The 57671-nt window shown below is 63.5% G+C and carries 48 protein-coding genes, 2 tRNA genes and 5 pseudogenes (2 of these 55 only partly in view); 13 read left to right on the top strand and 42 right to left on the bottom strand.

All coding sequences use genetic code 11. The features are described 5' to 3' along the window. The 5 genes from BIGA_RS08965 to BIGA_RS10055 form a co-directional block, all read right to left on the bottom strand. A protein-coding gene (locus BIGA_RS08965; protein ID WP_033507880.1) for a glycosyltransferase family protein crosses the window boundary here: on the bottom strand, positions 1–109 show its 5' end (the start). Its footprint begins 878 nt before the window's first position; the window shows 109 of its 987 coding nt (coding positions 1–109); it begins with the start codon at positions 107–109; its stop codon lies beyond the left edge, outside the window. A 72-nt stretch (positions 110–181) separates the two neighbouring features. Further along, a complete protein-coding gene (locus tag BIGA_RS04370) occupies positions 182–628 on the bottom strand; it encodes a glycosyltransferase (RefSeq protein WP_202805502.1) in 447 nt (148 codons plus the stop codon). A gap of 17 nt (positions 629–645) precedes the next feature. Further along, the gene (gene pssD, locus BIGA_RS04365) at positions 646–1116 is read right to left on the bottom strand and encodes a PssD/Cps14F family polysaccharide biosynthesis glycosyltransferase (protein ID WP_202805501.1); all 471 of its coding nucleotides are present in this window, start codon (positions 1114–1116) and stop codon (positions 646–648) included. Between the two features lie 13 nt (positions 1117–1129). Continuing rightward, positions 1130–1333 (bottom strand): sugar transferase, encoded by a 204-nt coding sequence (locus BIGA_RS10060; RefSeq protein ID WP_337588870.1) that lies wholly within the window; start codon positions 1331–1333, stop codon positions 1130–1132. Next, a complete protein-coding gene (locus BIGA_RS10055; RefSeq protein ID WP_337588869.1) occupies positions 1272–2693 on the bottom strand; it encodes a sugar transferase in 1422 nt (473 codons plus the stop codon). Before BIGA_RS10055 ends, BIGA_RS10060 begins: the two co-directional genes overlap by 62 nt. 95 nt (positions 2694–2788) lie before the next feature. On the opposite strand from BIGA_RS10055, the pseudogene BIGA_RS09235 reads away from it, so the two are divergent. Beyond that, a pseudogene (locus BIGA_RS09235) lies at positions 2789–3087 on the top strand (IS3 family transposase); the annotation flags it as partial. A 170-nt stretch (positions 3088–3257) separates the two neighbouring features. Here the strand turns inward: BIGA_RS09235 and BIGA_RS09875 are convergent. Together BIGA_RS09875 and BIGA_RS09870 are read right to left on the bottom strand one after the other, a co-directional pair. Then, positions 3258–3683, bottom strand: a complete 426-nt coding sequence (locus BIGA_RS09875; RefSeq protein WP_196818754.1) for an IS3 family transposase — start codon at positions 3681–3683, stop codon at positions 3258–3260. Beyond that, positions 3667–4176 (bottom strand): IS3 family transposase, encoded by a 510-nt coding sequence (locus BIGA_RS09870; RefSeq protein WP_237744048.1) that lies wholly within the window; start codon positions 4174–4176, stop codon positions 3667–3669. Before BIGA_RS09870 ends, BIGA_RS09875 begins: the two co-directional genes overlap by 17 nt. A gap of 194 nt (positions 4177–4370) precedes the next feature. Between BIGA_RS09870 and istA the strand changes: the two are divergent. Together istA and istB are read left to right on the top strand one after the other, a co-directional pair. Then, positions 4371–5848: pseudogene (gene istA, locus BIGA_RS04350) on the top strand (IS21 family transposase). Continuing rightward, positions 5845–6631, top strand: a pseudogene (gene istB, locus BIGA_RS04345) (IS21-like element helper ATPase IstB). Before istA ends, istB begins: the two co-directional pseudogenes overlap by 4 nt. A gap of 66 nt (positions 6632–6697) precedes the next feature. Here istB and BIGA_RS04340 read toward each other — a convergent pair. Further along, on the bottom strand, positions 6698–7222 hold the full coding sequence (locus BIGA_RS04340; protein WP_051917075.1) for a helix-turn-helix domain-containing protein: 525 nt from the start codon (positions 7220–7222) through the stop codon (positions 6698–6700). Between the two features lie 463 nt (positions 7223–7685). On the opposite strand from BIGA_RS04340, the gene BIGA_RS04335 reads away from it, so the two are divergent. The 3 genes from BIGA_RS04335 to BIGA_RS04330 all read left to right on the top strand — a co-directional run bounded on the left by BIGA_RS04335 (position 7686) and on the right by BIGA_RS04330 (position 9113). Further along, a complete protein-coding gene (locus tag BIGA_RS04335; RefSeq protein WP_152596018.1) occupies positions 7686–8228 on the top strand; it encodes a hypothetical protein in 543 nt (180 codons plus the stop codon). A gap of 64 nt (positions 8229–8292) precedes the next feature. After that, positions 8293–8712: a helix-turn-helix domain-containing protein gene (locus BIGA_RS09480; protein ID WP_161786264.1), complete on the top strand. Its 420-nt coding sequence runs from the start codon at positions 8293–8295 to the stop codon at positions 8710–8712. Then, positions 8709–9113, top strand: coding sequence for a hypothetical protein (locus tag BIGA_RS04330; RefSeq protein WP_033507261.1), 405 nt, complete (start codon positions 8709–8711; stop codon positions 9111–9113). The genes BIGA_RS09480 and BIGA_RS04330 overlap by 4 nt, the downstream gene beginning before the upstream one ends. Positions 9114–9128: 15 nt before the next feature. Here the strand turns inward: BIGA_RS04330 and BIGA_RS04325 are convergent, their stop codons facing one another. Both BIGA_RS04325 and BIGA_RS04320 read right to left on the bottom strand, forming a co-directional pair. Beyond that, the gene (locus BIGA_RS04325; protein ID WP_081929434.1) at positions 9129–10283 is read right to left on the bottom strand and encodes an endonuclease/exonuclease/phosphatase family protein; all 1155 of its coding nucleotides are present in this window, start codon (positions 10281–10283) and stop codon (positions 9129–9131) included. 82 nt (positions 10284–10365) lie between these two features. Next, positions 10366–10983: an arsenate reductase/protein-tyrosine-phosphatase family protein gene (locus BIGA_RS04320; RefSeq protein ID WP_033507251.1), complete on the bottom strand. Its 618-nt coding sequence runs from the start codon at positions 10981–10983 to the stop codon at positions 10366–10368. A 223-nt stretch (positions 10984–11206) separates the two neighbouring features. On the opposite strand from BIGA_RS04320, the gene BIGA_RS04315 reads away from it, so the two are divergent. Continuing rightward, a complete protein-coding gene (locus BIGA_RS04315) occupies positions 11207–12316 on the top strand; it encodes an LCP family protein (protein ID WP_081929432.1) in 1110 nt (369 codons plus the stop codon). Positions 12317–12339: 23 nt separating this feature from the next. Here BIGA_RS04315 and BIGA_RS04310 read toward each other — a convergent pair whose 3' ends face one another. Further along, a complete protein-coding gene (locus tag BIGA_RS04310; protein ID WP_081929430.1) occupies positions 12340–13128 on the bottom strand; it encodes an HNH endonuclease family protein in 789 nt (262 codons plus the stop codon). Between the two features lie 220 nt (positions 13129–13348). Between BIGA_RS04310 and BIGA_RS09230 the strand changes: the two genes are divergently transcribed. Next, on the top strand, positions 13349–13804 hold the full coding sequence (locus BIGA_RS09230; RefSeq protein WP_081929428.1) for a helix-turn-helix domain-containing protein: 456 nt from the start codon (positions 13349–13351) through the stop codon (positions 13802–13804). 158 nt (positions 13805–13962) lie between these two features. Here the strand turns inward: BIGA_RS09230 and BIGA_RS04305 are convergent, their stop codons facing one another. Together BIGA_RS04305 and BIGA_RS04300 are read right to left on the bottom strand one after the other, a co-directional pair. Next, positions 13963–14826, bottom strand: coding sequence for an aldo/keto reductase (locus tag BIGA_RS04305; protein ID WP_033507247.1), 864 nt, complete (start codon positions 14824–14826; stop codon positions 13963–13965). Positions 14827–15032: 206 nt separating this feature from the next. Continuing rightward, complete coding sequence (locus tag BIGA_RS04300; RefSeq protein ID WP_033507245.1) at positions 15033–18884, bottom strand: ABC transporter ATP-binding protein/permease; 3852 nt, start codon at positions 18882–18884, stop codon at positions 15033–15035. Positions 18885–19288: 404 nt separating this feature from the next. Between BIGA_RS04300 and BIGA_RS04295 the strand changes: the two genes are divergently transcribed. Continuing rightward, a complete protein-coding gene (locus BIGA_RS04295) occupies positions 19289–21106 on the top strand; it encodes an AMP-dependent synthetase/ligase (RefSeq protein WP_033507243.1) in 1818 nt (605 codons plus the stop codon). A gap of 195 nt (positions 21107–21301) precedes the next feature. Here the strand turns inward: BIGA_RS04295 and araA are convergent, their stop codons facing one another. The 12 genes and pseudogenes from araA to BIGA_RS04240 all read right to left on the bottom strand — a co-directional run bounded on the left by araA (position 21302) and on the right by BIGA_RS04240 (position 35430). After that, entirely contained in the window at positions 21302–22819 is a 1518-nt protein-coding gene (gene araA / locus BIGA_RS04290) for an L-arabinose isomerase (protein ID WP_033507241.1), read from the bottom strand. A 46-nt stretch (positions 22820–22865) separates the two neighbouring features. Beyond that, positions 22866–23558: an L-ribulose-5-phosphate 4-epimerase gene (locus BIGA_RS04285; RefSeq protein WP_033507239.1), complete on the bottom strand. Its 693-nt coding sequence runs from the start codon at positions 23556–23558 to the stop codon at positions 22866–22868. A 54-nt stretch (positions 23559–23612) separates the two neighbouring features. Beyond that, a complete protein-coding gene (locus tag BIGA_RS04280) occupies positions 23613–25247 on the bottom strand; it encodes a xylulokinase (protein WP_033507237.1) in 1635 nt (544 codons plus the stop codon). Positions 25248–25692: 445 nt separating this feature from the next. Then, entirely contained in the window at positions 25693–26769 is a 1077-nt protein-coding gene (locus tag BIGA_RS04275) for a LacI family DNA-binding transcriptional regulator (RefSeq protein ID WP_152596020.1), read from the bottom strand. A gap of 35 nt (positions 26770–26804) precedes the next feature. Further along, positions 26805–27812: pseudogene (locus BIGA_RS10125) on the bottom strand (Maf family protein); the annotation flags it as partial. A gap of 275 nt (positions 27813–28087) precedes the next feature. Beyond that, positions 28088–28379, bottom strand: a pseudogene (locus BIGA_RS10120) (Maf family protein); the annotation flags it as partial. Between the two features lie 99 nt (positions 28380–28478). Continuing rightward, positions 28479–29546, bottom strand: coding sequence for a homoserine kinase (thrB, locus tag BIGA_RS04265; protein WP_033507231.1), 1068 nt, complete (start codon positions 29544–29546; stop codon positions 28479–28481). Positions 29547–29675: 129 nt separating this feature from the next. After that, the gene (locus BIGA_RS04260) at positions 29676–30986 is read right to left on the bottom strand and encodes a homoserine dehydrogenase (protein ID WP_033507229.1); all 1311 of its coding nucleotides are present in this window, start codon (positions 30984–30986) and stop codon (positions 29676–29678) included. Between the two features lie 160 nt (positions 30987–31146). Further along, positions 31147–32709 (bottom strand): diaminopimelate decarboxylase family protein, encoded by a 1563-nt coding sequence (locus BIGA_RS04255; protein WP_033507227.1) that lies wholly within the window; start codon positions 32707–32709, stop codon positions 31147–31149. Positions 32710–32834: 125 nt separating this feature from the next. Then, the gene (gene argS / locus BIGA_RS04250) at positions 32835–34631 is read right to left on the bottom strand and encodes an arginine--tRNA ligase (RefSeq protein ID WP_033507278.1); all 1797 of its coding nucleotides are present in this window, start codon (positions 34629–34631) and stop codon (positions 32835–32837) included. A gap of 119 nt (positions 34632–34750) precedes the next feature. Next, complete coding sequence (locus BIGA_RS04245; protein ID WP_033507225.1) at positions 34751–35137, bottom strand: Rid family detoxifying hydrolase; 387 nt, start codon at positions 35135–35137, stop codon at positions 34751–34753. Between the two features lie 217 nt (positions 35138–35354). Further along, positions 35355–35430 (bottom strand) — tRNA-Arg (locus tag BIGA_RS04240). 136 nt (positions 35431–35566) lie between these two features. On the opposite strand from BIGA_RS04240, the gene BIGA_RS04235 reads away from it, so the two are divergent. After that, positions 35567–36193: a CYTH domain-containing protein gene (locus BIGA_RS04235; RefSeq protein WP_033507223.1), complete on the top strand. Its 627-nt coding sequence runs from the start codon at positions 35567–35569 to the stop codon at positions 36191–36193. Positions 36194–36216: 23 nt separating this feature from the next. Here BIGA_RS04235 and BIGA_RS04230 read toward each other — a convergent pair whose 3' ends face one another. The 3 genes from BIGA_RS04230 to BIGA_RS04220 all read right to left on the bottom strand — a co-directional run bounded on the left by BIGA_RS04230 (position 36217) and on the right by BIGA_RS04220 (position 39457). After that, complete coding sequence (locus BIGA_RS04230) at positions 36217–37173, bottom strand: tetratricopeptide repeat protein (RefSeq protein ID WP_033507276.1); 957 nt, start codon at positions 37171–37173, stop codon at positions 36217–36219. 204 nt (positions 37174–37377) lie between these two features. Continuing rightward, a complete protein-coding gene (locus tag BIGA_RS04225; RefSeq protein ID WP_033507221.1) occupies positions 37378–38382 on the bottom strand; it encodes a hypothetical protein in 1005 nt (334 codons plus the stop codon). Position 38383: 1 nt separating this feature from the next. Continuing rightward, positions 38384–39457 (bottom strand): hypothetical protein, encoded by a 1074-nt coding sequence (locus BIGA_RS04220; RefSeq protein WP_152596017.1) that lies wholly within the window; start codon positions 39455–39457, stop codon positions 38384–38386. Between the two features lie 82 nt (positions 39458–39539). Between BIGA_RS04220 and BIGA_RS04215 the strand changes: the two genes are divergently transcribed. Then, positions 39540–40517, top strand: a complete 978-nt coding sequence (locus BIGA_RS04215) for an FKBP-type peptidyl-prolyl cis-trans isomerase (RefSeq protein ID WP_152596016.1) — start codon at positions 39540–39542, stop codon at positions 40515–40517. Between the two features lie 91 nt (positions 40518–40608). On the opposite strand, the gene nucS is transcribed toward BIGA_RS04215, so the two are convergent. From nucS to BIGA_RS04165, 10 genes are all read right to left on the bottom strand, one after another. Next, a complete protein-coding gene (gene nucS, locus BIGA_RS04210) occupies positions 40609–41313 on the bottom strand; it encodes an endonuclease NucS (protein WP_033507217.1) in 705 nt (234 codons plus the stop codon). Positions 41314–41453: 140 nt separating this feature from the next. After that, positions 41454–41753 (bottom strand): F0F1 ATP synthase subunit epsilon, encoded by a 300-nt coding sequence (locus BIGA_RS04205; protein WP_033507215.1) that lies wholly within the window; start codon positions 41751–41753, stop codon positions 41454–41456. After that, the gene (gene atpD / locus BIGA_RS04200; RefSeq protein ID WP_033507213.1) at positions 41753–43240 is read right to left on the bottom strand and encodes a F0F1 ATP synthase subunit beta; all 1488 of its coding nucleotides are present in this window, start codon (positions 43238–43240) and stop codon (positions 41753–41755) included. The genes BIGA_RS04205 and atpD overlap by 1 nt, the downstream gene beginning before the upstream one ends. 9 nt (positions 43241–43249) lie before the next feature. Further along, the gene (locus tag BIGA_RS04195; protein WP_033507211.1) at positions 43250–44170 is read right to left on the bottom strand and encodes a F0F1 ATP synthase subunit gamma; all 921 of its coding nucleotides are present in this window, start codon (positions 44168–44170) and stop codon (positions 43250–43252) included. 2 nt (positions 44171–44172) lie between these two features. After that, positions 44173–45849, bottom strand: a complete 1677-nt coding sequence (atpA, locus tag BIGA_RS04190; protein ID WP_033507209.1) for a F0F1 ATP synthase subunit alpha — start codon at positions 45847–45849, stop codon at positions 44173–44175. Between the two features lie 43 nt (positions 45850–45892). Then, on the bottom strand, positions 45893–46726 hold the full coding sequence (locus BIGA_RS04185; RefSeq protein WP_033507204.1) for a F0F1 ATP synthase subunit delta: 834 nt from the start codon (positions 46724–46726) through the stop codon (positions 45893–45895). A gap of 44 nt (positions 46727–46770) precedes the next feature. Further along, positions 46771–47301: a F0F1 ATP synthase subunit B gene (locus BIGA_RS04180; RefSeq protein WP_033507202.1), complete on the bottom strand. Its 531-nt coding sequence runs from the start codon at positions 47299–47301 to the stop codon at positions 46771–46773. Positions 47302–47356: 55 nt separating this feature from the next. Further along, positions 47357–47587, bottom strand: coding sequence for an ATP synthase F0 subunit C (atpE, locus tag BIGA_RS04175; protein ID WP_033507200.1), 231 nt, complete (start codon positions 47585–47587; stop codon positions 47357–47359). Between the two features lie 80 nt (positions 47588–47667). Then, entirely contained in the window at positions 47668–48477 is an 810-nt protein-coding gene (atpB, locus tag BIGA_RS04170; RefSeq protein ID WP_033507198.1) for a F0F1 ATP synthase subunit A, read from the bottom strand. 234 nt (positions 48478–48711) lie between these two features. Then, entirely contained in the window at positions 48712–49761 is a 1050-nt protein-coding gene (locus BIGA_RS04165) for a homoserine O-succinyltransferase (protein WP_033507196.1), read from the bottom strand. A gap of 204 nt (positions 49762–49965) precedes the next feature. Between BIGA_RS04165 and BIGA_RS04160 the strand changes: the two genes are divergently transcribed. Further along, positions 49966–50042 (top strand) — tRNA-Met (locus BIGA_RS04160). A 141-nt stretch (positions 50043–50183) separates the two neighbouring features. On the opposite strand, the gene BIGA_RS04155 is transcribed toward BIGA_RS04160, so the two are convergent. The 4 genes from BIGA_RS04155 to BIGA_RS04140 form a co-directional block, all read right to left on the bottom strand. After that, a complete protein-coding gene (locus BIGA_RS04155) occupies positions 50184–51182 on the bottom strand; it encodes a class C sortase (RefSeq protein ID WP_051915967.1) in 999 nt (332 codons plus the stop codon). Then, the gene (locus tag BIGA_RS04150; protein WP_081929424.1) at positions 51179–53194 is read right to left on the bottom strand and encodes an InlB B-repeat-containing protein; all 2016 of its coding nucleotides are present in this window, start codon (positions 53192–53194) and stop codon (positions 51179–51181) included. Before BIGA_RS04150 ends, BIGA_RS04155 begins: the two co-directional genes overlap by 4 nt. A gap of 22 nt (positions 53195–53216) precedes the next feature. After that, a complete protein-coding gene (locus tag BIGA_RS04145) occupies positions 53217–54872 on the bottom strand; it encodes a SpaA isopeptide-forming pilin-related protein (RefSeq protein ID WP_051917073.1) in 1656 nt (551 codons plus the stop codon). Positions 54873–54944: 72 nt separating this feature from the next. Further along, on the bottom strand, positions 54945–57179 hold the full coding sequence (locus tag BIGA_RS04140) for a hypothetical protein (RefSeq protein WP_033507191.1): 2235 nt from the start codon (positions 57177–57179) through the stop codon (positions 54945–54947). 289 nt (positions 57180–57468) lie between these two features. Here BIGA_RS04140 and BIGA_RS04135 point away from each other — a divergent pair, with 289 nt between their 5' ends. Then, positions 57469–57671 carry the 5' portion of an alpha-1,4-glucan--maltose-1-phosphate maltosyltransferase gene (locus BIGA_RS04135; RefSeq protein WP_033507190.1) on the top strand. Its footprint extends 2008 nt past the window's final position, so the window shows 203 of its 2211 coding nt (coding positions 1–203); its start codon is at positions 57469–57471; its stop codon lies off the right edge, out of view.

Here is a 57671-nt window from a genome sequence, read left to right as displayed (position 1 = left end):
AAATATACACATGTTCAATCTGTTCAAGAACTGATTCAATGCACTGCTGTACGCGATTAATATCATCGGGATTATATAAAACAATACCAGCAGCAATTCTATTTTTCATTTTCCCTCCTTTCGATTTTCATTAAAAAGAGCCTTTGCAATATCTTCAAGATTTGAATTAAACTGTTGATTATTACTTTTCAAAATTCTTTTTTTTCATAGCGACAATAATTTTGTCATATTGTCCAAGCACATCACTAAGCTCAGTCATATCATATACAGGAATAATATTGCCCATGCGCTCAGCTACAGCCTTTGCAAAATCAACTTGATGATTATTTACATGCTCATTGAATTGCAGCTGACGTGGCACCACAATCGGAATCTTTCCAATCTGCAACGGCATAATAAAACTAGCCGGACCACCATGTGTAATTACAATGCGCGCTTCAGCTACTTTCTCTTTCATCTGAGCGTATGGAAGGAGTTTATGCCACTCACAATACTTGGGCTCATACGTGCTGAAACCAGTCTGCATGATCACATCTTCATGAATTGCGCCAGAACTTTTTAACTGGTCCACAGCCTCAATCAATCTGTTGAACGGTTGCTCATGAGTCCCCACTGTTACGAAAATCATTGCTCAACCACCTTGTCTTAGAAGATGCTTCCCAGATTAATCGCTTTAGGATAGACTTTTTTCATCTCTTCCCATTGCACAATGAATTTATCAACAATCGGATATACGAGCTTGCCTGTCATCGTTGGCTTATCGATGCGATCGAACACCTCAATATAGATAAGCTTTGCTCCAAATAATTTGCCAATGTAGAAGAAAGGAACAGCAACTGCAGCCCCGCTGGAAATAATCAGATCCGGTTTTTCTTTACGTAGCACTTTCCAAGCAACCGCAGTGTTCCGAATAAGATTCTTTAGATTCCTGTTCGTAGGATAGTAGCATGCATAAACCCGCTCACCCTCAAGAAGACTACGCGCATCTTCCTTGTCAAAAGTGACCCAGAAACGATCTTTATTTTTCCAAAAGGGTTTAAGCATATGTAAATGCGCAAGATGCCCACCACTGGAGCCGACTAAACAAATTTTCATTACAATCTCCCAACTCAGCATGCACTCTTATGACTTACTTTGTTACGTCTTCATTCCTTCTATCAGTATGCACCCTTATAGTGACGACGGCACCGACAGTGCGGAAAAGCAGCACGATGTCTCCCAGCATGGACCAGTTCTGCACATAGCTGACGTCCAAAGACTCGGATTCTTCCTTACTCAAGTTGGATCTGCCAGACACCTGCCACGGACCGGTAATACCAGGCTTCACCAGCATACGAGTGGCATACGTCTGGTTGTATTGAGCCACCCACCTCCTCAGGTAACGACGGGCGCGGGCCCACCACGCTCATATCACCCTTCAACACGTTCAGGAACTGCGGAAACTCGTCAATGGAGAACTTACGGATAAACTTGCCCACCTTGGTGACTCGCGGATCGTCCTTCATCTTAAAGATGAAACGACCATCCTGACCGGTTTCTTTCGCCAGTTCTGCCTTCATCTTGTCCGCGTTCACCACCATAGAACGGAACTTGATCATCTTAAACGGCTTGTCACGGCGCCCCACGCGAGTCTGCGTGTAGAAAATAGGACCGCCGTCGGTAAGCTTGATAGCAATCGCAATAGGAACGGTAACAATCACAGTAACAATCACGGCAAACAGCGAAATCAGCACATCAAAAACGCGTTTTTTGCACATATCCCATGGCGAATACTGCGGTAGGCTGATCGTCATCACCGTCGTACCCTGAATCACACGGATATTAGTCTCATGACCACTCACGTCCACTGCGGAAGTGACCACCGCAATCTCCAGATTCATGGTTTCCATGTTCAGCACGAACGTGTTGAAATTATCCGAGAAGCGCTGCATAACATCCGTGGCCATCACCGTCTGTACGCCCATCGAAGCGGCACGTTCGGCGAAGTTTCCGCAATACGGCAATGTGGCGATGTCCCTACCACTGATCTTGCGGATTCGTTCCTTGAAATCGGCAGGTGCGGCAACAGCCGCCACAAGCCCAGTCCGCTTGTTCAAACCAATCGGGCACACCGCAATAGCATGATAATTCAGTTGGCACTTCTGGCTCAGGAACGCCAAAGCATGCTCAATGCCCTCAGGGGAACCAACCACTACGGTGCCATACGAATACGCGCCCTTTTCACGGCTGGACAGTACAAACTGGCGGATAGTCAAACGCTCCAGCATGGTAATCAGGAATGCGCACAGCAACACCAAGCCGGTATGCAGCAAAGGTATATAAACGTTGAGAATAGAATCGATTGCACAAATCATCAATCCCGTGAAAAACGTGCCTTTGACCAGTAGCGCGTTCAACTGGTAACCGTCACCCATCACATGACGGTGGTACACGCCAACACTATGCAGGCAGTAGATCCAAATCAACGAGCAAACAAGCGCATACAACCACAAACCAATATGGAAATGGAAACGGGAAGAATACAACGCTTCCCCGCCCTGCCACACATATATGATTGCCGAAGCGGCAATAAATGAAGCCATGTCGCACAGAATCAAAAGAGCATTGACGAAAAAACGCCAATAAGCGACGCTAAGCACCCGGTTACGGGAGGTTTCACTCAGATTCGTTTCAGCACTACCGCCTTGGAACATTCTTCTCTCCACAACTACCCCCCCGATATTTCAAGGGGCAATAAACGAGGGTACATGAACTCCTATACAAAGCTATAAGGATAAGGGTAGTGCCGAAAGTAGACGTGATACGGGCCAACGCCGCCCGTTACCCGATATCAGCGCAATGCAGGATACTGGGCGTCCCCGCTCCACCTGTTACTGGATGACCGGGCATCCCGGGACGGAGCGCGTGGATTCGATCGCCGGCGACGTACGCGCGGTCCGGCGCAACAGCCGCGAACGCTACGGCGCCAGGAAGATCAAGGCCGCCTTGGAAAGGAAGGGCGTCACCGCGTCCGGGAGACGCATCGGCGGCATCATGCACGAACAGGGCATGACGAGCGCGTACACGCGCAGACGATTCAAACCGCACGGTATTCTCGGGCATGGTTCCGTCTCCTGGTTTCCAACCGCGGTTCTTTCGTTTTGGCGAATGAAGAAATCGTGCACAGGACGCGGGCCATGCCTTTCACATCAAAGACGGAAACCCAAAGCGCGCAAGAATCCGGACGTTAGGGGCTGCGGACGTTTTCTTGGAGATAGTCATGCAGCCATTCCTTGGCTTTGACGATATTGTACCGGACTCATCCAGCCCAGCGACTGTTTGATGCGCTCGTGGTTGTACCAGTGGATGTACTCGTCGATCAGGACAAGCACCTCGTCGCGGGTGCGTTTCTCCCAATGCTCGGGATAGACGGACTCCGTCTTCATGCGACCGAAGAATCCCTCCGCGGCGGCGTTGTCGGGGCTGCAGCCCTTCGCGCTCATGGACCGGATCAGCCCGTAGCGTTCCATGAGCTCCAGCCATCCGGGCCACCGGTAGTGGCATCCCCGGTCGGAATGGACCACGGGACGGGCGTTGTCGGGCAGTGTCTCCGCCGCCTCGGCGAGCATCCGGTTGGCGAGCTCCGCGTTGGGATGGAAGCCGGCCGTGTAGGCGACGATCTTGCCGTCATGGCAGTCGATCATCGGCGAGAGGTACACCTTCCCGTCGCTGGCCTTGATCCCGCGTGGTGTCCGTGAGCCACTTCTCATTGGGCCGTTCGGCGGTGAAGTCCCGGTTGACGAGATTACCGGGAGCGGGCGTGGCCTCCCCCTCGTAGGAGCTGTAACGCCGCCGTTTGGGAACATGCGCCGAGAGCCCGCCCTCGGCCATGAGCCTGCGGACCGCGTTCTCCGAGACGTCCGTCCCGAGCGCGGCCTTGACGCGACGGTACCCGTACCTGCCCTTGGAGTCGGCGAACGCCCGCGCCACGCGGGCGCGCAGCCCGGCGTACTTGCCGACGCCGATCCCGGCATGGTGGTAGTGGTAGCTGCTCGGCGCTATGCGCAGCAAGCAGGCCATCGACCTCAGCGAATACCTCGGCCCCGGCCGGTCGACCGGCATCGTCTTCTCCCGGTTCGACAGGCGCCGCAGGTCGGCGCCCGGGTCTTTTTCTGCGACCTCCACCACCTCCCGCATCAACGCGTTCCCCCCGACTCCTGTATTTGTTTAATGGTTTGTGTGCCGGTTTATCGCGGGTTTGTTGGCCGTGTTACCGGTGAAAAGTTGACCATGTGATCGTGTTGTCGGCGTGGAGAGGCGTTGGCCCGTCCGGTCTTGTTAGATTCCCGAGTTGAGGCAACCATTCGCAGGTATCTCGGGAAGGAAAGGACATGACTGTGCCAACGCCCATACAACAACGTATCAGGATTCTCGACGCGAGGGGTGTGTCCTGGCGTCGCATATCGAGGGAGGTCGGGGTGTCCAGACAGACGGTGCGCAAGTACGCGCAGTTGGAGGACTGCTCGCCGGAGCCCCCGGCCCGTCCTGCGGCGGTCTCGAAGCTCGACCCGTACAAGCCGTTGATCGGCAAGTGGTTGGAGGCGGACCGGTTCATGCCGCGCAAGCAGCGGCATACGGCCAGGCGCGTGTATGACAGGCTGGTCGAGGAGCAGGGGTTCGATGGTTCGTACCAGATCGTGCAGCGGTACGTGAAGCGCTGGAGGCAGGAGCATCGGCTTCCCGGTGACGGGTATCTGGAATTGGAGTGGTCGCCGGGCGTGATGCAGGCGGATTTCGGTTTGGCGCAGGCCGTGGTGGCGGGGAGCCGGACGGACGTGCACTGCCTGGTGGCGTCGTTTCCGTATTCGAACATGCGGTACGCGGTGGCGTTGCCCGGGGAGAACGCGGAGTGCGTGTGCGAGGGGCTGCTCGAGGTGTTCGAGCACATCGGCGCCGTGCCGCCGGTGCTGGTGCTCGACAACGCCACCGGCGCGGCGCACCGGGTCTCGTGGGACAGGATCGTGGTGGTGGAGGTGTTCCAGAGGTTCGTCGCGCATCACCGGATCGAGGTCAGGTTCTGCAATCCGGGCGCGGGCAACGAGAAGGGCAGCGTGGAGAACGCGGTCGGGTTCCTGCGCCGCAACGTGATGGTGCCGTTGCCGAACGCCGAGTCGCATGCGCAGCCGGCGGCGGTTCATGCTCTCCAGGTGCGACCGGATCGCCGAGGATCCCCATTACCGCAAGGGCGAGCCGGTCAGGGACCTGTTCGCGCGGGATCGGGAGGCGATGGCCCCGATGCCTGGAACCCGGTTCGACGCGTGCCGGTGGGAGGTGCGCAAGGCCGATGGCGAGGGATGCGTGAGCGTGGACTCGCACCGTTATCTCGCGGGTCCGTCGTGGCGCGGGTGGACGCTCGACGTCGGGCTGCGCGCGTTCGACGCGGGGGATCCGCACCCGTGACGGGCGCAGGGTCGGCAAGTTGCCCCGCGCCTACGGCGGGGACACCGGCACGGTGCGGGATCCGGCGGTGCTGCTGCCCGCGTTGGCCAGAAAACCGCGCGCGTGGGGAGAGAGCCCCATACGCGCGGATTTCCCCGACAGGCTCCGGCTGAGCATCGACGCGATGGAGTCCAGGGAGCGGCAGCGTACGCTCCGGCTGATTCACAGGGCATCGGAGAGCGCCGGATTCGATGCCGCGGCCCGTGCCGCCGAACGCCTCGTGGAACAGGGGCACGGCATCGACGAGGCGAGCCTGATGACGCTGGCGCGCAGGATCGCCGCGGGCGAGACGCCGCACGACGAGCCCGCCCCGGACCTGCACGACTACGACCGGTTCATGCGGCCGTCCGACGACCGGAAGGAGGCATGATGACCAAACCCGGAACCGCACAGCCCGACACGAGACGGCGTCGCGCGTCGACCGGGCAGCTGATGGACGGGATCATGGGACTCGCCCGCCGGCTGCCGCTGACCCGCCAGGTATTGGCCGACCAATTGGAGACGGCCACGCCCGCGCAGACGGGGGTTCATGCACGCGTGGATGAACGCCGAGATCGATTCCCGGGAACGTTCCAAACGCGCGCGACTGCTCAAGCAGGCCGGGTTCCCCCAAACCAAGACGCTCGACGGCTACGACTGGACACCCCTGCGCTTCCCCGTCGACTACGGGCGGCAGGCATTGGAATCCCTCGACTTCGTCGAGCACACGGAGGACGTGGTCATGTTCGGCCCTCCCGGCACCGGCAAGACCCACCTGGCCATCGCGCTGGCCCGGCAGGCCTGCCTGGAGGGCGTACCGACCAGGTTCTTCACCGCCGCCGAGCTCGTCATGCGACTACTGCGCGCCAACGCGGAGAACAGGCTCGACCGGGAGCTCTCCCAGATCGGCAGGGCCAGGCTCCTGGTCGTCGACGAGCTCGGATACATCCCGATCGACGAGGAAGGCAGCCGCCTCCTGTTCCAGGTCGTCACCAACGCGTACGAAAGACAGAGCATCGTCTACACCACCAACATCGAGTTCAGCGGATGGGGCAGGATCTTCGGCGACCCCAACACGGCACGCCGCTTGTCAATCGACCGCACCGTCCACCACGGCAGGATGATCAGATTCGAGGGCGACAGCTACCGCAAAACCCACGCCCTCATGCAATAACCCAGAAACCACCGACCGGACAGGCCCAGCCACGACAAACCGGCAACATAACGACCGGTAACCCGGTCAACTTCCCCACGGTAAGACGGCACACGCCGAGTTGACAAAATACAGTCTTTTTTCTGCGACCTCCACCACCTCCCGCATCAACGCGTTCCCCAACTCCAGCTCCTCGACCCTACGGCGCAACGCCTCCACGTCATCGCCGCCCCCGGCATCCGCCCCGCCCCGAGGACGGACGGACGCCGATTTCCCGCCCTGGGCGGCATTCTGGTTCCGGGGCTGCAACGCGGCCATGCCGCCCCTGCGGTACGCCCTGACCCAGTTGTGCACCGCACCAACGCTCACGCCAAGCTGTTTGGCGGCCTGCTTCTGCTGCATGCCGCCCAGCACCAGTTCGATCGCCTTCCGTCTTGTCCCCAGAGGAATTATGGGTTTGGCCATACGGCCAGCATACCGGGGATCCATCGCCAGCCAGCGCTCCAGGCACTGTCTGGTCGGATAGCCCAGGCACTCCACCACCTGCGCGGTGGTCATCGGCGTTGTGAGGTATAGCTCCACCGCCCTCGAACGCTCCTCAAGACTGAACATACGAGAAACCTTCCGCTCAGTCTCCAAGAAAACGTCCGCAGCCCCCTTCCAACCCTAGGCAGGTGTTGCACTTCTATCTAGAACCCGCATGGTCATGTCTCCTTTCATGGTTCTTTCACATCCGCAACCCTCCAGCAATCTAAAATTCACGCCCCTGCAACGTTTTATCAACTCATCATGCATCGCAATGTCACGCAGCACCTAGTGCCGGTCTATATATCCATTGGCTGGATAAGGGGGTACAGGTACTTCCCGATCAACACTGCTGCGTTCTGCGTTCTACCTATGACACCCCGTATATCCGTGCGTTACCACTGGCAGGATGCTCGCGCAGATGTCCTGTCTTTTAAAGAATCTCATTGCCACGCCGGTGCAACAATTCCGCAGACAGACATCTATCAGGATCCGGCGAAGTGAATTCAGCTAGAAGCCGACCGTACAACCCATACGGTACCGTACAGTTATGTCAGTGATGCCATTGCCCTCCGACGTGCACGTCGCGCCCAGACCTGTCAAAAGGTCAATTTGTTCAGTACCGGGACAGAACCGGTTCTTTTGGGTAAAATCCTCAAACGCACCTACACTGTTCGATGCCTTTACAACATATGTATGGGAACGTTTCACGGACGACTATCAGGCCTCGATGGCGGAAGCGGAATTCTACGCGCGCATCCAGCGGGCCATGCGCGGCCAACTTGTTCCGGTCGAACAGGTCAAGCCCATGCATGAGGCTCCGGGGGTATTTGAGATACGGTGGAACTGGCACGACTACGCAAACGGAAAGAAACAGTACATCGGTGCCAGGCTGTTTCATATGGAAAAGGTCATGGAACGTTGGATTATTGCAGCATATCTTATGTGCAAGAAATCCGATACGGACGATTTGTCAACCTACTTCAAACAAACAGGTGGAGCGAAGTCAGCCAAACATGCGGTGGAGGAATCCGAGCCTGACCGCGCCAATGCGTGGGAAGAGTACCGAAGCGACGAATTCACCTTATCATAGACTGCCACGATGACTGCGGAAACAGGTACACTGTGAGAGACGTATCGAAATGAAACGAGGAACCATGAGACGTCACAAAACGGCACGATATTCCGCCCTGCTGAAGCGTGCAGCCGTGCTCGTGCAGAACGATGAGCGTCTTATCGATGAACTGATATCAATCATGTACGAGCGTCAACTCAGCGAAGAAGACGTGGCACGACACATGGGAGTCGCACTCGAAGAGCTGCAGGCCATAGAAGGCGGCACAGCCGACCCCACTATAGGCACGGTGCGGCGTCTGGCACATGCCGTCGGTGCAACGGTATCCCATCATGTGGAAAAAGATTCGGTTCCGACAAAGCCGGTACTGCTGTGGTCGACATCAAAAGAGCAGCTGTCTTTGGCCACACCGAAGACGAAAGTCGCCAGCGTAGGCGCATCGACGCGAATCAGTATCCCCCCGTACGCCACATCTTATGCACGAAAGGAATCAGCAGTATGAAACGCTTGACCAAACTTGAGCAGCTTTCAGAACACGCGGAGTATCTTCCCGAGGTATACCCCGTTCCGGGAGAAGATGACAACGTCCAGTTCCAAGCGAACGTCAATCTTGACGTTAACGGCACTGACGCGACGAATTGGCCCATTACCGTCAACGTTGAGTTCGATGTCACCGTGTGCGTCAGTCGCCAGCAGGATGGTAGCGATGAGTCCGGCGACAACTATGAACGTCTCCTTCATATAGAACTAGTACTGCGTTGCGATTTGGATGATGCCACTATCAATTCCGACACACAGCAAAGCGAAGCACGAACTGCAATCTGGCCGTATTGCCGAGAGCGACTCACTCGAATCATCCGCGATTTCCCCGTGACGGTGCCGGAGCTACCGTATCTGATCTAGTCAGGCTGCGGCCTTCTACCGCACCTCCAGCGTACCAAGCAATGCCTTGTGATCGCTGCCTGACACAGTCACGGCATCCAAATCGCCCACCACCACGCTACGGTCGTGCACAATGTGGTCAATCTCCACGGCGGCCGGCACCGGTATCCAGCCAAACAATCGTTTGTTCGCCGGATAGGTCATTTGGAACCACTCCCCCGCGTTCTCGCCGGCATCCACAAACCTGCCGCCCAACAAATACCGGAAGCTTGCATGGTCCCAGGTCGCGTTGAAGTCGCCCATCAGTACAAACGTATGATCATCCTCACGCAGCTGGCTGATCGAACCCAACCCTCGGTCCCATAATCCCTGGTTGCTGGGGCGCGGCGAGAACGGATGCACGGAGCCGAACCGGATCACCGTACCATCGAAATCAATACTCGCAGCGGGAATACTTGAAGCCTCGATGGGAATCAGATCGCCCGTCCGCTCGGACATCGGAGCGGCGCTCCATAACCCGTTCACCCCACCGTTGTCGGACGAGGAAGTGTTGGCGACAACCGAGTACGGCAGCAACTCACGAATACCAGCCTCATTCAGACGGGAAATCATTGACGAGTTCAACTCCTGCAGCGCCAGTACCTCCACATGCTGTTCACGCACCGTCCGGACGATCTGCGCAGCATCAGCCTGTCCATTGCGCGTATTCAACGTCATGAGGCGCGCGTACCGATCATCGACGGATGCGGTCGCGGAGGCAACCGCCGTGCGTGCCGCAGAAGACAGCGAGACGCGTGGATAGAGGAATCCCGCATGCCACACCAGTTGCGTCAACAAGCACAACGCGCTGATTACGGCCAGTACGCGGCGACGACTAATCAGCGATATCAGCAGAATCGCCGCGGAGAGAACCGCCATCCACGGCACGAACGCCACGATCAGTGGAATATACCGTTTCCCATCCAGTCCATTCGGCGTCATCCGCAATACCATCACCGCTATGACGCCAAAAGTCACCACCCATAACAATCCATCCGGATAACGGTGAGTACGCGAACGTGACTGCACAGGCGCGCACGCGCGCCCATCAGGAACCTGTTCCCGAGATGGCTCGGCAAACTCCTCCAGAAAACGCTCAATCTCTTCGCTATCGTTGTTCAAGCCATACCCCCGTTGATGTTTCAAGCCCATTGTGGCACGAGACACCGATGAACGGGGTATTCAGCCGTGAACAAAGCAGCGGAGCATACCACGATTGTCGAGGTTGCAGCCGTCAGCTGGCGTAGATGATCGAGTTGAAATCGGGACGTGCGATCTGCGGACGCACCGGTGCCGGCTCCACACGGTAATGCTTACGCATGCTGGTCAGAATCGTACGCAGCGCACGGTTCGTCTCCTCCGCCGCCTGGCGGAACTTAGCATATTCCCGCCCATGCGGATCGGCGATATCCTTCGGCGCGGCAATCAGCGGACGGATGAACGACGAGGCATCGATCACCGATTGGAGACGCTCCTGGATGGTCGTCCCCTTGACCAGTCCATGTTCGGCGCTATATCGACACATGTTGGCGAAATCATCCAACAGGAACGTGTAGCGCACCGCCTTCGGCGCCACCGTAACGATTTCCTTACGCTGCGAGGACTCGAAGCACAGAATCAAATCAGCCGATTCAGCCATCTCACGGGTCAGTCGGCGGGACCGGAATCCGCTGGAATCAATGCCAACGCTATCCATGAGCCGCGCGCTGGAGGGATCGATCTGGTGCATGGGCAGACCTCGGGTTCCCGCGCTGGTCACCTGCACCGTCGTATTTGCCAAGTAGCGACTCATCAGCAGCTCCCCCATGGGTGAGCGGCAGATGTTTCCGGTACATACGAACATGATGTGCATGTATGGGAATCCTTGTTCTCGATATCCGCTGCGTCCGTATGCCGGACACACACCTTTACAATGACTTATCAAGTCTACTCTATTCTGCGGAAGAATGGGCACCGGTCCTTGTCGCTGCAGTCCGATCCGGTAGATACCCCATGCCCCATATGACTACGTGTCTGCCTACTATAGCTACTGATCGAACAAGCATATCCGTCAACAAACCGTTAGGGGACGAATTATGAGCAAAACCCATACCAACAACCCGCAAACACCAAGCCATAGCGCAAGACATGTTGCTTCCAAGAAGCATCCGTGGCGCACGGTCGTTATTGTGTTGGCGGTGTTGCTGCTATTGCTGGTGGTTCTTCCCGGAACGGCTATCATGCTCTTCATGCGGTCCTTGGATTCCGAGATTTCGATGCCGGAGGAGGAGCGGGAACAGGTTGCGGAGGTGCTGACCCCCGTTGAGGGGAGCGACAAGCCGTTTTACGCGCTCATCATCGGCTCGGACAATCGCGGCAATGAGGTCTACGGTCGTTCGGACAGTATGATGCTGGCTCGCATTGATACCGAGAACAAGCAAGTTGACCTTGTATCCATCCCTCGTGACATGCAGGTCAGCATCAATGGGGGCAGCACACCGCAGAAAATCAACGCCGCCTATGCCATGGGCGGTTCCTCGCTCATGATCTCCACCGTTTCGGATTTTGCCGGCGTGCCGATTTCCCACTACATCAAAGTGGGGTTCGACGGTCTTGAACAGCTGGTGGATAGGCTTGGCGGCATCACCGTCAATGTACCTGAATCCTTCTCCGGGGGGAACGGCGGTGTTTCATTGCAAGCCGGAGAACAGACGCTCAACGGGGAACAGGCGCTTGGTTTTGCACGCGAACGCTACCAGGTTCAGGGCGGTGATTTTTCGCGTGCCCAGGCGCAACGCATCGTGCTGACGGCCATTCTCAAGAAGATGCTTGAACAGCCGGCTACCGAGATTCCCGGGCTGGTACAGGAATTCGCCGCAATGATCTCCACGGATATGTCCACCATGGATCTGGTTGATCTCGGCATGCAATTCTACGGACATGGGGTCACCATCAATACGGCCGGCTGCCCCTCATATGCGTTCTCTCAGGATGGCGTGAGCTATGTGGGCGTTGAATACGCCGAGTGGCAGGATATGATGCGTCGCGTGGATGCCGGCATGGGGCCGAAGGGAGAGGGGGACATCCCCGCCGAACAGATGGAGAATGCTCAGCTCGGCGCCGCCTCAAATGCATTATCTCCTAGGGACTATGCGGGCTTGATTGATCAGTCGCTGAATTCCGATGACATCATCGGGAACGAATAGTCCGTTTTCCTTAAACGGTACGGCTACTCGGCGGGCACCTCCTGGCCGGGGCAGGAGCGGAGCACGGACAGCATCGCCTGTTTCTCCTTGGTGGTCACGCTCAGGTCGTATTTGTCCTTGACCCCGATCTGCCGGGCCACATACTCGCAGCGGAAGTCGGCGTTGGTCGGCAGCCAGTAGGCCGCGGACGCCGACCCCTTCTCACTGTTCGCCTCGCCGTCGGCGGCCAGTAGGTTGTACATGTCGTTGCCGAACTTGTACCGCTTGGCGGTATCCCAATCACGCGCGCCCGACTGCCAGGCGTTCTCCAACGCCACCACATGCTCGATCTGCACGGCGCTGCTGGTCTGCGGACCGCGCACGAAATCGATCGTCTTGCCGGTGTACAGGTCATGCAGCACGCCGGACTGCACCTGACAGCCGCCTGGCGTCGTGAACGTCACATCCTCCAGATCGCGGGCCAGCACCTCGTCGCGCACATCGCAGCCGTCGCCATCGTCGTCGGTTTCGCGGTAGCCGAACAGGTCGCGGTCATAGCCATCCTTGCTCTGCGCGTCATCCACGCGAAGCGTCTCCAGCACGTCCGCCGCAGGGCCGGATGCCGCATACTCGCCGGTCAGCTCCCCCACCTCGGGGCTGATCTTCGGCAGCACCACGCCGACCATGACACCCACCACGACGGCGATGACCAGCAGGACCAGCACGCGCTCGAACGGATTTGACACGTTGAACCGCTTGTTGACATACCGCGCGGTGTTACGAGTGAATTCGGACTGGTCGCGGTGAGAAGGGCGACGATGATTGCGAGACATACTGCCCCACTATACCCAAACGGCGGGCCGCGAGTAGTCTACTCGTAAGTAAACTCCTCACAAGTAGACTCATTAACGCGAAGAAGCATTCGAAACAAGACCAGAAGACAGCGTTGTTTCAAAAACCAAACATCTTGTTATGTTTGATTTTTGAAACACAAGATGTTAGGATAATCAAACAAAGCAATATGTTCGACTTTTGAAACAAACGACAATTATCATGGCAGAACCAACAATGCAGCAGAGAATCCTCTCCTCCACGAAGGACTTTGCAGTCACTGTAAAAGACGCTCGGTTGTCACTCAGGATCAGCCAGCAGGAGCTTTCAGCGCGAACGGGAATCCCCAGGCCCTGGATCAGTCAGCTGGAACAAGGGCGAATAGAGAATCCCGGATTGGCGAAATGCCTGACAATCTGCTCCGCACTCGGCATATCATTGCACGCCGAGTACTCCGCAGCCACGTCGGACAACGCATCGTTACAGCAATACATGGCATTGCTCCGTCAATTAGGATATGTCGTCCAGACCGATGCAGTACCAACCGATACCGGCAATCATACGCCGACGCCGCAATCCAATTCACCGTTTGAAGAGACCCTCCTTGCGCTCAAACAACGGCAGCAAGCTGTCCAGCGCAATGCTAAACGACTTGATTACGGCAATGCGAACGGGTGATGCGCTGGTTTGAGTCATAGCATACGGCAGCCCAACAGAAGCCATAGGTTACCAGCATCAGTCGAGACAACAGCCTCTGATAAAAACCGACAGCACCCGTTATCTCGACAGAAGAGCATCCATCGGTCGTATACCGCTCATGAGCACAAAGACGCCCATCACGCGTAGGAGAAGGTGAGGGGATCGTGGCCGGCGCGGGTGGGGCCGTCCAGCGCATCGATGGCGGCATGCTCCTCCGGGGTGAGCTCGAAGCCGAACAGGTCAAGGTTCTCACGCTGACGCTCGGCGTGCACCGACTTGGGGATGATGATCGTGCCGTTCTCGATGTGCCAGCGCAGGATGGCCTGGGCGGGGCTGACGCCGTTCGCGGCGGCAATGCGTTCGACGGTGCCGTTCCCGGCGTTCAGGTCGGCGCCGCGTGCCATCGGCGAGTACGCCTCCACGGCGATGCCATGCTCCCGGCAGAACGCGGTGACCTCACGCTGCTGCCAGGTGGGGTGCAGTTCGATCTGGTTCACGGTCGGCCACTCGCCGGTCTCCTCATGCAGTCGTTCCAAATGCTCAGGCAGGAAGTTGCATACGCCCAGTGTCCGCACGCGCCCCTCCTCGCGCAGGCGCACGAACGCCTTCCAGGTCTCCCCAGAGCGCCAGTCGAACGGCGTGGGCCAGTGGATCATGTACATGTCCACATACTCGAGCTGCAGCAGGCCGATCTGGCGGTCGAACGCCTTCAGCGCGCTGTCATACCCCTGCTCGGAGTCGCGCAGCTTGGTGGTGACCCACAACTCGCGGCGACGCTCCCCCGTGGCGTAGCCGGCATTCACCAGCGCACGGCCCACGCCGCCCTCGTTGTTGTAGCCGGCCGCACCGTCGATGTGACGGTATCCGGCGGCGAGCGCCGACTCCACCACCGGGGTCACGCCCTCATCGTCGATGCGCAGCACGCCAAGGCCCACCTGCGGAATCTCAGTGCCGTCATGCAGGCGGATCATCGGAACAGGGGACATGTGCTGCTCGCTCATGGGGACTCCTTGTCGGTTCAACATGTCAAACGCTTATACACAGCAATATAACTCGGACCCTAACAGAGAGGTGGTTCGCACTACCTCAAGGATAAATTCCGGACCCCTTGATTTTCCTGCCTTACTTAGAGGCAACCTTGAGGTAGTGCGAACCACTCCCGCTGCAAGAATGTCAACCCACCGCCCCAACACAACGTTGACGCGTTCTACACACGAACGACGGTGTCGGCCACGCGCATCGTGGAATCGCGGTGGGAGACCAGTACAATGGCCACGCCTTGCCCGGCGCCATCATCCCTGCGAGGTTCGCTCGCCAGCTCGTTGATGGATTGCAGGATCACGGCCTCGTTGAAGGCATCGAGGCGACTGGTGGGTTCGTCCAGCAGCACCAGGTCGGCATGGCGCAGGAACACGCGGGCCAGGCCGATGCGTTGGCGTTCGCCCTCGGACAGGCGTCCGCCCAACTCACCCACCTGGGTGTCCAGGCCATCCGGCAGTGATTCAACCAGCTGCAATGCCGACGCCTTGGCGAGCGCTCCGCGCAGCATGGCGTCGTCGGCTTCCTGGTTGGCCAGGCGCAGATTCTCGCGGATCGTGCCATCGAACAGGTAGGTCTCCTGTGCGAGCATGGTCTGCACACGGCGGCGATGATGCACATCCACCGTTCGCAGGTCCTCGCCGGACATCGTCACGATGCCGGATTGCGGGTCCCAATACCGCATCAGCAGTTTGAGCATCGTGGACTTGCCGCGCCCGGACGGCCCCTGCACGCCGAGGATGCCATGCATGGGAATCTCCAGCGACAAATCCGTAAACACGCCAGCTGTATGGTCCTCCTCCGCATGCCGCGTCGTTCCGCTTGCGCCCTGGTCAAGGTCGGCATTGGGATCGGAGCCATGTCCCGTCATCTGATCGGGATACGCGAAACTCACATGATCCAAGGCCATGCCGCTGTACGCCGGCGTCGATGTGCCGGTTTCCTCCACGGCCGGAACCTCGTCCATAAGCGCAAACAGTCGCCGCGCGGAGGCGAAGGTCTGGGTCAGGCTCGCCGGCAATGCGCTCAATGCCAGCGTCGGGCCGAAGGAGCTGGCGATCAGCACCACGGCGGCGAACAACTCACCGACCCCATCCACATCGGCCAGCCCATACCAGGCCAGTACCAGGGCCAACGCCCCGGCGAGCGCGGTGGCCAGCACCACCATCACCCCGCCGATGCCGCCGAATCGGCCGTTGTTCAGGCTCAGCTTGACCCGTTGATGCCACAGTTCACGCGACCGCTCCAGAATCGTACCCAGACGCCGTTCGCCCGCGCCGAAGCGAATGATCTCGTCCAGTCCATGCATGTCGTCCAGCATCGTGTCATCCAGCGAGGCGGCGTCGCGGCGAATATTCGGCCCCAGATACCGCACGCCGGTCGCGAACAGGCGCGGCAGCACCACGCCGACCAGCAGATGCATGACGATCAGCAACGGCACGAACCACGGGTTGAGGAACGCGAGCGCCACAGCGAACGCCACCGTGGTCACGACGGCGATCACCACCGGTGAGATGGTGTGCGCGAAGAAGATCTCCAGCAGTTCCACGTCGGTGGTGATCAGGGCGATCAGGTCGCCCTTGCCGCGCCCGTCCAGTTTGGCCGGCGCCAGACGACGCATGGCGGCGAACGCCTTCGACCGGAACAGCGCGAGCAGCTTGAACGCCACGTTGTGGTTCATATACTGCTCGGCATACCGCATCAGTCCACGGATGACGGCGCACACGGCCATCGCCGCGAATCCAGCAGTCATGGTCATTCCCCACACCGGTTCCTCCAGCACGGCGAACAGTGCGAGCACGCCGAACACGGGCAGGAAGGTGGCGGCCAGGTGGCCGAGTGTGCCGAACGCGCAGGCGGCGATCATCGTCGGGCGCAGCGGACCGACCTCGTGCAGCAGGCGGCGCACGAGCGCGCCGATGCCGCCTGCGGGCGCGGTGTCCTCGCTTTGCCCATGATTCGCCACCGATTCGTTCCGCACGGCCGGTTCGGCCGATTCGACCGGCTCGGCTGATTCCACGAGCCCGACCGGATTGACCGGCTCGGACGATCCATCGACGACATCGGCGGGCCGCGCGCCCGTCGCGGACCGGTGTCCGACATGCTCGATGACCTGCTGTGCCCGGAACAGGTCGGCGTACACGCCGTTCCGTGCCATAAGCGCCGTGTGCGTGCCGGTTTCGGCCACATGCCCGTGGTCGAACACCACCACCTGTCCGGCGGTCACGGCGTTCGCCATGCGGTGCGTGATCATGATCACGGTGGCGGACTGTGCCAATTCCTGAATCGTGCTCAGGATCACGGCCTCGCTTTCGGCGTCCACGCTGCTGGTGGCCTCGTCGAAGATGTAGATCGGAGTGTTGCGCAGCAGCGCACGGGCGATGGCGATGCGCTGACGCTGACCACCGGACAGGTTCGTCGCATCGGGAGCGATCGGCATGGCCAACCCCTCGGGCTGTGCGCGCACGAAATCGGCGATGTGCGTCAGCTCCAGCGCGGCCCACAATTCGTCGTCATCGGCTTGGGGCGCGGCCATCAGCAGGTTCTCACGCAGCGTGCCCGCAAACAAGTGGCTGCGCGAGGAGACCAGAGAGACCGCGGAGGTCATCGCATCGGCGCTCAGATCGCGCAGTTCCACGGACTGCAGATCGATCGCACCCAGCTCCGCGGGATCAGGAGTCGTGCCGTTAATCGCCGCGCCTGCGGACAGCGTGATCGACCCCTCATATCCGGCCAGCGTGCCGGCCAGCAGCGCGGCGGTCGTCGACTTGCCGGAGCCGGATTCGCCGACGATGGCGGTCAGCGTGCCCGGTCGGGCGGTGAACGAGACGTCCGTCAGTGCGGGGGCAGGGAGCGCAGTGGCCGTGGCTGATGTGTCAGAGTCCGTACCGGTGGAGTCGTCAGCGGAGAGGGGAACCTGAGATGTGTCAGAGTCCGTATCTGCGCAATTGGCGGCATCGGCGTAGCGGTAACCCACGGCGTCGAAGGTCACGGTCAAGTCACGACCGTCGCCGGGCAGGGCGGCATCGCCGCGGGCCGGCTCGGGAGCGTCCAGCAGCGCGAAGATCCGCTTCGTGGAGGTCATACCGTTCATCGCCACGTGGAAATATGATCCCAACTGGCGCAGCGGCAGGAAGAAGCTGGCGGAGAGGAACACCACGATCATCGCCCCCGCCATATCCACGCCGCCGACGAGGAACTGCCAGACCGCCACGCCGATGCCGGCCGCGGTGCCGCCGTAGGCCACGGCATCCATGGCGGTCAGCGAGCGCAGCTGGATCTGCAACACCTGCATCGTCATCCGGCGGAACGCCTCGGCCTTCTCGTCCATGTCGGCTGCGGCGCGCTCATCGGCGTCGAACGCCTTCAACGTCTCCAATCCCTGCATATTGTCCAGGAACGCGGCGCCCATATCCGTGTATTTGCCCCAATACCGCTTGAACGCGCGTGCGGCGCTCATCGCCACCACACCCACCACCAGCACGATCAGCGGGGCGCATACCAGCAATACCACGGCCGCGGGGATGTTCACCGGCATCAGCACCGCGAACAGCGTCACCGGTGCCAGCACCGCATAGAACAGCTGCGGCAGGAACAGTTCGAAGAAACTCTGGATTTGGTCGATGCCCTCACCCGCGGACTGCACCACGTCGGACGTGCGCACACGGGAGGAATACGACGGCCCAAGCGCCAGCATCTTGCGGTACAGGCGCTCACGCAAAGCCAGTTTCACGCGTTCGGCGGCCTCGGTACCGAAGGATGCGGCGGATCGCGACGTCAGGTATTTGACCGCGCAGACCGCTAACAGCGTCAGCAATGCCAACAGCAGGTTGGTCGCCGGCACGACGACGTCCAACCCCTGGGCCGTCCAGATGGCGCATTGGAGCACGCTGACCAGCAGGTTCGCCATCATGAACGCGAACAGCACGTCGGCCATCAGCGACAGCCACAAGGCCGCCACCTTGGCGGCCACCAGCTTGCCGATACCCGGGGTCAGGGAGAACAGGCGTTTGTCGAACACGGCGCATACCTCTTTTCTGGAACTTCTTGCCACCCTAACGGAATCACCGGGTACGCGCCAGACCCATTTTCCCCATCGGACGCATCGTTTCTCCGCACACGACGACACCCGCGGCATCCTGCCCGCTTTTGTCGGGAACGTCCAAAGAAACACGGAAAAACTGTTGCCCGATACCAAACCATCGTGGTTACGGTCGCGTAACATGGGATGCATAACACAACAGTTCACGCCACCGTGTCTATTACTCCGGCACGGCATCGCAGCCGTGCCACACGCGCTTGGTCGCAAAGACCGAGATCACGCACCACGCGAACTGCGCAGCACGCCACGCACACCATGCGGGGACGCGCCCAACCGCTCGGCAGGCGGCGCGACGCGCCACGCACCACCATGAAGGACCGCATATGCTCACCGAATACACCACCCCCGGATCCATCGAGGTCCGCAGTAACGAAACCCTGTACTCCCTGCTCACCCAGCGCATCGAACGCACCGGAGAGGACACGGTCATCGCCACGCGCAAAACCGGCCCCGGCCGTTGGGAGCAGATCACCACCGGCGAATTCCATCGCATGGTGCTGGCCGCCGCCAAGGGCTTCATCGCCTTCGGCATCCGGAAGGGGGACGCGGTCTCCATCTTCTCCCCCACCCGCTGGGAGTGGGGCGTGCTCGACTTCGCGCTGGCCGCGATCGGCGCGGTGAACGTGCCGATCTATGACACGGATTCCGCCCCGCAGGCCGAACGCATCATCAACGACTCCACGGTCAAGCTCGCCATCGCGGACAACCGCGAGCGCTACGACCGCCTGGACTCGGTGATCGACAACTGCCCGACGCTGCAGCGCATCCTCATGCTCGACGGCAACGCGCTCGGCGCGCTCGAAGGCCTGGGCGTCGCCGTTTCGGACGAGGAACTGGAGGCGCGGATCGCGTCGGTGGGCGCGGACGACCTGGCCACCATCGTGTACACGTCCGGGTCCACGGGCACGCCGAAGGGCGCGGAGCTGACGCATCGCAACTTCCTGAGCATCGTGCGCGCCGGGTTCGCGTGCCTGCCGGAAGTCATCTGGGACGATCATCCGCGGCTGCTACTGTTCCTGCCGCTGGCGCACTGCTTCGCACGGTTCATCGAATACTGCTCGATCGGGTCGGACGACGGCGTGGTCGGCTTCCTGCCGGACACCAAGTCGCTGCTGCCGGACCTGCGCTCGTTCAAGCCGACCTATCTGCTGGGTGTGCCGCGCGTGTTCGAGAAGGTGTACAACGCGGCCTCGCGCAAGGCCGGCATGGGGTTCAAGGGGCGCGTGTTCCTCAAGGCCGCCGAATCGGCGCGCGCCTGGTCGCGGATGCAGCAGGCGGGCATCAGGCCCACGCCCAAGCAGGTGGCGGAGCATCTGGGGTACGAGGCGTCGGTGTACCGCACGGTGCGCGGCGCGCTCGGCCCGAATATCCGGTATGTGGCCTGCGGCGGCGCGCCGTTGAACGCCGATCTGGCGCATTTCTACTGCGGCATCGGACTGCCGATGATCCAGGGCTACGGACTGACGGAGACGGCCGCGCCGTTCACCGTGTGCCGTGTGGACGACAACGTGATCGGCACGGTCGGCCAGCCGGCTCCGGGCTGCTCGGCGCGCATCTCGGAGGAAGGCGAGCTGCAGCTCAAGGGCGCGAACGTGTTCCGCGGCTACCACAACCTGCCCGATAAGACGGCCGAGGTGTTCACCGAGGACGGCTGGTTCAGGACCGGCGACCTGGGGTCGATCGACGATGAGGGCCGCATCACAATCACCGGACGCAAGAAAGACATCATCATCACCGCCGGCGGCAAGAACGTGTCTCCGATTCCGATGGAGCACACGATGATGGACTGCCCGATCGTGGAGCATGCCGTGGTGGTGGGCGACGGGCGGCCGTTCATTGCGGCGCTGGTCACGCTCGACCCGGAGGGGCTGGCCGCATGGCTGCCCGCGCAGGGTCTGCCGGCGGATCTGCCGTTGGCCGAAGCGGCGAAGCTGCCGGCTGTGCGCGACTTGGTGCAGGAATATGTGGACAAGGCGAACGCTTCGGTCTCGCGCGCCGAGTCGGTGCGCAAGTTCACGATCCTGGATACGCAGTTCTCGCAGGACAACGGCTGCCTGACCCCGTCGCTCAAGGTGGTGCGCCCGAAGGTGAACACGGTCTTCGCCGACGTGATCGCCCACGAGATCTACGGCGGGCGCTAATCGGCGTGTCCGGGAGGTCACCTTCCCGGACACGCCCGGCTTCTCCGGACCCTGATGCATCGTGACCGTGATCTATTCACGAAAACGTTGATTTTCCAACGTTCCTCACTTGCATCAGAGTCACAAATGTGTCAGAGTCCAAAAAAGCCGTCCGGCTGAGGGATGACAGCCGGACGGCGATGCATGTTCCTTCGCTCAGTGGCGGTTGTTCAGACGGTGCACCATCTCGCTGAGCTCGAGCTCGCGCTCGAACTGGCGCGGGGTGGTGTTCTCGTCGATGACGGCCAGCTCGACGCCGGCCATGCGGGCGAAGTCCTCCCACGCCTCACGGCCGACGGAGGTGGTCATGCAGGTGTGGTGCGAGCCGCCGGCGCGCAGCCAGCACTCGGCCGAATCCTTGAGGCTCGGGCGCGGCTGCCACAGGGCGCGGGCGCACGGCAGGGCCTTGAGGGAGCCTTCCGGCTCGACCACGTCGACCACGTTCATCAGCAGACGGAAGCGCTCGCGCATGTCGGCCATCGAAACCACGACCGCATCCTTCTTCGGGGCGGCGGTGAACACCAGACGCACAGGATCGGCCTTGCCGCCGATGCCGAGCGGGTGGATCTCCAGACGCGGCTTGGCGATGGTGCCGATGGCCGGGGAGACCTCCAGCATGTGCGCGCCCATGTTCATCTCATGGCCGGGCACGAAGTTGTAGGAGTAGTCCTCCATCAGGGAGGCGCCGCCGTCCAGGCCGTAGCCCATCACGGCGCCGATGCGCACCAGCACGGCGGTCTTCCAGTCGCCTTCGGCGGAGAAGCCGAAGCCGTACTCGGACGGGAAGCGCTGCGGGCCCACGCCCGGCAGCTGCGGCAGGGCGCCCAGGTCCTCGAAGTTGTCGACGCCGGCGGTGCAGCCGTTGGCGTTCATCATGTTGATCATCGCGGCCTCTTCCTTGGCGGCGATGAACAGCGAGTCGTACTTGGCGTCGAGCAGCTCGGGGGCCACGTCGTACTTGGCCTTGTAGTCCTCGATGATGGCCTTGACCTGGTCGTCCTTGACGGCCTCGTAGGCGGCGACCAGCTCGTTGACGGCCCAGGTGTTGATCGAGGCGCCGAACACACGCTCGGCCTCGGTCTTGTCGCCCTCGGTGACGGCCACGTTGCGCATGTTGTCGCCCCAGCGCATGACCTTCATGTTGTTGGAGGCATCCCAGCCGGCGCAGGCGCGGGTCCAAGTGGCGATCTTCTCGGCCACCTCGGGGTCGGTGTAGTGGCCGACCACGATCTTGCGGTTGATGCCCAGGCGGGAGACGATGTACCCGAACTCACGGTCGCCGTGGGCGGCCTGGTTCAGGTTCATGAAGTCCATGTCGATGGTCTCCCACGGGATCTCCATGTGATGCTGGGTGTTCAGCTGCAGCATCGGCTTGGTGAGCACCTCCAGGCCACGGATCCACATCTTGGCCGGGGAGAAGGTGTGGCACCAGGTGATCACGCCGATGACGTTCGGGTTGGCCGAGGCCTCGACCATGAACTGCTTGACGCCGTCGGAGGACTTCAGCGTGGGCTTGAGGACGATCTTGACCGGAATGACGCCGGTGCCGTTCAGGTAATCGACGATCTCGGTGGACTGCTCGGCGACCTGGCGCAGCGCCTCCTCGCCGTACAGGTCCTGCGAGCCGACGCCGAACCAGACTTCCTTGCCCTCGAACGGGTTTGCCATAACCATAGTGATATGTTCCTTTGTTGTATTGGTTGGGTTATTTCGATTGCTGTCAGTGCTGCCCGTAGACGTTCTGATAGCGGTCGTTCAGCTTGTCGATATCCTCCTGCGGAATCGGGATGATATCGCCGAGCTGGCGGGCGGCCCACATGGTGTGGGCGACCTCCTCGGTCATGGCGGCGGCCTTGACGGCGGACTCGGCGTCCTTGCCGATGGTGAACGGGCCATGGTTCTGCATGAGGACGGCCGGGGACTTCGGGTACTTCTTGAGCGTCTCGACGACGCCCTCGCCGATCGCCTCGGAGCCGATGAGACGGAACGGGCCGACCGGCACCTCGCCGCCGAACTCGTCGCCCATCATGGTCAGGCCGCACGGGATGTTCTGGCCGGTGGCCGCCCAGGCGGTGGCGTAGGTGGAGTGCGTGTGCACGACGCCGTACACGTCCGGCATGTTGCGGTAGATGTAGCAGTGGGAGGCGGTGTCGGAGGACGGGGCCTCGGAGCCGTCGACCACGTTGCCGTCGAGGTCGCAGACGACCATCGAGCTCGGGGTCAGGTATTCGTAGCGCAGGCCGGAGGGCTTGATCACCATGAGGTCGGCGGTGTGCAGACGCTGGGAGACGTTGCCCGCGGTCCACACGACCAGATTCCACTTGATGAGCTGGTCGTGCAGCGTCGCGACGACCTCGCGCACCTGCTTGACTTCGGCCCGGACTTCGGGACCGTAATCAGCCAATGTTGCCATATTGTGTTTCCTTTCTAATTGATCAGGTCTGTATCAGGTCTTGATCGGCCGGCGTCAGTCCTCGAGCGGGATCGCCGCAATGGCGGCGTGTTCGATCGGCAGACCGGCGCGGAAGCGGGCGAAGAAGTCCTCGAAGCCCTCCACGTCCTTCTCGTCCGGGGTTTCGGTGACCGACTCGGCGTCCGCGAACACGCGGTTGTCCAAATAGTCGGCCAGGTCCTCGTCGGCGTGCCACAGGTAGTCGCCGAGCACGGCCATGCCCCAGGCGCCGCCCTCCGCGGCGGTGGCCATGACCTTGATCGGGGTGTCGAACGCGGCGGCGAGGATCTTCTGCGCCACCTTGGGGGTGGTGAAGATGCCGCCGTGGCCCACGAGGGAATCGACCTGGACGTGCTCGTCCTTGGTCATGACGTCCATGCCGATCTTGACCGGCGAGAACGCGCCGAACAGCTGCGCGCGCATGAAGTTGCCGAGGCTCATGCGGGCTTCGGGCTTGCGGGCGAACAGCGGGCGGCCTTCGGGCAGGCCAGCCAGGAACTCGCCGGAGCGGAACGGATAGTTGAGCAGGCCGCCGCAGTTGGCGTCCACATCGTCGGCGATGGCCGCGCGGAACAGCGTGCCATACAGCGTGCCCGCGTCGACCGGGTGGCCGAGGGCCTCGGCGAACTGGCCGAACAGGCCGACCCAGGCGTTCAGGTCGGAGGTGAAGTTGTTGGCGTGGCTCATGCCGGCCAGGTCGCCGGCCGGGGTGGTGACCAGGTCGACCTCCGGGTGCAGGGCCTTGAGCTTGCCTTCGAGCACCACGGTGGCGAAGATGGAGGTGCCGGCGGATACGTTGCCGGTGCGCTTGCGCACGGAGTTGGTGGCCATCATGCCGGTACCGGCGTCGCCTTCCGGCGGGGCCAGCGTGATGCCCGGCTGCAGGGTGCCGGTCGGGTCGAGCAGTTTGGCGCCCTCCTCGGTGAGCTCGCCGGCAGGGGTGCCGGCCACGAGCGGTTCGGGCAGCAGGTCCTCGAGCTTCCACGGCTGGGCGGCCACCTCGGGCAGTTCGTTGAACTGGCGGATGAATTCGGCCTCCCAGGTGCGGGTGGTCGGATCGATCGGGAACATGCCGGAGGCGTCGCCGACGCCGAGCACCTTCCTGCCGGTGAGCTTCCAGTGCACGTAGCCGGCCAGGGTGGTGAAGAAGGCGACCTTGGAGACGTGCTCCTCGTTGTCGAGCACGCACTGGTACAGGTGGGCGATGGACCAGCGTTCCGGGATGTTGTACTGGAACAGCTCGGAGAGCTTCTCATGAGCCTCGTGGGTGTTGGTGTTCTGCCAGGTGCGGAACGGCACCAGCAGCTCGCCGGCCTCGTCGAAGGCCAGATAGCCGTGCATCATGGCGGAGAATCCGATGTGACCGATGTGGGTGAGCTTCTCGCCGTAGGCGGCCTCCACATCGCCGGCCATCTCGGCGTAGGCGGCCTGCAGGCCCTTCCAGATCTCCTCGACGGTGTAGCTCCACAGGCCGTGCTCCAGATGGCTGGCCCAGCCGTAATCGCCGGAGGCGATGGTGCGGTAGGTGTCGTCGATGAGGACGGCCTTGATTCGCGTGGAACCGAACTCGATGCCGAGCGAGGTCTTGCCCGCGCGGATCTTCTCCGCGATCGCGGCAACCTGATCGGAATCGTTCTGCATTACTGCCATGGTGGTGGACTCCTTACCCTGCCCGGCCGGCCCGTACCGTCCGCTGCACTACCGTTGTTCGTGAACGTTAACAGCCGCCTTCATCGGCCAGTGTTAGCGCTCACAATTTGTAGTGCCGATTATACGCGCCGACACCCCGAATCTCAACCCGACGAGTGTCTTGTTTCATCGTTGTAAATTTCGATTGCCAGGCACCGCAAACCCCGTGTCGTCATGTCCGCATGACAACACGCCTCCCCAGCCAACCGCACGAAGCCGTGTCGTCGTCCGCTCGCGACAACACGCCCTCCAACGATTCCTTCAGATGCCGTGTTGTCACGGCTGTATGACGACACGGACTCCAAACCACCGTTAAAGGGCGTGTCGTCATGGACATATGACAACACACACTTTGGGCCAACCGCCCGAGGGTGTGTCGTCATGACGGCCGACAGCCGCGTCGACGTCAGTGCGCGGCCGGGCCCAGCGAGTTGCGCAGCATCACCTTCGCCGGCACTAGCCCCACGCCGTGCGATGCCGCCGCGAACGTCGGCTCCGGCCCCTCACCCAGCAGATGCAGCACCTGCTTCATCGCGGCCACGCCCAACTGCTCGAAATCGGGGCGCACCGTGGTCAACGGCGGCAGCATGTTATCCATCGCGGGCATATCGTCGAAGCCCACCAGGCTCACATCCTGCGGAATCCGCAGCCGATGCTCGTGCAGCGCGCGCATCACGCCCACCGCCTGGCTGTCGTTCGCCGTCACCACCAGCGACGGCAACGCGGCGCCACGGCTGCCGAAATCCTCAAGCACATGGTTCATCCGCGTATACGCCTCGGCCGACTCCCAGGACTCGCACTGCTCGACCACGCACTCCACGGCATGCTCCGCGCACAACTGCCGCCACGCCGCCAATCGGGTGCCCGCGTCGCGCCATTCCTGCGGGCCGGCGAAATACAGCGCACGACGATGCCCGTATTCCGCGACCAGCCGCATCACCTCGGCCATTGCCCCCCACTGGTCGATGCCCACCAGCGCCACCTTGCGCTGATCCATGGGACGGATGGCCGCCATGGCGGTGCGGATGTCCACCGCGCCGTGCGTCGAGGTGATCAGCACGCGCGGCTGCTGCACCGGCGCGTGGCAGGCGGCCGAGAACATGGCGTCGGTGGGCGTCAGGAAGATGAACGCATCCACGTTCTGCTCGTCGAACGTGTCGCACAGCGTCTCGAAATCCTTCTGCGAGCAGAACGCCTCATGCACCAGCATGACGGACATGAACAGCTCATGGGCGCGGGCCATCGTCTCGATCGAGGAGATGGCGGAGATCGGCCCGAAGAAGCGCAGGCCGCCGGCGATCAGGCCGATCGTGCGCGAGCGCTGCGAGGCGAGCGCGCGGGCCGAATTGCTCGGACGGTAGCCCAGACGGTCGATGGCGGCCTGCACCTTGGCGCGCGTGACCTCGGACACGTCCGGGGAATGGTTGATCACGCGGGAGACGGTCTGATGACTCACACCGGCCAGCTTGGCCACTTCGAACATCGACGGACGCTTGCCGCCCCTGCCCTTGGCCGCCGTCATCGCGCGGGCTCCTCGGCGATGGTGTCAAGGCGTGCGCGGAAGCGCGGCCAGTCGGTGCGCATGGCCGTCAGCAGCTTGCGGTTGGGCACCTCGTCGATCGACACCCACTCGATCTCCATGCTCTCGTCGTCATTGGCGCGCGGCATGACCGTGTGGCCGGGCTTCTCGAACGCGAACACGGTGGTGTACGCCCAGTTGCCGTGGTCCTCCCGGTAGGCGCCGACCACCTCGATGTCCTCGGGGGTGATGTTCGCCTCCTCGTAGCTTTCGCGCAACGCACCCTCGATGGCGCTCTCGCCGTCCGCCGTGGCGCCGCCCGGGATGCCCCAGGTGCCGCCTTCGGCGCTCCACAACGCGCGATGCTGCATCACCACATGCGTCACCTTGCCGGTGACGGCGTCACGACGGGCCAGCAGCACGCCGGAGGCGCCGTTGAGTCCCCAGTGGCGGCGGCCGCAGTCGCAGTCGATCCAACCGTCGCCCGGCTGACGCACGTTCTCCTTGGGCGGCACCGAACCGCTGGCGGAGCTGGTCACGCCGTCGGCTTTGGGTGCGGGATCGTGTTCGCCGCGGGCCACGTTCCACAGGTCCGTCCATTCCACACCCAGCTCGCCGGCCAGCCGCCGGGCCAACGGCAGGCTCAGGCCGATGATGCCGTGCGGATCGCCCTCGATGCCGTCGATGAACGCGCCGCCGAAGCCTTCCAGCGTAAAGGAGCCGGCCACCTCCAACGGTTCGCCGGTGGCGATGTAGCGCTCGATGTCACGGTCGGAATAGTCGCTGAAATGCACGATGGCGTGGCTGGCGCCGCGGGCCACGCGCCCGGTGGCGAAGTCGATCAGGCAGTGGCCGGTCCACAGCTCGCCGCTGTGGCCGCGCATGGCCCGGAGCCGTTCGCGTGCCACGTCCGCGCTGTGGGGCTTGCCGTGGCATTCGCCGTTGAACAGGAACATCGAGTCGCAGCCCAAGATCAGCGGGCCGACCGCGGCGGTGGTCAGGCCTTGGATTGCGGAGGCGTTGTTGGTGCCGGAACCGTTGGCGCCAGTGCTGCCGGTATCATCGGCATCGGTGCCGTTGACGCCGGAACCGCCCTTGCCGGCGCCATCCGCGGGCGTGTGGATTGGTTCCACGGTTGTGGGCACGTCCACGCCGGAGAAATCGCGGGTGATGTCGGAGGCTTTGCCGCCTGTAACGCCGGACGCCGGGGACGCGGAAGACGAAGCGGAAGCCGGGACAGCGGTCAGATCGGATGATGAGGGAACTGAACCCGCATCGCCCACCCCCACGGCCTTGAGCGGATAGGCGGTCACGCGTTCGCCGGTCGCGGCGGCGGCCGCATCGGCCACGTTCCGGTACGCCTGATACACGGCCTGGGCCTTGGCCTCGGCCAGGATCATGACCCGCTGATTCACGCTCAGCTCATCGACGCTCACACCGGCCTGTTCGGCGGCATGTTCCAATGCGGCCGGTTCGTCGACATGCGAGACGCGGATGGTCGGGCACACGCCGGCCGAGTACAGCACATTGCGGCGCGGGACGGACTTCGAGGCAAGGATCAGCGGAATCGTCATACCGCCCACTGTACCGCAACCGCCGTGCGCATGGTCGCCGGATATCGCCGGAGATCGGCGGATGCGCCGCCCGACTCCGGATCCGCCCAGGATATCCGTTCAGCCGCGTTCCACGGTTACGCCGGTGGTATCGATGGGCAGATGCAGCACGCGCCAGTGGCCGGAGGCCAGATCCTCGGCCGCAATGGCGTCGATGGCCTCGCGCGCGTCGCCGTAGTGCAGCACCAGCACGCACGGGCCCGCGCCGGAGACGGCGGCCGCGTAGCCGTGTGAACGGAAACGTTCGATGAGGTTCCATGAAGGTTCCATCAACGCGGCGCGATACGGCTGATGCAGCTTGTCCTGCGTAGCCGTGTACAGCAGGGTGTTCGCCGTGGCCGCGAGCGCGGACGGTGCGACGGATGCGGCGATGCCCCCGTCGGCGTCGGAGCCGTCCGAGGAAGTGGAGGCCGCGGCCAGTGCGCCGGGGTTCATGGCCGCAGGCAGCAGGCCCACGCGTGAGACGTTGTAGACCGCATCCCGGTAGGGCAGCGTGGCCGGCAGCGCCTGCCGCGCCTTTTCGGTGGAAAGCTCGTAGTCCGGCACAAACACGGCGGCGGTGATGGCCGGGTCGACCGGATAGTTGACGGTGTGGAAACCTCCATGCAGCGGTTCGCCGCCGGGAATCGGCACGGAGCCCACGCCTTCGGCGGTGGACAAATCCCAGGACACGGTCAGGCCGCCGAACACGGCCGGCGCCACGTTGTCCGGATGGCCTTCGATGGTGGCGGCCAGGTCGAAGATGGCCGAACGGTTGAGCCCACCGTCCTGCGCGAAGGCGGCGGCCGCCGCGATGCCAGCCACGATCGCCTCGGCGGAGGAACCCATGCCGCGCGCCTGCGGGATGCGGTTGTGCGCCTCAAGCGTGAAGCCGAGCCGCCCCAGGCCGAAGGTGCGACAGGCGCGACGGAAGGTGGAGACCACCAGATGGGTTTCGTCGCGCGGCAGCGTCTGCGCGCCCTCCCCCTCGATGTTCACGTGCGCATCGGTGTCCGCCGGATCGTCGCTCAGCGTGAAGGTGAGTTCGTCGTGGTAGTCCAGTGCCAGACCGACCGTGTCGAACCCCGACCCCAGATTCGCGCTGGTGGCGGGGACGCGGACATGTACACGACGTGTCACAGGATTCATGACGTACTCCTTACGAGGGGTCGGGTGGGCTGGTTCCAGGATCGATGGTGAAACGAGAATCGGCCGGTCTGCCCCCCGCTGCCGCATCGTTGCACCGGCTTGCGGCAGGAGGGGCGGCCGTGCCGCGGGTTACAGTACGCGAAGGATGGAAGGCTCGCCGGTCACGAAGTCGAGCTGGCAGACGGCCTCCACGGTTTCGCGCAGCGTGACCTCGTCGGTCAGGTGGGTCACCAGGCGCAGCTGCTGGAGTTCGCCGGAGTAGCCCGGCTCATGCAGCGTGGGCTTCAGGTCCTGGTTCACGCCGTTGATCGATACGCCGCGCTTGGCGAATTCCTCCGCGATGGCGGCGAGCACGCCCGGCTTATCATGGATGACGAACCGCACGGCGAACGCGGCCTTGGAGGCTTCGATCGGGGCCTTGGGCAGGTCGTTGTACAGCGTGATGGCCGGGCCAGTGCAGCCTTGGGCGATGTGGCGGGCCACGGTGACCACGTCGCCGACCACGGCGGAGGCGGTGGGTGCGCCGCCGGCGCCGCGACCGTAGAACATGAGGTCGTCGGCGGCCTCGGCTTTGACGAACACGGCGTTGAAGCTGCCGTGCACGGAGGCCAGCGGATGGTTCTCATCGATCAACGCCGGGTAGACGCGCGCGGAGACGCCGGTCTCGCCGTTCTCCACCACCGCGAGCAGCTTGACCACCTTGTGTTCGGCGGTGGCCGCGGCGATGTCGTCCGCGGTGACCTTGGTGATGCCCTCCACGGTCACGTCGTCGATGCCGACGTTGGCGTGGAAGCCGAGCGTGGCCATGATGGCGGCCTTGTTCGCCGCGTCATGCCCCTCGATGTCGCCGGTCGGATCCGCCTCGGCGTACCCCTTGGCCTGCGCGTCCTTGAGCGCCACGTCGAAGTCGAGGCCCTTGGTGGTCATCTCGTCGAGGATGTAGTTGGTGGTGCCGTTGACGATGCCGAGCATGCTGGTGACCTTGTCACCGACCAACGATTCGCGCAGCGGGCGCACGATCGGGATCGCGCCGCCGACCGCGGCTTCGAAGTAGATGTCCACGCCCTTGGCTTCGGCGGCCTGGTAGATCTCGGGGCCGTACTTGGCCAGCAGCGCCTTGTTGGCGGTCACCACGGACGCGCCGGATTCGATGGCGGCCAGCACGAAGGTGCGCGCCGGTTCGAGTCCGCCGATCAGTTCGACGACGATGTCGGCGTTCGTGGCCACGGCCATGGTGTCGCTGGTCAGCAGCGACCGGTCGATCCAGGGGAAGTCGACCTCGTCCGGATCCAGACAGGCCACGCCGACGAGTTCGATGTCCCGGCCGATGCGCTGGGAGAGTTCGTCCCGCTGTTCCACCAGCAGACGCGCGGTCTGCGATCCGACGGTGCCCGCGCCCAACAGTCCGACGCGGATGGGGGCTTCATTATGCTGTGCCACGAGTGTCCTTCCCTAGCGATGACGGGTGTGTACTGCCATCCTACGGAACGCCGCCGATTTACCGGGCACGCGTCTCATACTTCCGCCGCCCGGGCACGGATGCGCACCGGGCGGCGGAAATGCGGAATGAACCGATGGCAAGGGAGACACAGCCGGCGGTTCAGCTCACATCCAGCGCGAGCAGATCGTCCACGGTCTGCCGGCGCAGCATCACATGCGCGCCGGAAGCGGACACGGCCGCGACCGCCGGAATCAGCGCCTGGTTGTAGTTGCTGGCCATCGTGCGTCCGTACGCGCCGGTGACCGGCACGGCCAGGACGTCGCCGCGCTTCAAGTCCCTGGGCAGTCGGCATTCGTGCACGATGATGTCGCCGGATTCGCAGTGCATGCCGACGACGCGGGCGAGCATCGTATCCACCGACCCCTCACGGTTCGCCAACCGCGCCGTATAGTCCGCGCCGTACAGCGCCGGGCGGATGTTGTCGCTCATGCCGCCGTCCACGGACACGTACACGCGTTCGTCGATCGGCTCGCCCGCCGCATCGGTCGTGCCTTCCGGCAGATGCACGGGCTTGATCGTGCCGACGCGGTACAGCGTCGCACCGGCCGGGGCCACGATCCAGCGGCCGGGTTCGAAGGAGATCACCGGCGCGGGCATGCCGAGCGCGCGATTGACGGCGGTCACCGCGTCGGCCAGGCGATGCAGCTCCACGTCGATATCCATCGAATCCTCGCCGTCGGTGTACGCCACCGAGTAGCCGCCGCCCAGATCGACCTCGGGCAGCGTGTAGGCGTCGGTGGCGTAGAAGGTCTTGCGCAGCAGCATCATGCGCTTGGCCGCCTGCACGAACGCGTCCGCGTCGTGGATCTGCGAGCCGATATGCGAGTGGATGCCGACCAGTTCCAGATCGTCGCCATGCGCGAGGATGTCCTTGAGCACGGCCAGAGCCGGGCCGTCGGCCACGGTCTCCATCGCCGCGGCGAGCGCCCGGTCGGCGGGATTGATGTCTTCGGCGCGCAGGTCGTACGGGTAACGCACGTCGTAGCGCAGGGCGCGGTCGTTGGATTCGACCGGTTTGACGCGGACGTTCGCGCCGGCCGGCGTGATGCCGTCGAGGGCGTCGAGGATGGCCAGTACCGACGCGTCGGCGCCGGCCGGCAGCAGCGGCACGCCGAACTTCTGGTCCTCGTGCGCGGTGGAGATGAACTCGTGGCCGCCCGCGTGGATGCCGGCGGTCACGCGCAGCATGACGCGGGCGCGTTTGCCGAGCCGGCGGGCGATGGCGGCGATGCGGGCCGGCTCGTCCGGGGAGTCGACCACGATCTTGGCGAAGCCCTGTTCGATGGCGAGCGCGATCTCCTCGTCCGACTTGTTGTTGCCGTGCAGCACCAGGCGGCGTCCGGGGGCGCCGGCGGCGAGCGCGATGCGCATCTCGCCCATCGAGCAGGTGTCCACCAGCATGCCCGCCTCGGTGACGATCCGGACCACCTCCTTGGACAGGAACGCCTTGCCGGCGAAGCTGACGTGCGTGGTGGTGTTGTGGAACGCGTCGGCCGCGGCGCGCACGAACCGGCGGGCTCGGGCGGCCACTTCGTCGGTGTCGATGAGGTACAGCGGAGAGCCGAACTCATCGAGCAGGCTCGATGCGGTGCGCCCATGGAAGGTCAGTTCGCCGTTGGCGTCGAGCGCCGTGGCCTCGGGCCAGATCGGGGTGATTGCCATATCTTCTCCAACTCATGTTGCGTTGCGGCCGTATGCCGGCATCGGCTGGTGGTACCGGCATACGTGCCGTATATGCGATTGCGCCGCCCGCGGATCGGTGTCCGTCGGACGGCGCATCGCGATTGTTACATCCGCTCCGGTGCCTCGACGCCCAGCAGGTCCAGGCCGGCGGCGATGACGATGCGCACGGCGTCGTTGAGCTTCAGACGCGCGGCGGCGCGGGCCGGCTCCGGGTTCTTGGCGATGCGCAGCGCCTCGCGGGCCGCGTCGTCCTGACGCTCCTCCGGGTCGGTCAGGGCCATCGGGACCACGCGCTCCACGTTGTACCACTTGTGGTACGTGGCGGCCAGGTCCTCCAGATAGTGGGCCACGCGGTGCGGAGCGCGCAGGTCGCCCGCCAGCGAGAGCAGCGCCGGCCACTGGGCGAGCGCGGCGAGCACCTCGCCGTCGGCCTCGGTGTCCAGCAGCGCCAGGTCCGCGCCCTCGTGGGTGATGCCGGCGTCGGCCGCGTTGCGGTCCACGTTGCAGGCACGGGCGTGCGCATACTGCACGTAGTACACCGGGTTCTCGTTGGTGTGCGAGGCCAGCAGGTCCAGGTCGATGTCCACCGGGGTGTTGTAGTCGGTGCGGGCCAGCGAGTAGCGGGCCGCGTCCACGCCCACGGCCTCCACCAGGTCGTCGATCGTGACCACGTTGCCGGCGCGCTTGGACATGCGCACGGGCTTGCCATCCTTCATCACGTTGACCAGCTGGCCGATGAGGATCTGCATGTTCCGGCCCGGCTCGTCGCCGAACGCGGCGCACATGGCCATCATGCGGCCGATGTAGCCGTGGTGGTCGGCGCCGAGCATGTAGATGGCCACGTCGGCGGGGTTGGACTCGCGGTGGCGCTTGTTGCGGTAGTAGGCGATGTCGGCGGCGAAGTAGGCGTAGTTGCCGTCGGACTTGACGATGACGCGGTCCTTGTCGTCGCCGTGGTTGGTGGAGGCGAACCAGGTGGCGCCGTCCTTCTCGTAGATGTCGCCGCGTTCACGCAGATCGGCGATTGCGCGCTCGACCTCGCCGTCCTCGTACAGGCTGTTCTCATGGAACCAGACGTCGAAGCTCACGCGGAAGTTCTTCATCGATTCGCGGATCTCGGCGAACATCATCGGCACGGCGCGCTTGCGGAACTCCTCGCGCTGCTGCGAGTCGCCCTCGCCGAGCGGGTTGCCGTCGGCGTCCACGCCGCCGTCCACACGCGGCAGGCTCAGCACGTCCACGCCGTCGGCCTGGGCCTCGTCGATCACGCGACGGGCGATCTCGTCGATGTACGCGCCCTTGTACCCGTCGGCCGGGCACTCCTCGCCATGAGCGGCGGCCACCAGCGACTTGGCGAAGCGGTTGATCTGCTCGCCGTGGTCGTTGAAGTAGTATTCGCGCACCACCGTGGCGCCGTTGGCCTCCAGCACGCGGGCCATCGAATCGCCGACGGCGGCCCAGCGGGTGCCGCCGATGTGGATCGGTCCGGTGGGGTTGGCGGAGACGAACTCCAGGTTCAGCGTCTCGCCGCCCAGGTGGCCGTTCCGGCCGAACGCGGCGCCCTCGGCCAGGACCTTGTCCACCACGGCCGCGGCGGAGGCGGAGTCGAGGGTGATGTTGATGAAGCCGGGGCCCGCCACCTCAACGGATTTGACGCCTTCGGCCTCGGCGAGCGCGGCCGCGAACGGCTCGGCCAGGTCACGCGGCTTCATGCTAGCCTTCTTGGCCAGCTGCATGGCGATGTTGGACGCCCAGTCGCCGTGTGCGCGATCCTTCGGGCGCATGACGGTCAGCTTGTCCACGGGCGGAATCAGGTCATCGGTCAGATCGCCCGCCTTGCCTTGCGCGACAAGGTCATGGGCGATGGCGGAAATCAGTTCACTCAGCGCTTCTGGACTCATGGTATCCAAGGATACCGGGCGGCCTGACAGCGCAAACGCCCGCAGGCGCACGGCGGCGTCCACGGGCGTATCGGGTCGGATCTGGTCGAATCGGACGGTCCTGTCGGAGCGATCGGACGTCACAGGGCCGCGATCGCGTCGATCTCGACGAGTGCGCCCTTGGGGATCTCGTTGCCGCCGAACGCGCAGCGGGCCGGCTTGACCGATCCGGTGAACACCTCGGCGTAGCGGGCGTTGACCTCGGCGAAGTCGTCCACGTTCTTCAGATAGATGGTGGCGCGCACCACGCGGGTCATGTCGGTGCCCGCGGCGGCCAGAATGCTGGCGATGTTCTTCAGGGACTGGGCCGCCTGCTCGCCGGCGGTTTCGCCGGCCAGTTCGCCGGTGGCCGGGTCGATGCCCAGCTGGCCCGAGACGAATACGAAACCGTTGGCCTTGACGGCTTGGCTGTAGGCGCCCAGCGCGGCGGGGGCGGATGCGGTGGCGATCTCTTCGATGGCGGTCATATGACCCTCCTTACGGTATGTCGGTCGGTTGGTCCGACCGGCACAGCCGCCGGTCGGTGGATGCAGCCACGATACCACCCCGGCACCGGGATGCGGGGGCCGCGCCTCACGCTCCGGACGCGCTGCCGTCAACGCCGTGGACAGACAACAGACAACCGTGCGCAAACCAAAAACCCCGATGCGCGGAGACATGCCTTCAACGCGCACCGGGGTTGCATGGTGGGCCCGATGAGGTTCGAACTCACGACCTTCTGTTCCGGAGACAGACGCTCTATCCACTGAGCTACGGACCCGTGCCCCTCTACTTTACACGCCGACATGACTTCCGCGCGTCTTCTAACATCGGCGAGTCTCCCCAAACCCCGTCCGATATCCGGACATATCGTAAGATTGCCGGAATTCCGCGGCGTTTCGCACTAGACTGGGTTCATGGATGATTTCGAGTATGAGCGTCGCTTCTTCTGCCGCGAAATGCCGCCCCAACTCGACGATGGCGACGCGCCGACGCTGATTGTACAGAGCTATTACGTGCACTCCGACAACTACGCGCTGCGCGTTCGCCTGAAAACCCGCAGAACACGCATCCCCATGGACCGAAGCACCGACCCGCTCGACGTGCTCGACCGTTGCCGTGACCTGTTCTCCCAAGCCTTCGTCACCATCAAGGGCCCGGCCGTGGGCGGCACGAGGTACGAGGCGGAACGGGAGATCGATACGCGCATCGCCGTCGAACTCGTCAAGCGCGGCGGCGATATCATCATCAAGAACCGCTACTCCGTGTGGATCGATGAGGACGGGTGGAACATCGACGTGTTCGGCGGTCCGAACGCCCCGCTGGTCATCGCCGAAGCGGAACGCAGCGGACCGGTCACCAACCTGATCATCCCCTCGTTCTGCATCACCGAGGTCACCGATCAGGCGCGATTCTCCAACGACGGACTGGCGTCCAAACCGTACTCGGCCTGGGAGGACGAGTTCGAGCGGGAGCTGGCCGAGCAGGGGCCGCAATTCCAGCAGATCTTCGGCCGCAACCGTATGCGTCATACGGTGCGCTGACGCCCGTTCCGCCCGCCGATGGGTCAGTACAGCAGCGTGGCCAGACGGCGACGGGCACGCTTGAGGCGTTCGTCTGACGGATCGGGGATGGCGAAGTATTCCAGCAGACGCACGCGCACCGTCTCCATCTGGTCCCGGTGCCCGGCCGCCAGATAATCCAGCAGTCGATCGAACGCATCCTGAATCTGCCCGCCGATCATATCGATATCGGCCACGGCCATCTGCGCGTCCACATCCTCCGGATGATCCGCGGCGGCGGCACGCACCTCACGCACATCGGCGTCCGCGGAACGAGCCAGCAGCAACGCCTTCGCGCGTTCGCGCGCGGCCAAGGCATCGTTCGGGTCGGCTTCCAGCACCTTGTCGTACGCGGCCGCGGCACCGGCATAATCGCCCTCCATCGCCAGGCGATGGGCCTGTTCGTGCTCCGGCGGCACCGTCTGCTCCGGCAACGGGGTCTGCTCGGCGTCCGGATCGCCCGAATACGGCGCCGTGCCGGTCACGCCCGCCTGCTGCGCCACCTGCACGATCTTCGGCAGCACCTCATCCACGATCTGCTGCATCTCCTGATCCGACGGCACCCCCTGCAGCAAGGGCATCGGCCGCCCGTTGATCAGCGCGAACAGGGCCGGCGCCCCCTGGATGCCGAACGCCTGAGCCACCGCGGGGAACGAGGCCACGTCGATGCGGGAAAGCTGCAGCTGGCCGTTCATCGCGTTCACCGCGTCGCCCAGGGCCTTGGCCATCGGGAAGAGGCGATCGTCGGTCGGCAGCCACAACAGCAGCAGGATCGGGAACGTGGCCGAGGTCTGCACCATGGCCTGGAACGTGTTCTCCGTGGTGTCGATGACGTACCCGCCGGCCGCGGGCGCGCCTCCCGCCTGCCCCGGTTCGGCCGTGACCTGGTGCTTCAACGCCTCCAGATCCACCGCGCCCGCCAGGGACACACCCGGATTGAACTGCCGCTGCTGACCTGCCATCATGCCTCCAAACTCGAAGAACCGTACTGATTCACAACTTACTCCATCGCGCCGCCAAGAATCGTGCGGTTCCCCAACGGCATAGCGGCCGTGTCGCCATATGGGACGGACGATTCCCGCGGCGGCAGGCGACGCCCGAAGGCGGTCGAGATATGATCGACCCCCGCACGCCGGCGGGGTTCGATCGGCAACAATCAGTCGGAATCAGATCGCCTCGACCTTGATCGGCTTGCGTTCCGCGCCGACCGCCGTGATCGGTTCCCCGGAATCCTCCGGCGGCACGTACAGCGCCACGATGTTGACGTATGTGACCTTCATCGTGCTCGTGGCGGTGCCGTCGCCGAACAGGGCCTGCTCCTCGTCCGAGGCGGGCAGCGATTCGCGACCGTCGCCTGCGGCGCGGGTCCATTCGGAGTTGATCTGCGCCACCACCAGATCGCCGCCGTCGCTCGAGCGCATGATCTTGATGGCGTCCGGGACCACGGTGAACGTCTGCGTCTGCGTGCCGTTGTTGCGCTCCATGCCCTCCTGCACGGTCTGCGCCACCGAGGCGATGGTCTGGCGCAGCGAATCGTCCGCGAACTGGTCGGCGAACTCGCTGTTCGCCCCATTCTGCAGCACGTCGGCGTATCGTTCCACGGCCTCCTGCGGCGTGGCCACCAGACCCGTGTCATTCGGCAGACCCATCTGGGTGCCGATCTCGGGCACGGTGAACCGCGGCAGCTGGGCGCCGGCGAACAGACGGGCCACGCCCCACAGCTTGTAGTTCTGACGCGGCGAATCCTGCGTGAACACCAGCAGACGTTGCGACTGCTGATCCTCGGTGGTGGTGGTGATCGTGTACACCGTGCGCGGCCATCCGGAATCGACGGGGATCACCGTCTGCATCATGTCGGAGGGGATCGTGTTGGTCTTGTCCAGACCGCCGGTGGCCTTGCCCACCGTGATCGCACTGTTGCGCACGTCCAGCATCGGCCCGGTCACGCGCGCCGACAATCCGTCGCCGCTCATATTCTGCGTAGCCTGATCCAGCGTCTCCAGGATCGAGGCGCGGATCTTGCTCTCCTGCTCCTCGGTCAGATCGGGAATCTGGTCCACATCGGCCGGCGCCGCCTGCGGTTCGGGGATCCGGCCCTCGCACGCGCCCAATCCCAGCGTCAGCCCCAACGCCGCAACCGCGGCCAGCAGCTTCGTGATTCGTGAACGCATATCACTCCCCTTCCTTGGCATCGTCGTTTTCGCCGGCCTCGGACGATTCGGCCTCGGACGATCCGGTCTCGGGGGCGCTCTCCTGGGCAAGGCGCGCGAAGTACGCCGCCAACTCATCGGGGGAGATCACCGAGGTCTGTTCGCCAGCCCCCTCGTCTCCGGACTGCTCCGAGGACCGCATCTGATCCGACACCAGGTTTCGGGCCGCGGGGTCGACGATGTTCGGCCCTTCGACCTCAGACTGTTCGACCTGTTCGGCCGTTCTGCCGCGTCCGTGCCTACGGCGGCGAGCGCGACGGCTTTCCGGCTCCGCCACGGCGTTGCCCGGCCCCATGCCCTCCGTCGGCTCTTCGGCTTCCGCCTCGGCGGCTTCCGAAACCGCTTTGCGGCGCTTGTGCGGCGACATGGCGAACACCGATGCACACAGCACCGCCAGCACCACGCAGATACCGCCGGCGAAGTAGAACGGCATCGCGAAATCGGGCACGCTCTGGCGCACCCAATCCATGGTCACGGTGGCGGAGACGTCATCCTCCCCCAGATCCACCAGAGCGACACGGGATGCATCCTCATCGGTCGTCTTCAACGTGACGGCACCCGTATCGCAAGACACGGTGGTCCACATGTCAGAATCGGCGAACGCCACATCGCCCTCGCCGGACAGATCCGACCCCTGGGCCTCGGCGTCGGTCACCGACAGTGCGGTCCACTCGCTCAGTCCGGTCACGCGGACGTAGGGGTTGCCGGAAATCCAGCCGGTGATGTCCTTCATCGATCCCTCGGCCACACACACCGTGGCCTCGGCATTCTTGCTTTTCACCGTCATCGACACCCGGTCATCGACCAGCCCCAGCACGCCGGGATCGGTGACCACGTAGCGCGTGCCGGAGACCGTGGCCGTGGCCACGATCTCGCGGCTGGGCTGCCAGATCGTGGCGTTCAGCACACCGAGCACAACGCAGGCCACGGCGATCAGCCCGAAAACGGGCGTGACCACGCCCCGCATGATCTTGGCATGACGGGTCGGGCCGGCCGGGACCTGCGGCTCTTCTTGTTCACGTTCTTCAACAGTCATAGCAACGCCCATTCTACCGTTAGCCCATAACCCTTTGCTTGGAAAGGACTGGAAATCAGGGTGAGGCGCTAGTGTTGATGCCATGCATATCAAGACATCGATTTCCCTGTTCGGCAAGCTGCTCGCGGCGCTGTGCGCGCTGGTCATGTGTGCCACGCTTGCGGCGTGCAACGGCGGCGACCAGGCCGAGGGTTCCAAGGATTCCAACGATTCGAGCGATTCCTCGCAGTCGTCCGCCGACGCGTTGGAGGACCTGCCGCAGATCGCCGGACTGGTGGCCGAGGGCGAGCCCGGGCAGAAGCCGACGGTCAAATTCCATGCCCCGATGAGCGTGGAGGATGGCGCGTACGCGGTACTCCAAAAGGGGAATGGGGACAAGGTCAAGGTAGGCAATCGCGTGTGCATGCAGGCCTTTGCCGTCAATCTCAACGACGGCTCCGAGATGGCCAGCTCCTGGGAGAAGAACACCCCCGATTGCTCGACGCTGCTGACCGAGGATACGGTGGCACAGTACCCGATCTATTCGCTGATCGCCGACGCGACCATCAACACCACCTTCGCGATCGGTTCGAATGACGACAGCGGTCAGCCGTACGCATGGATATGGACCATCGTCTCCCAATCCACCGATCCGACCCGTGCCGAAGGCGAGGCCGTCACCGATATCCCGGCCGATCTGCCGAAGGTCACCCTTGCCAAGGACGGCAAGCCGTCGATCGATATGAACGGCCAGGGCGACGTGGACCAGCTGGTGGTGCAGACGCTAATCAAGGGCGAGGGCAAGGAGGTGCAGGAGAGCGACACGGTGCGGGCGCACTACACCGGCTGGCTGCTGGACGGCACGCAGTTCGACTCGTCCTGGGACCGCGGCGAGCCCTCCGACTTCTCGCTTGATGGCGTGATTGACGGCTGGCAGCAGGGCCTGACCGGACAGACGGTGGGCTCGCAGGTGCTGCTGATCGTGCCTTCCGACCTGGGCTACGGCGATTCCGGCTCCGGGGATACGATTCCGGGCGGCGCCACGCTGGTGTTCGTGGTCGATATCCTGGCGGCGTACTGACATAGGTTCGCACTACCTCGGATAATATGATGAAGAGCCGCGGAATTCCGCGGCTCTTCTCGTTAAACCCTGAAGTGGTGCGAACCGTGTTTCAGAACAACCTGATCTCGTCCGAGTCGGTGCCCTTCATCTCGTCGTAATCCAGGATCAGGCACTCGAAGCCGCGGTCCTGCGCCAGCACACGGGCCTGCGGGGTGATGGTCTGCGCGGCGAAGATGCCCCGCACCGGAGCCAGCAACGGGTCCCGGTTGAGCAGTTCGCAGTACCGGGTCAGCTGCTCGACGCCGTCGATGCCGCCATGCCGCTTGATCTCGATGGCCACATGCCGCCCTTCCGCGTCCACGGCCATGATATCCACCGGGCCGATGGCGGTCGGGTATTCGCGGCGCACCAGCTTGGCGCCCCGACCGATGCGCTCGATCTGCTCGGCCAGATAGCGCTGCAGATGATCCTCCACACCATCCTTGACCAGACCGGGGTCCTCGCCCAGGTCATAGGATTCGTCGCTGTAGATGTGCTGGAGCGTGACCTCCAGGATGTCGCTGGACTTGTCCGAGCAGACGCGCAGCATCTTCTCCGGGACGGCGGTGTCCACGTCGGCGTCCGCGTCGGCCGGGACGATCTCCTTGATTGTGCAAGGCGCGGCCATCCAATTCAGCGGCTTGTACGAGCCCAGCTCGGAGAAGATGAGCAGGCTGTTGTCGGCCTTGATCAGCAGCACGCGCCTGGCCAGCGGCAGGGACGCGTTCAGACGGCCGGAATATTCGGCGGAGCAATCGGCAACTATGATTCGCACAAGCCACCACCATACCCCATGCCGCGCCCGGCCGCTTCGCGACTGCGGAAAAGTGTGCGGGGAACAAGCGGCCCTGTAACGAATCGGCCCCTCGCGCAAGCGTTGTGCGCGAGGGGCCGATATACGGGGTTGTTGGCGTTCTATTCCGCTTCGGACTGCTCTCCGGCGCGGCGGACCACGTCACGACCGCGTTCCACGGCGACCGTGAGCTTGTTCGAGTCGAACGAGATGAACCCGTCGGTGACCTCGAACTCGTGTTTCTCGTCGTTCATGTCGGTGACCGTGACCACGCCCTCCTTGAACAGGGTCAGGATCGGCTGGTGGTCAGGCAGGATGCCCATCGCGCCCTCATATGCGGGAATGACGACGGACTTCGCCTGCCCCGCCCAGACCGGATGGTCGGCGGCGACGATGTTCACCTGCATGCTCGAAGTGGCCATCACGCACCAAACTCCTTCTGCATATCGTGCCAGCGACGCTCAAGGTCGTCGATGCCGCCGATGCCCGAGAACGCCTGCTCCGGCACCTCGTCATAGACGCCGTCGCAGATGCGGGTGAAGGCCTCGATGGTCTCCTCCGCGGGCACGTACGAGCCCGGACGACCGGTGAACTTCTCGGCCACGTAGAAGTTCTGGCCGAGGAACTGCTCGATCTTGCGGGCGCGGTTGACGGTGGTCTTGTCCTCCTCGCCGAGCTCGTCGATGCCGATCAGGGCGATGATGTCCTGCAGCTCCTTGTTGCGCTGCAGGATGGCCTTGACGCGGTTGGCGCACTCGTAATGCGCCTGGCCCACGTAGCGCGGGTCCAGGATTCGCGAGGTGGAGGCCAGCGGGTCCACGGCCGGGTAGATGCCCTTGGAGGCGATGTCGCGGGACAACTCGGTGGTCGCATCCAAGTGGGCGAAGGTCGTGGCCGGGGCCGGGTCGGTGTAATCGTCGGCGGGCACGTAGATGGCCTGCAACGAGGTGATCGAGTGGCCGCGGGTGGAGGTGATGCGCTCCTGCAACGAACCCATCTCGTCCGCCAGGTTCGGCTGGTAGCCCACGGCGGACGGCATACGGCCGAGCAGCGTGGACACCTCGGAGCCCGCCTGGGTGAAGCGGAAGATGTTGTCGATGAACAGCAGCACGTCCTGGTTCTGCACGTCGCGGAAGTACTCGGCCATCGTCAGGGCGGTCAGCGGCACGCGCAGACGCGTCCCCGGCGGCTCGTCCATCTGTCCGAAGACCAGCGCGGTCTTCTCAAGGACGCCAGCCTCCTCCATCTCGCCGATCAGGTCGTTGCCCTCACGGGTACGTTCGCCGACGCCGGCGAACACGGAGACGCCGCCGTGGTTCTGGGCCACGCGCTGGATCATCTCCTGGATCAGCACGGTCTTGCCGACGCCCGCGCCGCCGAACAGGCCGATCTTGCCGCCCTGCACGTACGGGGTGAGCAGATCGATGACCTTGATGCCGGTCTCGAACATCTGCGTCTTGGATTCGAGCTGGTCGAACGCCGGAGGATTGCGATGGATCGGCCACCGCTCGGTGACGGTGATCGTCTCGCCTTCCTTCTTGTTCAGGATGTTGCCGGAGACGTCGAAGACGTGTCCCTTGGTCACGTCGCCGACCGGCACCTTGATCGGGCCGCCGGTATCGGTGACGGTGGCGCCGCGCACGAGGCCGTCGGTGGGCTTCAGCGCCACGGTACGCACGGTGGAGTCGCCCAGATGCTGTTCCACCTCAAGCGTGATCTCATGAAGCGTCTCGCCTTCGGTGCTGCCCACATTGTTGATGTTCACCTTCAGGGCGTTGTAGATGTCGGGCAGGTGGCCCACCGGGAATTCGACGTCGATAACCGATCCCTGGATGCGGGTCACGCGTCCGGTGATCGACGGTTCCGCCGCCGCTGCCTGGGGAGCCGCTGTGGTCTGATTCTCAGCCATTTCGCGTTCCTACTCTTCCTTTGTGTTCAGCGCGTCGGCGCTGCCGATGATTTCGGTGAGTTCCTGGGTGATCGAGGCCTGACGCGAGGCGTTGAGCTTGCGGGTCAGGTCGTCGATCAGCTTCCGCGCGTTGTCCGTGGCGGTATGCATGGCGTTCTGGCGGCTGGCGGTCTCCGAGGCCGCAGCCTCGAGCAGGCATTCGTGGATGCGGGAGCGGATGTACTTGGGCAGCACCACGTCCAGCACCTCTTCAATGCTCGGCTCGAAGATGTACAGCGGGGAAACGTCCTGCACGGCGTCGACCTCGGGGTCCGTGCCCACCGTGGTCTCGGCCTCGACCAGCTCCACCGGCAGCATGCGCAGCACGCGCACCTTCTGCACCACCATGTTGATGAACTCGGTGTAGACGATGTACAGTTCCGAGACACCGCCCTCCGCAGCCGACCGCATGTACGCGTCCATCAGCGCATTGGAGATCGAGTCGGCGACCTCGACGCCAGGCTTGTCGGTATCGCCCTCCCACGTCTGCACGATGTCGCGGTTGCGGTACTTGTAGTACGTCACTCCGCGGCGACCATACACATAAAGTTCCGGCTGTTTGCCGGCCTCGTCGAGACGGGCGAGCAGCTGCTCGGTCTCACGGATGATCGACGAGGTGTAAGGGCCGGCCATACCACGGTCCGAGGTGAGCGCCAGGACGGCAACCTTGGGGTTGTTCTCCTCCTTGCGCACGATCGGATGCGAGATATGGCCGTGGGCCACCACCGCCTGGACTGCATCGAAGATCGCATCAGCGTACGGCTTCGCCTCCAACGCCACCTGACGGGCCTTGGCGATATGCGAAGACGCGATCATCTCCTGCGCGTTGAAGATCTTCTCAAGCGACGCGGTGGAGGCGATCCTTGACTTGAATGCGAGCTGCGATGCCATGTCTACTTCTTCTCCCCTGCCAGCGGATGCTTGTCCGGATCGTGCTCGGGGCGCTCGGCGTTGGCCACGATGCGCTCCTGCTCGACCGGGGTGGGCTTGACCGGGGCCTGCTTCTTCTCGATCAGCGGCTTGCCGGCGCCGGTCACGAATGTGGCGCGGAAGTCGTCGACCGCCTTATCCAGAGCAGCCTCGGTATCAGCCGTGAAGTCCTCGGTGTCGCGGATCGTGGCGAGGATATCCGTGTTGTGGTCAAGATAATCCAGCAGACCGCGCTCGAACGGCAGCACGTCGCCCAACTCGAGATCGTCGAGCTTGCCGTGCGTGCCGGCCCACACCGACACGACCTCCTGCTCCATCGAGTAGGGGGAGAACTGCGGCTGCTTGAGCAGCTCGGTCAGTCGGGCGCCACGCGTCAGCTGGGCCTTCGAAGCCGCATCCAAATCGGAGGCGAACATGGCGAAGGACTCGAGCGAACGGTACTGGGCCAGCGAGATCTTCAGCGTGCCGGAGACCTTCTTGAGCGCCTTGGTCTGCGCCGCGCCGCCGACTCGGGACACCGAGATGCCGACGTCCACGGCCGGACGCTGGTTGGCGTTGAACAGATCGGACTGCAGGAAGATCTGACCGTCGGTGATGGAGATCACGTTGGTCGGGATGTACGCGGAGACGTCGTTCGCCTTGGTCTCGATGATCGGCAGGCCGGTCATCGAGCCGCCGCCCAGGTCGTCCGACAACTTGGCGCAGCGTTCGAGCAGGCGGGAGTGCAGGTAGAAGACGTCGCCCGGGTAGGCCTCACGCCCCGGCGGGCGGCGCAGCAGCAGCGAAATCGAACGGTAGGCTTCGGCCTGCTTGGACAGGTCGTCGAAGACGATGAGCACGTGCTTGCCGTTGTACATCCAGTGCTGGCCGATGGCCGAACCGGTGTACGGGGCGATGTACTTGAAGCCGGCGGAGTCGGAGGCCGGGGAGGCCACGATGGTGGTGTACTCCATCGCGCCGGATTCCTCAAGGCTCTGCTTGACCGAGGCGATGGTCGAGCCCTTCTGGCCGATGGCCACGTAGATGCAACGGACCTGCTTCTTCGGGTCACCGCTCTCCCAGTTCGCCTTCTGGTTGATGATGGTGTCGATCGCGATGGCGGTCTTGCCGGTCTGGCGGTCGCCGATGATGAGCTGACGCTGGCCGCGGCCGATCGGCGTCATGGCGTCGATGGCCTTCAGACCGGTGGACATCGGCTCGTCGACCGGATGACGGTGCATGACGTCCGGGGCCTGCGCCTCGAGAATACGACGGCCTTCACTCTGAATCGGGCCCAAACCGTCGATCGGGTTGCCCAGCGGGTCCACGACGCGGCCCAGATATCCGTCGCCGACGGGCACGGACAGCACTTCGCCGGTGCGGCGGACCTCCTGGCCTTCCTCGATGCCTGCGAAGTCGCCGAGGATAACCACACCGATCTCGCGGGCGTCAAGGTTGAACGCCAGGCCGAGGGTGCCGTCCTCGAAGGTCAACAGCTCGTTGGCCATGCAACCAGGCAGTCCCTCCACGTGCGCAATGCCATCGCCGGCCGTGGCCACATAGCCCACTTCCTGAGTGGGTGTGTCGCTCGGCTTGTACGACTCGACGAAATCCTCGAGCGCACTGCGTATCGCGGCGGGATCAATGGTCAGTTCTGCCATGATCACTCCTTATTGATGATTGTTGTGTTGTCTGGTACGTCTCTCAGGTCCGCATCCCGTTGGTCACACGGCGCTGCAGTTGCTGCAGCTGGGCCACCACGGTGTTGTCGGTCACCTCGTCACCGATCTCGATGCGCATGCCGCCGATCACCGTGGGGTCGACGTTCGAATTGATGTGCACCGGACGTCCGAGCTTCTTCGAATACACGGCGATCAGCTTGTCGACCTGCTCCTGATTCAGCGGCGCGGCGGTGGTCACGGTGACCATCGATTCGCCCATATGCCGGGAGAACTTGTTGATCAGCCAGTGAATCGTGGACAGGTACCTGCGGTTGCGTGGATTGCATGCGGCGTGTTCCGCCAGACGCATGGTGACCTTGTTGAGGTCCTTATTTCCGACCAGCGCGTACAGCAGCTTGATGCGGGCCTCGGCGGGGGCGTGGTCGCTGCTCAGGCCGGAGCGGATCACCGGCAGGTTGAGCAAGGCCGAATGCAGCTCGGCCAGTTCGATCGAGACTTGCAGCGTGGCGTCAGTGGCGTCGGCATAGTACATCATGCCGTCCACGCCGAAATCCTCGACGGCGTTCGCGATGTCCGAGACGCGGCTCCACCGGCGACCGACCAGATCGGTGAGGATCTCCATCGTCATCTCGTGGGCCTGGTCGCCGACCAGCTTGTTCAGCAGCGCGACCTTGTCCTCCACCGGACGCGATGGGTCGGTGAGGGCGCGTTCGAGCCTGATATTGCGATCGAGCACATTGGTGACCGAGAACAGCTCGTTACCGATGCGCCACGCGTCCTCAGCCGTGGCCCGAAGCTTCGGGGCCAGTGAGTCACGCGAGACGCGGTCGGCGATACGTGAGGCCTCTCCTCGCATCTGTCACCTCCCTTTCCTCATATTCCCGTGGTCGGATACGCCGGTCACTGCTTGTCATCGTCCAGATCGGCGATCATCTGGTCGATCATCGCGGACTGGGTGGCGTTGTCCTGCAACTTGGCGCCAAGGATCTTGCCGGCAAGCGCGGTGGCCAGGGTGCCGATCTCGCCCTTAAGGCTGACCATCGCCTGCTGCTGCTGCGATTCGATGGCTCGCTGCGCATTGGCGGTGATCTGTTCCGCTTCGGACTCGGCACGGGAACGAGCGTCGGCGATGATGTGGGAGGCCTCGCTACGGGCGTCGTCGCGGATCTTGGACGCTTCGACGCGCGCCTGGCTCAGCTGCTCCTCATACTTGCGCTTTGTGTCCTCAGCCTCGCGCTGAGCCTGCTCGGCCTTGGCGATGCCGCCTTCGATCCGGGCGGCGCGTTCATCGAACACGGCCTGGAACTTCGGCATGATCACCACATAGAACGCCACGGCGATGACGATGAGAACGACCAGCGACCACACGATGTCGTAGATCTCGGGAATGAACAACGCGATTCCCGAAACTTCTTCCTCCGCTAGCGGCATGGCTTCTCCTTTCTGTTTACCGGGCTGCCGTCAATGATGAGCGAACAGCTCCGGATCACATCGCCAGCATGAACGCGACGAAGCCCAGCAGGCCCAGAAGCTCGATCATGGCGGCGCCGATCAGCATGAGGGTCTGCAGACGGCCGGCGACCTCAGGCTGGCGGGCGGTGGACTCAAGAGCCTTGCCGACCACGATGCCGATGCCCAGGCCCGGGCCCAGAGCAGCGATGCCGTAACCGATCAGGCTGATGTTACCGGCAACTTCGGCGAGGGTGATGATATCCATGGTGTTGTCCTTTCTTACCGAAATCTGACAATTCCGAACGGCACCGTGACCTCCACGGGCCGAAATCTGTATATTCCGGGCTACTCCGCCTCCGGGTAGCTCTGGTTGATGTAGACCGTGGCGAGGATCGCGAACACGTATGCCTGCAATGCGGCCACGAACATCTCGAAGCAGGTGAACACCAGACCACCGCACAGCCACAACGCGCCACCGACCTTGACCGCGGCTCCCGCGGATTCAATCAGGTAGAACTGGGTGAACGCGTAACAGGTGGCGACCAGCAGATGACCGGCGACCATGTTGGCGAACAGTCGCACCGTCAGCGAGATCGGGCGAATCAGCACGAGCTCAAGCAGCTGCACAGGCGTCAGGATGATGTAGATCGGCCACGGCACTCCGGCGGGGAGCAGCTCCTCCTTGAGGAAGCCGCCCAAGCCGTGCTCCTTGATGCCGGCGCGCCAATACTGCACGAACACCCACAGCGCGAAGGCCAACGGCATCACCACCGAAGCGGTGGCCGCGATATTCATACCGGGGATGATGCCGCACAGATTGAAGATGAACACCGTCATGAAGATGGTGGTGATCATCGGCACGTAACGGCGACCGCGAATCGGCCCCATGACCTGATAGATGATGTTGTCGCGGATGTAATCGAGCAGCCATTCGACCGCAGCCTGCCAACGGCCCGGAATGACCTTGGCGCGGCGCGCGGTGATGATCAGGACCGTCAGCATGATAACGGTGGCCACCAGGCGTACCAGAATGATGCGGTTGATGGCGAACGGCGTGCCCTCGAACAGGATCTCCGGAGGCAGGAAGTCGCTCACGGAGGGAAGGTGCGGCCCCGATTCGGCCGCCAGCAGCATCGCGTCGCTCACTGAACCCATACTCTCGCCTCCTGTTTCATGTCTGCTGTCAGTGTAACCCAACAGAACGGGCGAAATGTGACGTTACGGTTACTTCCGTCCATCCCGGTTGCGGAACACGACTCCGGCGGTCCCCATCAGGGATTCGGAGCCGGTTCCGAACGGCTGGATACGCATACTACCACCGGCCCCGACTTCCTGCCATCAACGCGACACTCCAGCCGGCGGCATCGATTTTCTTCACAATTCAGGCGTTCACATCGTGGTCGCCGCCGCCCGCACCACCCCGTATCCGTCGTCGAGGAAGGGTCGGAACCCGTCGGTGCGAGGGGCGCCCGGCTCATGGCGGATCGACCGGTCGGTGCCCAGTCGCTTCTCGGCGCGCAGCCGCGGCACCTCGGTCAAATCGTATGGCGTGGTCTGATATACCCAATTAAGCCAGTTGCGCCACAGCAGGTTGGCATGCGCGCGCCACGAGAACAACGGCTCCAGCGACGGATCGTCATGCGGGAAGTAGTTCTCCGGGAACGGCACGTTGGTCAGCCCCTTGGCCATATCGCGCTCGTATTCCTCGGCAAGCGTGGTTTTGCCGTACTCCCAGTGGCCCAGCGCGAACACTTCGGAGAAGTCGCGCGTGGCGATCAGGCCGGGGCCGGATCGGGGGCCCCATGTCAGCACCTGCAGGTCGGGATTGGCCGCCACATCGTCCTCATCCACACCGGCCAGCCGGGAGTGGGGCTGCAGGGCGATCTCATCGAAACCGTTGGTCAGGAAGCAGTATTCATCCTGCAGATACTGCGGGAACACGCCGAACAGTTTGGTGGGCAGATCGCGTTTGCGCACGCCGTACCGGTGGTTGAGCGCGGCCATCGCGCCCCAGCACAGGTACATGGTGGAGAACACATGAGACCCGGCCCAGTCCAGGATCGCCTCGAACTCGTCCCAATAGTCCACCTGCTCGAACGCCAGATGCTCCACAGGCGCGCCGGTGACCACGAATCCGTCGTAGTAGTTGTTGCGGAACGAGTCAAGCGTCTCGTAGAACTTGACCAGATGGTCGGCGCTGACGTGGGTGGACTCGTGCGTGGAGGTCTTCATGAAGTCGATCTCCACCTGCAGCGGGGACTTGGAGATCAGGCGGAGCAGCTGGGTCTCCGTCTCGATCTTCTTGGGCATGAGGTTGAGGATCACCAGCTTGAGCGGGCGGACACGCTGACGTTCCGCCTCGGGCTTCTCCAACGCGAAGATGCGTTCCGAATCGAGTATGGCTCTGGCCGGCAGGCCGCTGGGGATCTTGATAGGCATGGTTCCCATTATGGCAAACGGATGGCCGGTACGGCTACGGCGCCTGCGCGGTTCGCGCGGACAGGCGCAAACCCGACGCAGACGCTCCGCTGAATCCCACGTCAGCACGTACGGTGGGCGCATGCGTCCAACACACACGACACGCCGGTTTGACTTTCCGAAAACAACTCCTATCGTAGATAGAGCTGCCGCAAGGCAAGCCGACGCGGGGTGGAGCAGCTCGGTAGCTCGCTGGGCTCATAACCCAGAGGTCCATGGTTCAAATCCATGCCCCGCTACCACTTGACCGCCGTCCTCGGAATCCTCCGAAGCGGCGGTATTTTTATTCGTGTTCGCGGAAGACATGCGCCGTCAGGACGGCGCCTCGCCGGAGTCCGGTTGGGCTGCCGACCGAGACACGCAGCGCGCGGCGCAGCGGTGTGTCAGTGCGTTAGTGCAGCGGCATGACGGGCGTAGATGGGTCTGCGACATCGGCGCAGCGCGATGACGGTGCACCCGGCCGCACCCGCGGCGAACGCCGTCAGACCGCCGATGACGAGCGCAAACCGCCCATCATCCGGAGCCTGATCCATGGGAGGCGCATCGTCGGGAATTGAAGCGCGCACGCCGGAGACCAGCAGCCGGTGCGTATTCACCCCATACGGCGTACAAGTCATCAACGTGAGTCGATCCTCATCCGCCGATGCCCTGAGCGCCGCGGTGTCGTCAGGCTCGACCACGGCGATGCGATCCACCCGGTAGGCCAAGGTTTCACCCTCCACGCGGATGTACATCAGATCGCCGCTTTCCATCTCATCCAACCTCGTGAACATAAGCTTATCCCGCAACCCTCGGTGCGCGGTGATGACGCTATGGCTGCCCATACCACCGACGGGCAGGCTCGTGCCGTGCAAATGCCCGGCCCCGCGCTCCAGCGTGGCCTCGTCGGACCCATGGCCGATAGGCAGGGAGACCCCGATCGAAGGCACGTCGATTACGGCCATCGCCCCGTGGTCGTCATCCAATTGACCGAGATACTCCGCATCGTCGCGCCCGCTGAAATCGCCGTGGACGCTGCCGCTGAACGGGTCGACCGGCTCACCCAGGGTCGGCTGCCCCGAAGCCAATATGGCGGCGTTGTATGCACGCGCTCGCCGCAATTCCCCCACGTCGCGTTCCTGCTGCGGCCAGTTGGCGGCCACCACGCTGCGCACCTGTTCGGCTTGCACGTGCGCATTCGCCGCCTGTTCGACCAATGGCCAGCATCCGATCACCGGCGCGGCGGCCAGCATCATCACGCCCGCACCCAGCAACAGGCTGGATGCCGACCGCAGCAGCCGGTGTTCCCGCCGTGGCCGCGGCCCGGCCAGAATCGTATACCAGCCGGACCACACCACATTCCGCGAGGCGTCATAGGCGGTGTCAGCGGCGTCCATGCTCATGCCCGGGTGCCCTCGCCCGCGATGTGAAACCGATCCTGAATGCCGCCCTGCAGCATGCCGTTGAGATCGTCCTCGCCCTTCGACTCGGAACCGCCGCTGCCGCCCGGGTCTCCGGATCGTCGTCTGCGCCGCATCACCCGGAACGCCACACCCGCCGTTCCCGCCGACACGGCCAGCAGTCCTCCGACCGCAGCCATTCCCACCCCGACCGGAGGCGTCCGCCCTGTGCCGCCGGTCAACGGCAGGGTGGTCAGCGCCGTCCGCCATTGGGCGTAGAGGGTGATGTCGTCGGCGGGTTGGATGGCCGTGCCCGGCCCATATTCCTGTCCGCTGCCGTCCGGTTCGGTATTCCAGGTGACGAACTGGTACCCCTCCCGCGTGAATTCGTTGCGTTTGATGGTGACGTTCTCCCCGATGGGCACGGTGTGCCCGTCCATGCCGCCGGTGCCGCCGTTCGCCTCATAGGTCACGTGCACCTTGCGGACCGCGTCCGGGCTGGTCGGCCGGAACTGCGCGTACAGGTGGGTCACGCCCAGCGGCACGTGAAACTTGGCGCCCGGCGCGTACATGGTGCCCGACCCGTCCGGCTCGGTGTTCCACCCGATCAGCTCCCACTCGCCTCTCAGCGTGTCGTGCAGGTACGGTATCGGTCTGAGTGTCTCGTAGTTAGCGTTGATGGCCACAGTCAGCTGATAGCGCGACATGTCCGGCAGATGTTCCACGTCGAACGGGACCTTATCATGGTATCCGAGGTCGCCGCTCATGGATAGGCCGTAGTTGCCGGGGAATTTGCGTTCGAGCGCGTCGATCATCGCCGCAGGAGGCGAGACCCTCCATGGATCGTTGTTGAACGCGTAGACGCCGGTGTTGAACCAGACGCCGTTGAAGATCAGCTTGGCGGCCTCGCTCGACCCGCCGCCCTTATCCCACTGCGCGTACAGCAGGAGCGGCTGGTAGGGTTCCTTCGTCTCGTCGCCCACCGTGCCGGCCGGGTCGTGCGCGGCCAGGCCGCCGAGCGTGGTGTAGGCGCGTCCGGCGATCTGTCCGACGGAATACCACGAACCGGTGCCGTCCGGTTTGGTGTTCCACCCCTCGAACTCCTTGCCCGATGGGGCTGTGAACCGGTTGGCGGCCACGATGTCCGTGGTGGATTCCATGCTGCCGCCACCGCCGTTGGCGTGGTAGCGGATCAGCGGCTTGTAGGTGGCGTACAGGTCGCCCTGCATCCACCAGTACGCCTCGGTGGCGTTCGGATCGCTGCTGGTCAGCCTGCCGGCGGTCGGCGGCGTGTAGGTCATGCCCGGTTCCCAATACCAGGTGTCATGCGGGTTGGGGTCGGTGAAGTCCGAAGCGGTGACCACATGGCCGTCCTCTTGCACGCACGGGTATGAGTCCGACAGGTACAGCTGACTCCATCCCACGAACTCGTAGTCGCGATCGCCGCTGAATCCCTGGCCGGCATGGTAATCGGGGTGTAGTACCGCCTCCCCGCCGGCGGAGGCCACCGCGGCGGCCTCCAGCAGCCGACTGGTCTGGTCGCCCGCGAACCTGCCCTGCCCCACGCTCACGGCGCTGCCGTATCCGTCGACGGGTGCCCAGTAGTCCAGCTCCACGCTCCGGGGCTTCTGGTTATGCGTCACGAATCCATCCACCCGGGCCGCCGGCGGCGCACTGCGCGGCGTTGCGCCCTGTGGCCGGGTATCCGGTGCGGAGTCTTGCGGCCCAACATCCTGTGGATTGTCAGCGGATGCGGATTCCGGAGAGTCCCCAACACCCGAGGAGTCCGTGACACCCGAGGAGTCCGTAGATGTCGTACCCTCCTGCGTGTCCTTGCCGCCACCGACGCCGATCAGCGTGGAGGGGATGGGCTCGTCGACGGCATTGTCCGCCGTTGCAGCCGTTATATGGTCGACCCGTTGTTCCTGAGCGGCGGCGATACCGTGGGTGCCGCACATCATGCCGGCGGATACCGCCAGCGCGCAGGTCACGATGAGTGTTCTTCCGATACGCATCTGATCTCCGATTCATCGAGGGTCATCGACGCGTATATCCACGGCGGATGATGCCGCCGGTTTTGACGACGGCCAGACCGATGCCACCGACGGCGAGCGCCGCCAGGATCCACGGCAGGGCGCTCCATGCCCCACCGGTTTGCGGCAGATCGGTCAGACTGGCGATATTCGCCACGGTCACACTGCCGTCGCCGTCGTCCACGCTCAGGTCGGGCAGATCCTTGCCCTCGAACGTCACCGCACCGTTCTCCGTGATCGTCACGGTCAGGCTCGGTATGGCGATGTCGTAGCTGGAATATCCCTCCGGCGCGGTGGTCTCCTGAATCAGATATGTGCCCGCACCCAGGCCGTCGAACCGCAGGTTGCCCGCCTTGGCCGCATCGTCCCGGGAGTCGACCGTGCCGTCATGCGTGGTGTCGCCGGTGACGAACTCGGTGGCCGACGCCTGGTCGCGGGCGTCGCTCCATTGTCCGGTGGACGGCGCATAACTCAGCCACTGGCCGCGGTCCTGGTCGAAGATCTTGAATCCGGCACCGTTGACCTTCAGCGACGGATCGTCGAAGCTGGTTTTATCCAGATCGAAACCGTAGGCGGTGCTGGTGGATTCATCCTCGTTCCTCACGGGCGTGCTGTCCGTGCCGTCGGCGAACACGGTGGTGACTGCGGCGACGTTGCTCGCCTTGACGGTGGTGATCCGGGCCTGGTAGGTCAACGTCACCTGCCGGTTCGGGTGTGCGGCCATCAGCCGCTTGGCGTCGATGACGAATCCGCCCTCGGGCACTGTCAGGTCGGGATCGGTGCGCGCGCCGGAGGCGTCCTTCAGACTCTCGTCACCGGGCACCGCGGCGCCCACCGAATCGTATACATCCAGCAGATCGGTCACATTCGTGCCGTCCCGGAGTTCGGCATCCAACGTGCCCTTGACGTATACCAAACCTGACGGCGTATCGGTGATCTTCCATGCCAACGCGCCGCCGAGTTTGCCGTTCGGCACGCTGGTGGTGATGGTCTGGGTCACCACCGAGCCGACCGTGTAGCTGCCGTGGTCCTTGAGCGACGACGTATCGGCGCCGATTCGCTTGTCGACGGTGATGCTTTTGGATTTGACCGTGGCCACGCCCAGTTCGGTGCCGTTCAGGCTCCTGCCATCGATCTTGGTGCCGATGAGCATGGGGGCGCCCTGCGAATCCACAACCAGATAATAGCCTTCCTCCACGGTCACAACCGCCTGGATGCCGGAACCGGTGACGGTTTTCGCTGCGGCGGGCCTACGGCTGGATTCGGCCAGGGCCTTGGCTATGCCGCGGATCTGCATCGCGCTGCCCGTATCGGCCAGGGAGGCGACGGCACCGGCCGCGTCATACCCGAGGGGGATGTCGATATCCTCCGCTTCGGCCTGGTTGTAATTGTCAATGGCGTCCTGGGCCCATGCGTTGGATGCGGTGGTGCCCCGCACGCCGAAACTGGCGATGGCTTCTCCCGAGCTGACGGCGTCATGGTAGCCGCCGATGCGGTACACACCGAACGTGTGTCCGGCCAAGGTGGATCCTTGCGCGGCATTGAGCGTCAGTGTGGCTTGGTCGGCGGCCGCGGCGGTTCCGGCGAGTGAAAATCCGTACAGGAGTGCGGTGCCGGCGCAGGCTGCGGCCAACATTGTGCGGCTGATGTGATGTTGCATGGTCTTCTCCTTGGGAATGTGAACGTTGAAAATTGGTGATGCGGTGCTATGAACGGCACCGGGTTGCCTGTGTCAGGAGCGGCGCCGGATGCTGGCGAGCATGACGGCTCCCACCGCCAAGGCCGCCACCGCCACGCCGAATACGGCCAGCAGATCGGATCCGGCCTGGGGCAGAGGATCGGCCTTCTCCGGAGTGACGGGCTCGACGGGCTCCTCCACGGTCACGACCTCGCCCTCGACACCGAGCTCATGGGTGGCCAGCACATCGCCCTCCCCGGATATCAGCGCGGCCCTCCAATACACCAATCCCGGCTCCTCCGATCGGACCTCGGGGCTGGAGACCACCTGTTCGGGCAGGGTGTGGTCCACCGGCACGCGGTGCGCATCCACCAACTTGCCGTTGCCGCCTGGCTCCTGCCCCTCCGGTACGGCTTCATAGGCGTCGAACACCACGAACGAGCCTTCAGGGATGTCCCCGGTGATGCGTGCGGTGTCATGGAATGGATCGCCGACGTTGACGGTTTCCGGGCCCACCTGCGTGGTGATTACCGGCCGTTCCGGAGTGTCATACTCATTGACCCTGGTACGCTCCCAGCCGTCGTTGTAGGCGCTGGTCACAGGCATGACCCGGTCGTCGCCGGCAAAGCTGTAGACGAACACGTACCAGCCGTGCTGCTCCGCGGTGATGTGCACCGGTTCGCCGTGCGCGTCGGGAGCGCCGCCGCCCACACGGATCGTGCCGTTGGCGGCCGGATAGTCCCATACGCCCAGCAGTCGATGGTTGTCGTCCTCCCGCGGCTCCGCCACCGTGTCGGGGCGGTATGCCTCGTCGTTGTTCGGATCGGCCGGGTCGCCCGCCCACCAGACACGCACTTGGGCGTACGCGTTGTCCGCACCGAACCCGTACGAGTCATCGCCGTCGAATGAGCCGTGGTCGTCGGGAAAGCCCGAAACCGTGATGGTATCGCTCAATTCCGCGCCTACCGTGGCGGAATGTTCGGTGACGGTGGATTCCACGGTCGCTCGCGCACGGTTCGCATTGGTCTCCGGGATCTCCAGGAATGGGGTGACCACGTCCTGCGTCATGTATTCCCGGGCCTGCTCGCTCTGCCTGCCGCGCTCGAACGCCCACACCCAGGTGCCGAACCCACCGTCGACCGGTGCCAGATAAGGTTCGCCGTCCGCGGTGTGCGCCTGCACGGTCGCATGCTGATCGGGGCCGTCGAATACCGCTTCGCCGTAGCCGGCGGGCGTGTAGCCGCGGGAGGCCAGGGCGTCCAGGAACGCCTCGGCGCTCTGCCCTTGCTCCGGACTGATGGCACCGTCCAACGCGTCGGGATCGATCCGGTCGAAATACCAGCCCGTGGCGTTGAGTTCCAATCCGGGCACCCAGTGGTCGGTCGCGCCGGCCACACCGGAGGTCACAGTATCAGCCACCGGCTGCCCGGCATCGACCACATGCTGCTCCGCAACCGTGCCGAGGGCCGGCGTGAACGCCTTGCGCACCGAGAAGCGGACGCCGGATCCCGGCACGTCGGTGTTACCCGCGAAGCGCACGTAATCCTGGTTGCTGACCAGCTGCTGCAACGCCGGGCGCTGGTAGGTGGTGCTCACCGAAACCTCGCCCTCGCCGGTGGCACGCCACGCGTGGGTGATCGTCTTATCCGCCGAGACGCCCTGGACCCGCTGCCCGCCGCCGACGAACTCCGCCGGACCGGATAAGGTCACGCTATAGGGTACGCCGGCCACCATGACGCCGGACGAGTTCTTCACGCCCACGCTCACGGTACCGGAGCGCAGGCCCTCCTCATAAGCGTATGAAGCCTGTGTGGATGCAGGCATGGATTGGCCGGCCTGGTTCCACAGCTCGTCCGCGGTTCGGGCCAGGTCCGGATGCTGGCCCTGGATGACCGCCCAATGGGACTGCCACGCGTTGGCGTCCAGATCGAAATACCGGTGGGCCAGCACGCCGATGCCCGCGTGAATCCGTGCGTCACGCGATTCGCGGTATTCCTCCGCCAGCCAGGCCACGCGCCGCGCCTGATCGGTGTCAGCGAGCGCGATCTCCTGGCTGTAGGACAGTTCCGAGGCCTTGCCAGCCTCGATGCAGTAGACGTGCCCTTGTTCCGATGAGCCGATCGCGCCGATGTAGAGCCGCTGCCCCGCATACTGGTAGGTCAGGTATGTGCCATCCGCCGGCGCCGTCAGCGGGCCGGCGTGCGCCGCGCCCATCAGCCCGCAGCAGATGGCCAGCGCCGCGATCACACCGGCGATCAGCGCCATCGGTCTGCGTAGTTGTGCGTTCATCTTCGTCCTTTCGATTGGCCTTCCCCCACGCCCCACGCGTCACTCTCGAGCCTGCCATGGTTGCGCGCGGCACGGCAGGGGTTCGTGCAAATGTGGTCGAACGATGAGTGACGCCGGCGTGTTGTGGACAACTCGCTGTTGAGGTTGTGCACATTCCACGGCTGCGGCGTCCGTGGACCGTCCACATATCCACAGTCGCAAGACTCGCCGGTGGCGCGATTCGCCGGCGCGCGTCCATATGCCGCAGCCGCGTCCGACAGTTGGGACGCCGGCCCCTACAATGGGCTGTATGGCAACAAACAACAGCGCATCCAAGCGCACCACCAGTGAGAAACCCGCTCCGAAGAGGAGCACGCGCAAGCGCACGACGAGGACCCAGACGGCCGCCACCGCGAATTCCACCGCGGCGAAGTCGATGGCCGCCGGCGAGGTCCCCGCCCCTACCATCCCCGTCACCTCGCCCGAGCAGTTCGGCCGCATCGTGGTCATGGA

It is taken from the genome of Bifidobacterium pullorum subsp. gallinarum (assembly GCF_000741215.1).
Lineage (GTDB): Bacteria > Actinomycetota > Actinomycetes > Actinomycetales > Bifidobacteriaceae > Bifidobacterium > Bifidobacterium pullorum_B.
This window is presented reverse-complemented; position numbering and strand designations above follow the sequence as displayed.

Coding starts and splice junctions, on each gene's coding strand:
- BIGA_RS04370 (WP_202805502.1), bottom strand. CDS start 628: ATGATTTTCGTAACAGTGGGGACTCATGAGCAACCGTTCAACAGATTG.
- pssD (WP_202805501.1), bottom strand. CDS start 1,116: ATGCTGAGTTGGGAGATTGTAATGAAAATTTGTTTAGTCGGCTCCAGT.
- BIGA_RS10060 (WP_337588870.1), bottom strand. CDS start 1,333: ATGCTGGTGAAGCCTGGTATTACCGGTCCGTGGCAGGTGTCTGGCAGA.
- BIGA_RS10055 (WP_337588869.1), bottom strand. CDS start 2,693: ATGTTCCAAGGCGGTAGTGCTGAAACGAATCTGAGTGAAACCTCCCGT.
- BIGA_RS09875 (WP_196818754.1), bottom strand. CDS start 3,683: ATGATCGACTGCCATGACGGCAAGATCGTCGCCTACACGGCCGGCTTC.
- BIGA_RS09870 (WP_237744048.1), bottom strand. CDS start 4,176: ATGCGGGAGGTGGTGGAGGTCGCAGAAAAAGACCCGGGCGCCGACCTG.
- BIGA_RS04340 (WP_051917075.1), bottom strand. CDS start 7,222: ATGTTCAGTCTTGAGGAGCGTTCGAGGGCGGTGGAGCTATACCTCACA.
- BIGA_RS04335 (WP_152596018.1), top strand. CDS start 7,686: ATGTCAGTGATGCCATTGCCCTCCGACGTGCACGTCGCGCCCAGACCT.
- BIGA_RS09480 (WP_161786264.1), top strand. CDS start 8,293: ATGAGACGTCACAAAACGGCACGATATTCCGCCCTGCTGAAGCGTGCA.
- BIGA_RS04330 (WP_033507261.1), top strand. CDS start 8,709: ATGAAACGCTTGACCAAACTTGAGCAGCTTTCAGAACACGCGGAGTAT.
- BIGA_RS04325 (WP_081929434.1), bottom strand. CDS start 10,283: ATGGGCTTGAAACATCAACGGGGGTATGGCTTGAACAACGATAGCGAA.
- BIGA_RS04320 (WP_033507251.1), bottom strand. CDS start 10,983: ATGCACATCATGTTCGTATGTACCGGAAACATCTGCCGCTCACCCATG.
- BIGA_RS04315 (WP_081929432.1), top strand. CDS start 11,207: ATGAGCAAAACCCATACCAACAACCCGCAAACACCAAGCCATAGCGCA.
- BIGA_RS04310 (WP_081929430.1), bottom strand. CDS start 13,128: ATGTCTCGCAATCATCGTCGCCCTTCTCACCGCGACCAGTCCGAATTC.
- BIGA_RS09230 (WP_081929428.1), top strand. CDS start 13,349: ATGGCAGAACCAACAATGCAGCAGAGAATCCTCTCCTCCACGAAGGAC.
- BIGA_RS04305 (WP_033507247.1), bottom strand. CDS start 14,826: ATGAGCGAGCAGCACATGTCCCCTGTTCCGATGATCCGCCTGCATGAC.
- BIGA_RS04295 (WP_033507243.1), top strand. CDS start 19,289: ATGCTCACCGAATACACCACCCCCGGATCCATCGAGGTCCGCAGTAAC.
- araA (WP_033507241.1), bottom strand. CDS start 22,819: ATGGTTATGGCAAACCCGTTCGAGGGCAAGGAAGTCTGGTTCGGCGTC.
- BIGA_RS04285 (WP_033507239.1), bottom strand. CDS start 23,558: ATGGCAACATTGGCTGATTACGGTCCCGAAGTCCGGGCCGAAGTCAAG.
- BIGA_RS04280 (WP_033507237.1), bottom strand. CDS start 25,247: ATGGCAGTAATGCAGAACGATTCCGATCAGGTTGCCGCGATCGCGGAG.
- BIGA_RS04275 (WP_152596020.1), bottom strand. CDS start 26,769: ATGTTCGAAGTGGCCAAGCTGGCCGGTGTGAGTCATCAGACCGTCTCC.
- thrB (WP_033507231.1), bottom strand. CDS start 29,546: ATGAATCCTGTGACACGTCGTGTACATGTCCGCGTCCCCGCCACCAGC.
- BIGA_RS04255 (WP_033507227.1), bottom strand. CDS start 32,709: ATGGCAATCACCCCGATCTGGCCCGAGGCCACGGCGCTCGACGCCAAC.
- argS (WP_033507278.1), bottom strand. CDS start 34,631: ATGAGTCCAGAAGCGCTGAGTGAACTGATTTCCGCCATCGCCCATGAC.
- BIGA_RS04245 (WP_033507225.1), bottom strand. CDS start 35,137: ATGACCGCCATCGAAGAGATCGCCACCGCATCCGCCCCCGCCGCGCTG.
- BIGA_RS04235 (WP_033507223.1), top strand. CDS start 35,567: ATGGATGATTTCGAGTATGAGCGTCGCTTCTTCTGCCGCGAAATGCCG.
- BIGA_RS04230 (WP_033507276.1), bottom strand. CDS start 37,173: ATGGCAGGTCAGCAGCGGCAGTTCAATCCGGGTGTGTCCCTGGCGGGC.
- BIGA_RS04225 (WP_033507221.1), bottom strand. CDS start 38,382: ATGCGTTCACGAATCACGAAGCTGCTGGCCGCGGTTGCGGCGTTGGGG.
- BIGA_RS04220 (WP_152596017.1), bottom strand. CDS start 39,457: ATGACTGTTGAAGAACGTGAACAAGAAGAGCCGCAGGTCCCGGCCGGC.
- BIGA_RS04215 (WP_152596016.1), top strand. CDS start 39,540: ATGCATATCAAGACATCGATTTCCCTGTTCGGCAAGCTGCTCGCGGCG.
- BIGA_RS04205 (WP_033507215.1), bottom strand. CDS start 41,753: ATGGCCACTTCGAGCATGCAGGTGAACATCGTCGCCGCCGACCATCCG.
- atpD (WP_033507213.1), bottom strand. CDS start 43,240: ATGGCTGAGAATCAGACCACAGCGGCTCCCCAGGCAGCGGCGGCGGAA.
- BIGA_RS04195 (WP_033507211.1), bottom strand. CDS start 44,170: ATGGCATCGCAGCTCGCATTCAAGTCAAGGATCGCCTCCACCGCGTCG.
- atpA (WP_033507209.1), bottom strand. CDS start 45,849: ATGGCAGAACTGACCATTGATCCCGCCGCGATACGCAGTGCGCTCGAG.
- BIGA_RS04185 (WP_033507204.1), bottom strand. CDS start 46,726: ATGCGAGGAGAGGCCTCACGTATCGCCGACCGCGTCTCGCGTGACTCA.
- BIGA_RS04180 (WP_033507202.1), bottom strand. CDS start 47,301: ATGCCGCTAGCGGAGGAAGAAGTTTCGGGAATCGCGTTGTTCATTCCC.
- atpE (WP_033507200.1), bottom strand. CDS start 47,587: ATGGATATCATCACCCTCGCCGAAGTTGCCGGTAACATCAGCCTGATC.
- atpB (WP_033507198.1), bottom strand. CDS start 48,477: ATGGGTTCAGTGAGCGACGCGATGCTGCTGGCGGCCGAATCGGGGCCG.
- BIGA_RS04165 (WP_033507196.1), bottom strand. CDS start 49,761: ATGCCTATCAAGATCCCCAGCGGCCTGCCGGCCAGAGCCATACTCGAT.
- BIGA_RS04155 (WP_051915967.1), bottom strand. CDS start 51,182: ATGAGCATGGACGCCGCTGACACCGCCTATGACGCCTCGCGGAATGTG.
- BIGA_RS04150 (WP_081929424.1), bottom strand. CDS start 53,194: ATGCGTATCGGAAGAACACTCATCGTGACCTGCGCGCTGGCGGTATCC.
- BIGA_RS04145 (WP_051917073.1), bottom strand. CDS start 54,872: ATGCAACATCACATCAGCCGCACAATGTTGGCCGCAGCCTGCGCCGGC.
- BIGA_RS04140 (WP_033507191.1), bottom strand. CDS start 57,179: ATGAACGCACAACTACGCAGACCGATGGCGCTGATCGCCGGTGTGATC.